Annotated in this window: 53 protein-coding genes, 1 rRNA gene and 2 riboswitches (1 of these 56 only partly in view); of the genes, 15 read left to right on the top strand and 39 right to left on the bottom strand. The window is 72.9% G+C overall.

Annotation, left to right across the window (positions count from 1 at the left end; all coding sequences use genetic code 11):
- Window positions 1–116 carry the 3' end of an NtaA/DmoA family FMN-dependent monooxygenase gene (locus V7E46_RS09035; RefSeq protein ID WP_333767927.1) on the top strand. Its footprint begins 1,240 nt before the window's first position, so 116 of the gene's 1,356 nt are visible here — the last part of the coding sequence; its start codon lies beyond the left edge, outside the window; it ends in the stop codon at window positions 114–116.
- Window positions 117–165: 49 nt separating this feature from the next.
- Here the strand turns inward: V7E46_RS09035 and V7E46_RS09030 are convergent, their stop codons facing one another.
- From V7E46_RS09030 to V7E46_RS08990, 9 genes are all read right to left on the bottom strand, one after another.
- Entirely contained in the window at window positions 166–1,200 is a 1,035-nt protein-coding gene (locus tag V7E46_RS09030) for an aldo/keto reductase (RefSeq protein WP_329181448.1), read from the bottom strand.
- Window positions 1,197–5,144, bottom strand: a complete 3,948-nt coding sequence (locus V7E46_RS09025) for an ABC transporter ATP-binding protein (RefSeq protein ID WP_333767926.1) — start codon at window positions 5,142–5,144, stop codon at window positions 1,197–1,199. Before V7E46_RS09025 ends, V7E46_RS09030 begins: the two co-directional genes overlap by 4 nt.
- A complete protein-coding gene (locus V7E46_RS09020; RefSeq protein ID WP_333767925.1) occupies window positions 5,141–6,526 on the bottom strand; it encodes an LLM class flavin-dependent oxidoreductase in 1,386 nt (461 codons plus the stop codon). Before V7E46_RS09020 ends, V7E46_RS09025 begins: the two co-directional genes overlap by 4 nt.
- Window positions 6,510–7,358: an ABC transporter ATP-binding protein gene (locus V7E46_RS09015; RefSeq protein WP_333767924.1), complete on the bottom strand. Its 849-nt coding sequence runs from the start codon at window positions 7,356–7,358 to the stop codon at window positions 6,510–6,512. The genes V7E46_RS09020 and V7E46_RS09015 overlap by 17 nt, the downstream gene beginning before the upstream one ends.
- Entirely contained in the window at window positions 7,334–8,242 is a 909-nt protein-coding gene (locus tag V7E46_RS09010) for an ABC transporter permease (protein ID WP_333767923.1), read from the bottom strand. Before V7E46_RS09010 ends, V7E46_RS09015 begins: the two co-directional genes overlap by 25 nt.
- Entirely contained in the window at window positions 8,239–9,306 is a 1,068-nt protein-coding gene (locus V7E46_RS09005; protein ID WP_333767922.1) for an ABC transporter substrate-binding protein, read from the bottom strand. The genes V7E46_RS09010 and V7E46_RS09005 overlap by 4 nt, the downstream gene beginning before the upstream one ends.
- Before the next feature lie 79 nt (window positions 9,307–9,385).
- Window positions 9,386–9,889, bottom strand: coding sequence for a flavin reductase family protein (locus tag V7E46_RS09000; protein ID WP_333767921.1), 504 nt, complete (start codon window positions 9,887–9,889; stop codon window positions 9,386–9,388).
- Window positions 9,890–10,333: 444 nt separating this feature from the next.
- Window positions 10,334–11,617, bottom strand: coding sequence for an ROK family protein (locus tag V7E46_RS08995; RefSeq protein ID WP_333767920.1), 1,284 nt, complete (start codon window positions 11,615–11,617; stop codon window positions 10,334–10,336).
- A gap of 338 nt (window positions 11,618–11,955) precedes the next feature.
- Entirely contained in the window at window positions 11,956–12,633 is a 678-nt protein-coding gene (locus tag V7E46_RS08990; RefSeq protein ID WP_333767919.1) for a TetR/AcrR family transcriptional regulator, read from the bottom strand.
- Window positions 12,634–12,749: 116 nt separating this feature from the next.
- On the opposite strand from V7E46_RS08990, the gene V7E46_RS08985 reads away from it, so the two are divergent.
- A complete protein-coding gene (locus V7E46_RS08985; RefSeq protein WP_333767918.1) occupies window positions 12,750–13,457 on the top strand; it encodes an SDR family oxidoreductase in 708 nt (235 codons plus the stop codon).
- A gap of 71 nt (window positions 13,458–13,528) precedes the next feature.
- On the opposite strand, the gene V7E46_RS08980 is transcribed toward V7E46_RS08985, so the two are convergent.
- Window positions 13,529–14,965: a dihydrolipoyl dehydrogenase family protein gene (locus V7E46_RS08980; protein ID WP_333767917.1), complete on the bottom strand. Its 1,437-nt coding sequence runs from the start codon at window positions 14,963–14,965 to the stop codon at window positions 13,529–13,531.
- A gap of 305 nt (window positions 14,966–15,270) precedes the next feature.
- Here V7E46_RS08980 and V7E46_RS08975 point away from each other — a divergent pair, with 305 nt between their 5' ends.
- Window positions 15,271–15,867 (top strand): histidine phosphatase family protein, encoded by a 597-nt coding sequence (locus tag V7E46_RS08975; protein WP_333767916.1) that lies wholly within the window; start codon window positions 15,271–15,273, stop codon window positions 15,865–15,867.
- A 156-nt stretch (window positions 15,868–16,023) separates the two neighbouring features.
- Entirely contained in the window at window positions 16,024–17,547 is a 1,524-nt protein-coding gene (gene lnt / locus V7E46_RS08970; protein ID WP_333767915.1) for an apolipoprotein N-acyltransferase, read from the top strand.
- Here the strand turns inward: lnt and V7E46_RS08965 are convergent.
- Window positions 17,519–18,418: a Gfo/Idh/MocA family protein gene (locus V7E46_RS08965; protein ID WP_333767937.1), complete on the bottom strand. Its 900-nt coding sequence runs from the start codon at window positions 18,416–18,418 to the stop codon at window positions 17,519–17,521. The two genes, lnt and V7E46_RS08965, sit on opposite strands and share 29 nt — an antisense overlap.
- 244 nt (window positions 18,419–18,662) lie before the next feature.
- Between V7E46_RS08965 and V7E46_RS08960 the strand changes: the two genes are divergently transcribed.
- Window positions 18,663–19,049 (top strand): hypothetical protein, encoded by a 387-nt coding sequence (locus tag V7E46_RS08960; protein ID WP_329181425.1) that lies wholly within the window; start codon window positions 18,663–18,665, stop codon window positions 19,047–19,049.
- Here V7E46_RS08960 and V7E46_RS08955 read toward each other — a convergent pair.
- The 6 genes from V7E46_RS08955 to V7E46_RS08930 form a co-directional block, all read right to left on the bottom strand.
- On the bottom strand, window positions 19,037–19,543 hold the full coding sequence (locus V7E46_RS08955; RefSeq protein ID WP_333767914.1) for a hypothetical protein: 507 nt from the start codon (window positions 19,541–19,543) through the stop codon (window positions 19,037–19,039). The two genes, V7E46_RS08960 and V7E46_RS08955, sit on opposite strands and share 13 nt — an antisense overlap.
- A gap of 9 nt (window positions 19,544–19,552) precedes the next feature.
- Window positions 19,553–20,233, bottom strand: a complete 681-nt coding sequence (gene ung / locus V7E46_RS08950) for a uracil-DNA glycosylase (RefSeq protein ID WP_333767936.1) — start codon at window positions 20,231–20,233, stop codon at window positions 19,553–19,555.
- A 121-nt stretch (window positions 20,234–20,354) separates the two neighbouring features.
- Entirely contained in the window at window positions 20,355–21,131 is a 777-nt protein-coding gene (locus V7E46_RS08945; protein ID WP_333767913.1) for an SDR family oxidoreductase, read from the bottom strand.
- Window positions 21,132–21,151: 20 nt separating this feature from the next.
- Complete coding sequence (gene fabG, locus V7E46_RS08940) at window positions 21,152–21,913, bottom strand: 3-oxoacyl-ACP reductase FabG (RefSeq protein ID WP_333767912.1); 762 nt, start codon at window positions 21,911–21,913, stop codon at window positions 21,152–21,154.
- 186 nt (window positions 21,914–22,099) lie between these two features.
- Complete coding sequence (locus V7E46_RS08935; RefSeq protein WP_329181418.1) at window positions 22,100–22,483, bottom strand: DUF3037 domain-containing protein; 384 nt, start codon at window positions 22,481–22,483, stop codon at window positions 22,100–22,102.
- On the bottom strand, window positions 22,483–23,301 hold the full coding sequence (locus tag V7E46_RS08930) for a HipA family kinase (protein ID WP_329181416.1): 819 nt from the start codon (window positions 23,299–23,301) through the stop codon (window positions 22,483–22,485). Before V7E46_RS08930 ends, V7E46_RS08935 begins: the two co-directional genes overlap by 1 nt.
- A gap of 191 nt (window positions 23,302–23,492) precedes the next feature.
- Here V7E46_RS08930 and V7E46_RS08925 point away from each other — a divergent pair, with 191 nt between their 5' ends.
- Window positions 23,493–24,005 (top strand): Rieske (2Fe-2S) protein, encoded by a 513-nt coding sequence (locus V7E46_RS08925; protein WP_333767911.1) that lies wholly within the window; start codon window positions 23,493–23,495, stop codon window positions 24,003–24,005.
- An 89-nt stretch (window positions 24,006–24,094) separates the two neighbouring features.
- On the opposite strand, the gene V7E46_RS08920 is transcribed toward V7E46_RS08925, so the two are convergent.
- Window positions 24,095–24,997: a LysR family transcriptional regulator gene (locus V7E46_RS08920; protein ID WP_329181413.1), complete on the bottom strand. Its 903-nt coding sequence runs from the start codon at window positions 24,995–24,997 to the stop codon at window positions 24,095–24,097.
- Window positions 24,998–25,069: 72 nt separating this feature from the next.
- Between V7E46_RS08920 and V7E46_RS08915 the strand changes: the two genes are divergently transcribed.
- Entirely contained in the window at window positions 25,070–26,059 is a 990-nt protein-coding gene (locus V7E46_RS08915) for a DMT family transporter (protein WP_329181411.1), read from the top strand.
- Here V7E46_RS08915 and V7E46_RS08910 read toward each other — a convergent pair.
- On the bottom strand, window positions 26,050–27,381 hold the full coding sequence (locus V7E46_RS08910) for an aminotransferase class I/II-fold pyridoxal phosphate-dependent enzyme (protein WP_329181409.1): 1,332 nt from the start codon (window positions 27,379–27,381) through the stop codon (window positions 26,050–26,052). The two genes, V7E46_RS08915 and V7E46_RS08910, sit on opposite strands and share 10 nt — an antisense overlap.
- A 34-nt stretch (window positions 27,382–27,415) precedes the next feature.
- Between V7E46_RS08910 and V7E46_RS08905 the strand changes: the two genes are divergently transcribed.
- Window positions 27,416–28,084, top strand: a complete 669-nt coding sequence (locus V7E46_RS08905) for a pyridoxamine 5'-phosphate oxidase family protein (RefSeq protein ID WP_333767910.1) — start codon at window positions 27,416–27,418, stop codon at window positions 28,082–28,084.
- On the opposite strand, the gene V7E46_RS08900 is transcribed toward V7E46_RS08905, so the two are convergent.
- On the bottom strand, window positions 27,999–29,039 hold the full coding sequence (locus V7E46_RS08900; protein WP_333767909.1) for a DMT family transporter: 1,041 nt from the start codon (window positions 29,037–29,039) through the stop codon (window positions 27,999–28,001). The genes V7E46_RS08905 and V7E46_RS08900 overlap by 86 nt on opposite strands.
- Window positions 29,040–29,495: 456 nt before the next feature.
- Here V7E46_RS08900 and V7E46_RS08895 point away from each other — a divergent pair, with 456 nt between their 5' ends.
- Window positions 29,496–29,789, top strand: coding sequence for a hypothetical protein (locus tag V7E46_RS08895; protein WP_333767908.1), 294 nt, complete (start codon window positions 29,496–29,498; stop codon window positions 29,787–29,789).
- A gap of 37 nt (window positions 29,790–29,826) precedes the next feature.
- Here V7E46_RS08895 and V7E46_RS08890 read toward each other — a convergent pair whose 3' ends face one another.
- The 4 genes from V7E46_RS08890 to V7E46_RS08875 form a co-directional block, all read right to left on the bottom strand.
- Window positions 29,827–30,798, bottom strand: a complete 972-nt coding sequence (locus V7E46_RS08890) for an EamA family transporter (RefSeq protein WP_333767907.1) — start codon at window positions 30,796–30,798, stop codon at window positions 29,827–29,829.
- Window positions 30,799–30,810: 12 nt separating this feature from the next.
- A complete protein-coding gene (locus V7E46_RS08885; protein ID WP_443054091.1) occupies window positions 30,811–31,380 on the bottom strand; it encodes a Clp protease N-terminal domain-containing protein in 570 nt (189 codons plus the stop codon).
- 100 nt (window positions 31,381–31,480) lie between these two features.
- On the bottom strand, window positions 31,481–32,203 hold the full coding sequence (locus V7E46_RS08880) for a pyridoxine/pyridoxamine 5'-phosphate oxidase (protein ID WP_333767906.1): 723 nt from the start codon (window positions 32,201–32,203) through the stop codon (window positions 31,481–31,483).
- A gap of 226 nt (window positions 32,204–32,429) precedes the next feature.
- Window positions 32,430–34,688 carry a glycoside hydrolase family 3 N-terminal domain-containing protein gene (locus tag V7E46_RS08875; RefSeq protein WP_333767905.1) on the bottom strand — a complete coding sequence of 753 codons (2,259 nt, stop codon included), beginning with the start codon at window positions 34,686–34,688 and terminating at the stop codon, window positions 32,430–32,432.
- 225 nt (window positions 34,689–34,913) lie between these two features.
- Between V7E46_RS08875 and V7E46_RS08870 the strand changes: the two genes are divergently transcribed.
- Entirely contained in the window at window positions 34,914–35,939 is a 1,026-nt protein-coding gene (locus V7E46_RS08870; RefSeq protein ID WP_333767904.1) for a LacI family DNA-binding transcriptional regulator, read from the top strand.
- A gap of 55 nt (window positions 35,940–35,994) precedes the next feature.
- Here the strand turns inward: V7E46_RS08870 and V7E46_RS08865 are convergent, their stop codons facing one another.
- Complete coding sequence (locus V7E46_RS08865; protein ID WP_333767903.1) at window positions 35,995–36,600, bottom strand: PadR family transcriptional regulator; 606 nt, start codon at window positions 36,598–36,600, stop codon at window positions 35,995–35,997.
- Between the two features lie 123 nt (window positions 36,601–36,723).
- On the opposite strand from V7E46_RS08865, the gene V7E46_RS08860 reads away from it, so the two are divergent.
- Together V7E46_RS08860 and V7E46_RS08855 are read left to right on the top strand one after the other, a co-directional pair.
- The gene (locus tag V7E46_RS08860) at window positions 36,724–37,173 is read left to right on the top strand and encodes a helix-turn-helix transcriptional regulator (protein ID WP_333767902.1); all 450 of its coding nucleotides are present in this window, start codon (window positions 36,724–36,726) and stop codon (window positions 37,171–37,173) included.
- 5 nt (window positions 37,174–37,178) lie between these two features.
- Window positions 37,179–37,592, top strand: a complete 414-nt coding sequence (locus V7E46_RS08855) for a VOC family protein (RefSeq protein ID WP_333767901.1) — start codon at window positions 37,179–37,181, stop codon at window positions 37,590–37,592.
- Window positions 37,593–37,909: 317 nt separating this feature from the next.
- Here V7E46_RS08855 and V7E46_RS08850 read toward each other — a convergent pair whose 3' ends face one another.
- Together V7E46_RS08850 and V7E46_RS08845 are read right to left on the bottom strand one after the other, a co-directional pair.
- Window positions 37,910–38,695, bottom strand: a complete 786-nt coding sequence (locus V7E46_RS08850; protein ID WP_333767900.1) for a CPBP family intramembrane glutamic endopeptidase — start codon at window positions 38,693–38,695, stop codon at window positions 37,910–37,912.
- A 90-nt stretch (window positions 38,696–38,785) separates the two neighbouring features.
- A complete protein-coding gene (locus V7E46_RS08845; protein ID WP_333767899.1) occupies window positions 38,786–40,270 on the bottom strand; it encodes a glutamate--cysteine ligase in 1,485 nt (494 codons plus the stop codon).
- A gap of 472 nt (window positions 40,271–40,742) precedes the next feature.
- Between V7E46_RS08845 and V7E46_RS08840 the strand changes: the two genes are divergently transcribed.
- Both V7E46_RS08840 and V7E46_RS08835 read left to right on the top strand, forming a co-directional pair.
- The gene (locus tag V7E46_RS08840) at window positions 40,743–41,330 is read left to right on the top strand and encodes a hypothetical protein (RefSeq protein ID WP_329181387.1); all 588 of its coding nucleotides are present in this window, start codon (window positions 40,743–40,745) and stop codon (window positions 41,328–41,330) included.
- Window positions 41,331–41,704: 374 nt separating this feature from the next.
- Complete coding sequence (locus tag V7E46_RS08835; protein ID WP_205047043.1) at window positions 41,705–41,911, top strand: DUF5999 family protein; 207 nt, start codon at window positions 41,705–41,707, stop codon at window positions 41,909–41,911.
- Between the two features lie 111 nt (window positions 41,912–42,022).
- Here V7E46_RS08835 and gcvP read toward each other — a convergent pair whose 3' ends face one another.
- Window positions 42,023–44,923, bottom strand: coding sequence for an aminomethyl-transferring glycine dehydrogenase (gene gcvP / locus V7E46_RS08830; protein ID WP_333767898.1), 2,901 nt, complete (start codon window positions 44,921–44,923; stop codon window positions 42,023–42,025).
- 62 nt (window positions 44,924–44,985) lie between these two features.
- Window positions 44,986–45,103, bottom strand: a riboswitch (glycine riboswitch).
- Between the two features lies 1 nt (window position 45,104).
- Window positions 45,105–45,214: riboswitch (glycine riboswitch) on the bottom strand.
- 121 nt (window positions 45,215–45,335) lie between these two features.
- Here gcvP and V7E46_RS08825 point away from each other — a divergent pair.
- The gene (locus V7E46_RS08825) at window positions 45,336–45,731 is read left to right on the top strand and encodes a PRC-barrel domain-containing protein (RefSeq protein WP_329181384.1); all 396 of its coding nucleotides are present in this window, start codon (window positions 45,336–45,338) and stop codon (window positions 45,729–45,731) included.
- A gap of 19 nt (window positions 45,732–45,750) precedes the next feature.
- Here V7E46_RS08825 and V7E46_RS08820 read toward each other — a convergent pair whose 3' ends face one another.
- From V7E46_RS08820 to rrf, 11 genes are all read right to left on the bottom strand, one after another.
- A complete protein-coding gene (locus V7E46_RS08820) occupies window positions 45,751–47,115 on the bottom strand; it encodes a DNA polymerase IV (RefSeq protein WP_333767897.1) in 1,365 nt (454 codons plus the stop codon).
- Between the two features lie 116 nt (window positions 47,116–47,231).
- On the bottom strand, window positions 47,232–47,840 hold the full coding sequence (locus tag V7E46_RS08815) for a MerR family transcriptional regulator (RefSeq protein WP_329181381.1): 609 nt from the start codon (window positions 47,838–47,840) through the stop codon (window positions 47,232–47,234).
- 229 nt (window positions 47,841–48,069) lie between these two features.
- Window positions 48,070–48,543 (bottom strand): bifunctional nuclease family protein, encoded by a 474-nt coding sequence (locus V7E46_RS08810; protein WP_031518684.1) that lies wholly within the window; start codon window positions 48,541–48,543, stop codon window positions 48,070–48,072.
- 91 nt (window positions 48,544–48,634) lie between these two features.
- Window positions 48,635–49,378, bottom strand: a complete 744-nt coding sequence (gene ftsR, locus V7E46_RS08805; protein ID WP_333767896.1) for a transcriptional regulator FtsR — start codon at window positions 49,376–49,378, stop codon at window positions 48,635–48,637.
- A gap of 49 nt (window positions 49,379–49,427) precedes the next feature.
- Window positions 49,428–50,252, bottom strand: a complete 825-nt coding sequence (locus tag V7E46_RS33850) for an FHA domain-containing protein (protein WP_443054093.1) — start codon at window positions 50,250–50,252, stop codon at window positions 49,428–49,430.
- A 64-nt stretch (window positions 50,253–50,316) separates the two neighbouring features.
- The gene (locus tag V7E46_RS08795; RefSeq protein WP_333767894.1) at window positions 50,317–51,201 is read right to left on the bottom strand and encodes a DUF881 domain-containing protein; all 885 of its coding nucleotides are present in this window, start codon (window positions 51,199–51,201) and stop codon (window positions 50,317–50,319) included.
- Window positions 51,202–51,208: 7 nt separating this feature from the next.
- A complete protein-coding gene (locus V7E46_RS08790; protein WP_033175851.1) occupies window positions 51,209–51,541 on the bottom strand; it encodes a small basic family protein in 333 nt (110 codons plus the stop codon).
- Complete coding sequence (locus tag V7E46_RS08785) at window positions 51,541–52,482, bottom strand: DUF881 domain-containing protein (RefSeq protein WP_333767893.1); 942 nt, start codon at window positions 52,480–52,482, stop codon at window positions 51,541–51,543. Before V7E46_RS08785 ends, V7E46_RS08790 begins: the two co-directional genes overlap by 1 nt.
- Before the next feature lie 74 nt (window positions 52,483–52,556).
- Window positions 52,557–55,052, bottom strand: coding sequence for a mannose-1-phosphate guanyltransferase (locus V7E46_RS08780; RefSeq protein ID WP_333767892.1), 2,496 nt, complete (start codon window positions 55,050–55,052; stop codon window positions 52,557–52,559).
- A gap of 23 nt (window positions 55,053–55,075) precedes the next feature.
- A complete protein-coding gene (locus V7E46_RS08775) occupies window positions 55,076–55,684 on the bottom strand; it encodes a CDP-alcohol phosphatidyltransferase family protein (RefSeq protein WP_333767891.1) in 609 nt (202 codons plus the stop codon).
- A gap of 110 nt (window positions 55,685–55,794) precedes the next feature.
- Window positions 55,795–55,887: ribosomal RNA gene (gene rrf, locus V7E46_RS08770) — 5S ribosomal RNA — on the bottom strand; the annotation flags it as partial.

Raw genomic sequence — 55,887 nt, 5'->3', positions numbered from 1 at the left:
AATTCGCGGACACCGTCGTCCCGCTGCTCCAGGAGCGCGGTGTCTTCCGGCAGGACTACGAGGGCACCACGCTGCGCGACCACCTGGGCCTGCGCACTCCGCAGGCCGGCGCTTAGGCGCGGCGGAGCCCGCCCCGGGACGAGGCTTCCGGGGCGGGCTTCCGCGTCAGGCCGAGCGGCGCCGCAGGGCGGAGTCGCCGAGGGCGGGCGGGACGTACCCGGCGTCACGCGCCGACAGGTTCACGCCCGGCGGCACGATCTCGTCGATACGGTCCAGGATCTCCCGGTCCAGCGTGATCTTGTCCGCGCCGAGCTGGCCCTCCAGCTGCTCGAAGGTGCGCGGGCCGATGATCGCCGAGGTGATGCCGGGGTGTTCGAGCACGAAGGCCAGCGCGAGCTGGACCAGGGTGAGCCCGGCCTCCTCGGCCAGCGCGGCCAGCGCGTCGGCCGCCTCCAGCTTCGCGGCGTTCTCCGCCGAGTCGATGTCGAAGCGCGCCGCCTGGCGGTCCGTCCGGCTGGAGACCGGCTGCTCGGCGCCCTTGCGGTAGCGCCCGGAGAGCCAGCCGCCGGCCAGCGGGCTCCAGGACAGCACCGCCAGGCCGTAGCGCTGGGCGACCGGCAGCACCTCGCGTTCGATGCCGCGGGCCAGCAGCGAATACGGCGGCTGCTCGGCGACCACCCGCTCGCGGCCCCGGCGTTCGGCGGTCCACTGGCCCTCCACGATCGCCGACGGCTCGAAGGTGGAGGTGCCGATGTAGCGGATCTTGCCCTGGTGGACGAGGTCGGACAGCGCGCCGAGCGTCTCGTCGAAGTCGGTGCCGGGCTCGGGCCGGTGCACCTGGTAGAGGTCGATCCAGTCGGTGCCGAGCCTGCGCAGGCTGTTCTCGACCTCGCGGACGATCCAGCGGCGCGAATTGCCCTGCTCGTTGGGGTCGCTGCCGAGGCTGCCGTGGAATTTCGTGGCCAGCACGACATTGTCCCGCCGGCCGCCGGCCAGCGCCTTGCCGACGATGGTCTCCGACTCGCCGGCCGAGTAGACGTCGGCGGTGTCGACGAAGTTGATGCCCGAGTCGAGGGCGTGGTGGATGATCCGGATCGCGTCGGCGTGGTCCGGGTTGCCCCGGGGGCCGAACATCATGGCGCCCAGGCACAGCGGGCTGACCTTGACGCCGGTGCGTCCGAAGGGGCGGTACTGCGTCATCGTGCTCTCCCGTTGACGAGATGGTCGGTGGTGGGATCGGTGTGCGGGTCCGCGGCCGGGGCGAGCTGGTCGACGGTGGCGGCGGCGCCGGTCTGCCGGAAGGCGTCCCAGAGCCTGCGGTAGGGGCCGTCCGCGGCCAGCAGGGCGGTGTGGGTGCCGGTCTCGACGACGGTGCCGCGGTCGATGACCACGATCCGGTCGGCGCGGGCGGCGGTCGTCAGCCGGTGCGCCACGACCAGCGTCGTCCGCCGCCGGGTCAGCGCCTCGGTGGCGGCGGCGACCCGGCCCTCTGCGGCGAGGTCCAGCGAGGCGGTGGCCTCGTCGAGCAGCAGGATGTCGGGGTCCACCAGTTCCGCGCGGGCCAGCGCGAGCAGCTGGCGCTGGCCCGCCGACAGGTTCCTGCCGCGTTCGCCGACCGGCTGGAGGTAGCCCAGCGGCAGCGCGGCGACCATGTCGTGCGCGCCGACCGCCCGCGCCGCGGCCTCCACCTCGGCGTCGCCCGCGGCGGGGCGGCCGTAGGCGATGGCGTCGCGTACGGTGCCGCTGAAGAGATGGGCCTCCTGCGGCACCACGCCGAGCCGGGCGCGGAAGCCAGCGAGGTCGAGGGCACGCAGGTCGTGCCCGTCCACGAGCACCGCGCCCGACGTGGGGTCGTAGAAGCGGGCGATGAGCTTCATCACCGTGGACTTTCCCGCGCCGGTGGCGCCGACCAGGGCGACGGTCTCGCCGGGGGCGATCCGCAGCGACACGGCGTGCAGGACTTCCTGGCCGCCGCCGCCCGCGTAGCCGAAGGACACCCGGTCGAGGACGATCTCCCCGCGCAGCGCGGCGACCGGCAGCGGGGAGTCGGCGGCCGGGGTGCCGGCGGGGGTGCGCATCAGCGTACGCAGCCGGCCGAGGCCGACCACGGCCTGCTGGTAGCCGTCGAAGACCTGGGAGAGCTGCTGGATCGGCGAGAAGAACAGGTCGACGTAGAGCAGGAAGGCGATCAGGGTGCCCGCGGTCAGCGCTCCCGAGCGGACCTGGCCGGCGCCGACGGCGAGGACCGCGGCGGTTGACAGTACGCCCAGCAGCTCCACGAAGGGGAAGAAGAGCGCGATATTGCGCTGGGCCCGCAGCCGGGAGCCCCGGAAGGCCCAGGCGAGCGCGGCGAAGTCGCGGGCGTTGCGGTCCTCGCGGCGGAAGGCCTGGGTGACGCGGATGGCGGTGACGTTCTCCTGGAGGCAGGCGTTGACGGCGCTGACGCGTTCCCTGGCCTCGTGGTAGGCAGGCACCGAATGGCGGCGGAAGAGCGCGGTGCCGCCGATCAGCAGCGGCAGCGCGCACAGCAGCACCACGGCGAGCCCCGCGTCGATGACCAGCAGGGTGACCAGGACGCCGAGCACGGTCAGCAGGCTGACGACCGCGGTGATCAGGCCGGTCTGGAGGAAGTTGGACAGCGCGTCGACGTCCGTGGTCATCCGGGTCATGATCCGGCCGCCGGGCTCGCGCTCGTAGTAGTCCAGGCCGAGCCGCTGGAGCTGGGCGTAGGTCTTGACCCGCAGGGTGTAGAGCAGGCGTTCGCCGGTACGCCCGGTGGTCCGCTGCTGGGCGACGCCGATCAGCCAGTCGGCGCAGACCACGGCGGCGGCGGCGCCCGCGGCGGCCAGCAGGGCGGCGCCGGAGTGGCGGGCGACACCGGAGTCGACGCCGTGCCTGACCAGGATCGGCACCGCGATCTGCGCGACGGCGTCCGCGGCCACCAGCAGCAGCCCGAGCAGCAGCGGCAGCCGGAAGGGGCCGATCAGCGCCCGCAGTCCGAAGTGCGGGTCGGCGGCCCTGGTCCGCTCGGCCGGGACGTCCGGGTCGGCGTCGGGCAGCGGCATCCTGGCCAGCCCCGCGAGGAGTTCGGCGGTGGGCGGGGCGGAGCCGAGCACCCCGCTGCCGGGCCCGCCGCGCCCGCGGCCCGCGGTGGCCGCGGTGAGTGCCATGGCCTGGGCGGCCCTGAGGTCGGTGCCGTCGGTCCGCGGCCGCTCGGGGGCGCCGGTGCGCCGCCACAGGCGGGCGGTGACGGCCGGCGGCGCGGTGTCGTCCTCGGCGGCGGGTACGTATTCGGCCGGACGGTCCGCGGGCGGGGCGCCGGCGGCCCCGGTGCCCGCGGGCGCGGTGCCGGGCTCGGCCACGTCGGCGGCGGACAGCAGGCTGCGGAAGAGCGCGGACCTGGAGCGCAGTTCGTCCATGGTGCCGGTGTCCACGACCCGGCCGCCGTCCAGGACCGCGATGCGGTCGGCCAGTTCGAGGGTGGACCTGCGGTGCGCGACGATCAGGGTGGTGGGCCGCGCGGTGGCGGCCCGCAGCGCGGTGTGGATCTCGGACTCGACCCGGGCGTCGATCGCGGAGGTGGCGTCGTCCAGTACCAGCACCGCGGGGTCGCCGAGCAGCGCGCGGGCCAGCGCGATGCGCTGGCGCTGGCCGCCGGACAGGGTCAGGCCCTGCTCGCCGACGACGGTGTCGTAGCCCTGGGGCAGGCGCTCGGCGAATCCGTCGGCGCGGGCGATGGCGGCGGCCCGCCTGATCCGCTCCTCGGAGGCGTCCGGGTCGCCGTAGGCGATGTTGGCCCGCACACTGTCGGACAGCAGCAGGCTCTCCTCGAAGACGTAGCCGATCGCGGAGCGCAGCGAGTCCAGCCGCAGGTCGCGCACATCGGTGCCGCCGACCCTGACCGAGCCGGACGAGACGTCGTAGAAGCGCGGAAGCAGGGCGGCCGCGGTGGACTTGCCGGAGCCGGCCGGGCCGATCAGGGCGACGGTCTCGCCTGGCGCGATGTCCAGGGTGAATCCGCGCAGCAGCGGCTCGCGGCCCTTGCCGTAGCCGAAGGTGACGTCGTGCCAGCTGAGCGCGGGCGGACCGGCGGGCAGGGCGGTGGCGCCGGGCGCGTCGGTGACGGCTGGGGCCTCGTCGATGACTTCGAGGACGCGCTCGGTGCCCGCCCTGGCCTGCTGCCAGACGGTGAGCAGGGTGGCGACCTGGCGGACCGGGGTGACGAAGGAGCCGAGGTAGGTGGTGAAGGCCAGGAAGGTGCCGAGCGAGATCCGGCCGTGCAGCGCCAGCCAGCCGCCCAGCGCCAGCACCGCGACCTGGCCGAGCGCGGGGACGGCCTGGAGCGCGGGGGTGTAGCGGCCGGTGTAGCGCACCACCCGCAGCCGGGAGGAGAACAGGCGCCGTGCGCGGCCTTCGAGGCCGGCCAGCTCGCGCTGCTCCTGCCCGAAGCCCTTGACGACCCGGACCCCGGTGACGGCCGCCTCGACGGTGGAGGCGACCTCGGCCGCCTCCTGCTGGGCGTGCCAGTTCGCCGGGAAGAGGTCCTTGCGGCTGCGCAGCGCGATCAGCCACAGCAGCGGCCCGACCACCAGCGCGACCAGCGTCAGCAGCGGGGACAGCAGCGCCATGAGGACCAGCGAGACCACGAACATCAGGGCGTTGCCCGTCATGTTCGGCAGGAACTGCAGCAGGGTCTGGATCAAGGTGATGTCGGAGATCGACCGGCTGACGATCTGGCCGGTGCGCAGGTCGTCCTGCTGGGCGCCGCCGAGCCGCAGCAGCGCCCCGAAGGCGTCGTTGCGCAGGTCGTACTGCACGCCGAGCGACAACCGCCCGGCCCGGTAGCGGCGGGTGCAGCCGGCCGCGAAGCGGACGGCGCCGATCCCGGCGAGCAGCGCGATCCACCAGCCGAGCGGGCCGCCCGCGCCGGCCGCGACGGTGTCCACGACGTGGCGCAGCACCAGGGGCAGCACCGCGGTGGCGACCGCGGCGACCAGCGCGCCGGCGAAGGCGGCGAGCAGGTCGCCGCGGTGCCGCAGGCAGTAGCCGCCGAGCCGGCGGACCCAGCCGGCCGGTGGCGGTCCCGCCGGGCCGGCCGCCGGGGTGGCGGCCGCCCCGGGGGCCGTGCTTCTACAGTCCGTCACGAAACCTCCGTGAGTGCGATGCCGAAGTGCCCGGCGCTGGTGTCGGCGGTGTCGAAGAGGCGGTTGGCGGGGCGCGGCAGGCCGTAGTGCTCGCGCAGGGTGCTGCCGGTGTACTCGGTGCGGAACAGGCCGCGTTCCTGGAGGATCGGCACCACCCGGTCCACGAACAGCTCGAGTCCCGAGGGCAGCACCGCGGGCATGATGTTGAAGCCGTCGGCGGCGCCCGCGTCGTACCAGTGCTCGATGGTGTCGGCGACCTGTTCGGCGGTGCCGGCGAAGGTGCGGTGGCCGCGTCCGCCGCCGAGCCGGCCGATCAGCTGCCGTACGGTCAGCCGCTCGCGTCTGGCCAGCTCCACGATGAGGGTGAAGCGGCTCTTGGCGCCCTCGATCTCGTCCTCGGTGGGGATGTCGTCGGGGAGCTCCTTGTCGAGTTCCAGCTGCTCCGGGGCGACACGCAGGGTCCTGGACAGCTGCCGCACGGCGTACTCGGGGCGGATCAGCCGGTCCAGCTCGTCGTCCAGCGCCCGCGCCTTATCCTCGGTGTCGCCGATGACGGGCACGATGCCGGGCAGGATCTTGATGCCCTCGGGGTCGCGGCCGAAGCCGAGGGCGCGCTGCTTGACGTCCTTGTAGAAGGCGATGGCCTCCTCAAGGGTCTGCTGGGCGGTGAAGACCGCTTCGGCGTAGCGGGCCGCGAAGTCCTTGCCGTCCTCGCTGGAGCCGGCCTGCACCAGGAGCGGGTAGCCCTGCGGGGAACGCTGTACGTTCAGCGGTCCGTCCACCCGGAAATACGTACCCCGGTGCTCGAACTTCCGCACCCTGTCGGCCAGCGCGTGGATGCCGGACTCCTTGTCGGCGACGACGGCGTCGTCGGCCCAGCTGTCCCACAGCTTGGTGGCGACGTCCACGAACTCGGCGGCCCGCAGGTAGCGGTCGCGGTGCAGCGGGGTGTCGTCCAGGCCGAAGTTGCGGGCCGCATCGGCGCCCGCGGTGGTGACGATGTTCCAGCCGGCCCGGCCGTCCGAGACATGGTCGACCGAGGCGAACCGGCGGGCCAGGTTGTACGGCTCGTTGTAGCTGGTGGAGGCGGTGGCGATCAGGCCGATGTGCTCGGTGACGCCGGCCAGCGCGGTGAGCAGCACGGTCGGTTCGAGCTTGTTGGCGGGGCGGCGGCCCGGGTCGCCCATCAGGACGGGGCTGTCGGCGAGGAAGAGCGAGTCGAGCTTGCCGCGTTCCGCGATCCGCGCGAGGTTCTGGTAGTGCGCGATGTCGGTGCCGCCGGCCGCGGGGCTCTCCGGCAGCCGCCAGGCCGCCTCGTGGTGCCCGACCGACATCAGGAAGGCGTTCAGGTGCAGCGGTTTGCGGTCAGGCTTGCGGGTCATGGGAGTTCGTCTCCTTGTGCGGGTGCCCGGTGGGCGCGTCAGCGGGGTGCGGGGCGGGGCGTACGGGGTCGGCGGTGGCCTCCGGCTGGTGCACGCCGAGCGCGGCGAGCAGGAGGTCGCGGTATTCCTGGAAGCGCGGGTCGCGGCGGCTGCGCGGGGTCGGCAGGTCGATGGTCAGGTCGACCGCGATCCGGCCCTCCTCCAGCACCAGGACGCGGTCGGCGAGTTCGACGGCCTCGTCCACGTCGTGGGTGACCAGCAGCACCGCGGGGCGGTGCCGTTCGTACAGCTCCCGCAGCAGGTCGTGCATCCTGATCCGGGTGAGCGCGTCCAGTGCCCCGAACGGCTCGTCGGCCAGCAGCAGTTCGGGGTCGCGGACCAGGGCGCGGGCCAGGGCGGCACGCTGCTGCTCGCCGCCGGACAGCTCGTGCGGCCAGGAGCGCTCCCGGCCTTCGAGCCCGACCTCGGCCAGCGCCTTCGTGCCGCGCTCCTTGGCGTCCCTGCCGCGCACGCCGAGCACCACGTTGTCCAGCACCCGCAGCCAGGGCAGCAGCCGGGAGTCCTGGAAGGACAGCGACACCCGTTCGGGCACGCTCAGTTCGCCGGACCCGGCGACACCGTGGTCGAGCCGGGCGACCGCGCGCAGCAGGGTGGACTTTCCGGAGCCGCTGCGGCCCAGGAGCGCGGTGAACTCCCCCTGCCCCAGGGCCAGGTCGAGTTCCTTGAGTACGTCCCGGTCGCCGAAGGAGCGCACCAGCCGGGTGGTGCGGACCGCGGCGGCCGCCGGGCCGGCCGGCCGCTCGGCGGTCAGTCCGCCAGCGTGCGTCGCCATGACAGCACCCTCCGTTCTGCGGCACGCACGATCGCGTCCGACACGAAGCCGAAGATTCCGTAGACGACCAGGCCGACGATGATCACGTCGGACTGGGCGTACAGCTGGGCCTGGAACATCATGTAGCCGAGGCCCTTGGTGGCGTTGATCTGCTCGACCACCACCAGGCCGAGCCAGGACGCGGTGACCGCCAGGCGCAGTCCGACGAAGAAGCCGGGCAGCGCGCCGGGGATCACCACCTTGCGGATGAACTGCACGCGGGTGAGGTCCAGGCTCTCGCCCAGTTCGACGTATCTGCGGTCGATGCCGGTGAGCGAGGCGTAGGTGTTGATGTAGACGACGACCGCGACACCGAGGGCGATCACGGTGATCTTCATCTGCTCGCCGATGCCGAGCCACAGGATCATCAGCGGCAGCAGGGCGAGCGACGGGATCGCGCGCTTGACCTGGAGGGTGCCGTCGAGCAGGTACTCGCCGACCCGGCTGAGCCCGGCGGCCACCGCTAGCAGCACACCGGCGAGCACCCCGAACAGCAGGCCGAATCCGGCGCGTTGCAGCGAGACCGCCACATTGCTCTGGAGCCGGCCGCTCCTGATCAGGTCGGCCGCGGTCGAGGCGACGGTGCCCGGTCCCGACAGGATGCGCGGGTCGAGATAGCCGGAGGCGGAGGCGGCCCACCAGATGAGCACCACCAGCGCCGGGCCGGTCAGCCGGGCGAAGGGGATCGCCCGGCCGGGGCCGAGCCGCCGCCGGGTGCCGGTCGCGGAGGTCGCGGTGCGCCGGGTGCCGGTCACGGCGCGCCGGGCCGGTGCGGGCGCCGCGGCCTGGGTACGGTCCTTGGCTGCGGGCTCCGCCGCACGCGCCTGGGGCAGCAGGTCGGTCATGACGCCACCTGGTATTTCGCCGGTACGGCCTGCGCCGCCAGCCCCTCGAAGCGGCGGTCGAACAGCGCCTCGGCCCTGACCTTCGTCACGAAGCCGCCCTCGGCCATCAGGTCGGCCGTCTCCTGCTCCCAGGCGACGGCCCTGTCCCAGCTGCGCGGGAACTGCGGCTGGGAGAGCGCGGAGACGATGCGCTTGCCGTCCGCGGCGGTCACCCCCTGGTCCTTGACGTAGTAGCTCCGGATCCACTGGTCGGTGTTCTCCCACGCCCACACCACGCCCTTGGCCCACAGCGGGATGAAGTTGCGGATGGCGGCGACCTTCGCGTCGTCGTTGAGGACCTCGGTGGGCGCCCACAGGACGCCCAGCCTGTCCACCACGTCGGTGGCGACCGCCCGGGCGCCGTCCTTTCCGTACTGGCTGAGGTACTTGGTCAGCGACGGTTCGCCCAGCGGCGCCACGTCGACCTGCTTGGACTGCAGCGCGGTCAGGAACTGCGTGCTGGGCAGCGCGATCAGCTTGACGTCGGAATTCCTCAGGCCCGCCTCCTTGATGGCGCGCAGCACCACCACGCCCTGGGCCTGGCCCTGCGAGAAGGCGATCTTCTTGCCGCGGAAGTCCTTCGCCGAGGCGATGGCGTCCCCGGATCCCGGCGCGGTCGCGAAGCTGTAGATCGGGTGGTCGCGGCTCTGCACGGCGACGATCCGGGCGCCGACCTTGATGGCCTCGGCCTGGATCGGCGGAATTCCGGCGTTGCTCGCGAGATCGACGGAATGGGCGCGGAATCCCTGGATGACATCGGGTCCCGCACTCAGATTGGGCCAGCTGGAGACCGAGAACTGCAATTGCTTGTCCAGGCCCGATTCGGCCAGCTGCAACTGTGAGGTGTGAATGGCTATCGCGAGCTTCGTCCCGGACGGCGGCGCGCCCGAGGGGAGTGCGCGGTTCGGCACGCTGTCGATCGACGCGCTCGAATTCCGGGAGCACGCGGCGAGGTATGCGGCGCCGCCTGCGAGGGCGAGAAATGACCGGCGTGGGACGAGTCGGGCGGCGGGGCTTGTGGTCATGGTGAATTCCTGGGGAAAGGCCGGAATCGTCATCCGGTCGCTGGTCCGGGCGGGGTGGGGGTACCGGGTGCTGGGCTGGTCACAGTGAGTGGTAGCCGCCGTCGTGGAAGAGCAGCGGGCTGCGGGCGCCGCCGGCCCAGGAGTCCTGGACCCGGCCGATCACGACGCGGTGGTCGCCGGCCGGCACGATCTGCTCGATGCGCAGGTGCAGCCAGCCGGTCACCCCGTCGAGCACAGGCTCGCCCTGCGGCAGCCGGCGCCACCGGGTCGGCTCGGCGAAACGGTCGATACCGCTGGTGGCGAAGGTCCTGGCGAGCTGTTCCTGGTCGGCGCCGAGGAAGTTGACGACGGCGCTGCCGGCCTGCTCGACATGCGGCCAGGACGACGCGGTGACTCCGATGCCGAACGACACCAGCGGGGGTTCGAGGGAGAGCGAGGTGAGCGAGGTCGCGGTGAAGCCGGCCGGGCCGCGGCCTGCGCCCACGGTGACGACGACCACGCCTGCCGGGTGGTTGCGGAAGATCTTCTTGAACCGCTCAGGGGCGATGCCCGGGGCGGGAAGCGACGGCACGGTGGTGGTCAACGTCTCCCCCAATTGGCTTGGGTGCGGGCGGGATGGGCGCAGCGGAAAGCACCGCGTCGGCGGCCCGCACGGCATTGTGCGGCGCACTATGGGCGCGGCTGATCACGACATGGGACGAGAGGAGGGGAAACAAGGGAAAAGCAGGGGGGCGGGGAATGCCGTACGGGGGCCGCGGTGATTACGCGGTGCGGCTGACGCCCCGACAGAAACGGTGCGGGCGACACGCGGCGGGGGCGCTGTGGCGCCGACAACACGCACGCCGGGCGGTGTCGCGGGCCGGCGTGGCGGGCGCGCGGAAGGAACGCGCCGGGCTCGGCGCCTGCTCCGGATTCCGCTGCTTACCGTTCATGATTCCATTCTCGCGGCCGCGTTCCACCCGGGTCAACAATGCAACTTCCTGAATTAAGTCGGATATCGCGCCCGCCGGGCCGGCCTGCGACCCGTTCAGCCCACGGCGGGCAGCACCGGCCACGGTCCGAGCGGGTCGGCGTAGAGCGCGCCGAGCGCGACCGCGCCGCCCGCGACCTGGAGGACCGAGCCGGTGAAGCTGCTCGGCACCACCACGCGCCGCGGGTCGCCGCAGACCCACGAGCGGTCGGCGACCTCGGCGCGCAGCACGTCCAGACACTCCGTCAGCCGCCCGGCGCCCGGCTCGACGACGACCACGACCTCCGGGTCGAACATGTCAAGCAGCAGCGCGACCGCCCGGCCCACATGCATCGCCCGCCGCCGGAAGAGGTCCACCGCGCGCGGTTCGCCGGCCAGCGCCAGGTCCAGCAGCGCGCGGAAGTCGGCGACCACGAGCCCGCGGGCGGCGGCCTGCCGGACGAGCGCGGGTTCCGACACCTCGGACTGAAGGCAGCCGGGCGTGCCGCATGTACAGGTCTCCGCCGGGCCGGCGTCCGTGTCCGTGCCGGGTCCGACCGGCAGGTGCGCCACACTGCCCGCCGCCGAGCGCGGGCCGCGGTGCACCCCGTCGGTGGTGGCGAAGGCGGCGTCCACGACCGCTCCGACGAACAGCAGCACCGCGCTCTCCCGGGTGGCCACCGCGCCGAACAGCTGCTCGGCGCGGGCCAGCGCCCTGGAGTGGCTGTCGACGTGCACCGGCAGCCCGGTGGCGGCGGCCAGGAACTCACGGGCCGCCACATCGCGCCAGCCCAGCCGCGGATGGTCGACGATCACCCCGGCGTCGGGGTCCACCCACTGCCCGGTGGCGAGGCCCAGCGCCAGCACCGTGCGGCCGCCGGCGTGCGCGGCGACCAGCCGGGGCAGCCGGGCGGCCAGTCCGCCGAGCACCCGCTGCGGGTCGGTGCCGTGGTGCGGCCTGCGGTCGCTGGCGACGATCCGGCCGCGCAGGTCCATCAGCGCCAGGGTGGAGTGGGCGACCGCGATGTGCGCGCCGGCCACGAGATAGCGGCCGGTGTCGATGTCCAGCGGGATGTGCGGTCGGCCCAGGCCCCGCGGTCCCGCGGTCTCCTCGCTCTGGCTGATCAGGCCGCGGGCCAGGAACTGCGTGCAGTGCCCGCTCACCGCGGCCGGCGACAGGCCGGTCAGCCGGGCGACGGTGCTGCGGGCCACCGGGCCGTGGTCGAGGATCGCGCTGAGCACGGCGCCTGCCGCCGAGGGGCGGCGGAGCGGGACCGCGGAGTGCGGAACGTCGGCGCGGCGCAGCGGAGTCGGGGGAAGCGGGGCGGTGTCACGGCGGTCGGACGGCGGCAGGACTACCACGGTGGCCTTCCAGGTCGACGGCGGCGGGGCGTACCCGTGGGGGCCGCGCCGGCGTCGAACCGGCGGGGCGGGCACCCCGTTGGCGCTCCTCGCGGAGCTGTGCTGTCAGACCTGGTGACACGCGGCGGAGCACACACGCTTGAGGTCGACATGACCCCGCGTCGTCAGGTGTGTGGTGCGCTGCATGCCGCGCAACGTAACCGGCGCGGCCGAAGCCGGTCAAACGGTTGACCGCATGGTGGACGCGACGGCCACGTTGTGGGCGCCCAACGCGGGCGTCCGGGGCGGGTTTCCGCCCGTTCCCGCTCTTTGCGCCGCCCCGCCGCGACCGATGCGGCTCAGTCCGTGACACCCGCAGCGTCGATCAGCGCGGCGGCCGTGGTGACCGCGAGGCCGTCCAGCGAGTCGGCGCCGATGCCGGCCCGGGCGCTCGCGCCGTCGAAGACCAGCGTCAGCTGGCGGGCGAGCAGGGCCGGGTCAGCGGCGCCGCCGCGCGCGGCCTCGGCCCGGAAGAAGTCGGTGAGCACCTGCTTGCCGCGGGCGGCGACCACGCTCGCGGGGTGCGCGGGGTCCTTGAGCTCCACCTGGGTAGCCAGGAACGGGCAGCCGAGGTAGCCGGGCGAGAGCGCGGCCCGCTCCAGCCGCTCGAAGACGTGCAGCAGCCGGGCGCGAGGCGGCCCGGGGGCGCCGGGCGGCGGCAGCACGAGCGCCTGATAACCGGGCGCCGCGCGTTCCAGCGCGGCGGCGAGCATGTCGTCCTTGCCGGCGAAGAGCTGGTACATCGAGCGTTTCGACACACCCGCGGCCTTGCACAGGGCGTCGATGCCGGTGCCGACGCCGTCCCGGTAGAACAGCTCGGCCGCGGCGTCCAGCAGCCGGTCCCGCGACGACGCCTTCCCCGCGCGCCTCCCCTCCCGGGACGCCGCCGCGTCGGGCGACGGCTCAGCAAGAGGCTTCGGCTCCGCAAGGGGCGACGGCTCCGCGACAGGTGACGGCTGCTCCGCTGTGGTGGCCATAAGCCCGAGACTACCGCGCCCGCTCGACATCGGAAACAGATCGGTTTACGGTGAGTGGAAACCGATCGGTTTCCATCGGTCGGCACTACGACCCGCTCCCCTACCGGAGGACCCTCATGCAGATCAACGGCTCGGTCGCACTCGTCAGCGGAGCCAACCGCGGCCTCGGCGAGCAGTTCGTGAAGGCGCTGCTCGACGCCGGCGCGGCCAAGGTCTACGCCGCCGCCCGCAATCCCGCGTCGGTGCGCGTACCCGGAGCGGTGCCGATCACCCTCGACATCACGGACCCCGGCTCGGTACGCGCCGCGGCCGAGCAGGCGGGCGACGTCACCTTGCTGGTCAACAACGCGGGCAGCTCCACAGGAGCGGCCATCCTGGACGGCGACCTGAGCGCGTACCGGACCGAGTTCGAGACCCACGTGCTGGGCACCCTGGCGGTCAGCCGGGCCTTCGCCCCCGCCCTGGCGAAGAACGGCGGCGGCGCGATCCTCAATGTGCTGTCGGTACTGTCCTGGATCAGCCAGCCGGGCAGCGCCGCCTACTCCGCGGCGAAGTCGGCCGAGTGGTCGATGACCAACGCGCTGCGGCTGGCACTGGCGGACCGGGGCACCCAGGTCACCGCGCTGCACGTCGGCTACATGGACACCGACATGACGGTCGGCGTCACCGCCCCGAAGCTGGATCCCGCGGCGGTGGCGCGCACCGCGCTGGACGGCGTCGGGGCCGGGCTGCACGAAGTGCTCGCCGACGACCTGAGCAAGCAGGTCAAGGCGGGCCTGGCGGCCGACCTGGCGGCGCTCTACCCGCAGCTCGCGGGCCGCTGACCCCAGGCGGCCCAACCCGAGGGGACGGCCCGGGACCTCCCGGGCGCCCGGTCGAGCGGCCGGCGGCCGGGTCAGCCCCGGTAGGCCTCCAGCAGGCGCAGCCAGACCTCGCTGATCGTGGGGTAGGCGGGGACCGCGTGCCACAGCCGGTCCACCGGCACCTCGCCCGCGACCGCCACCGTCGCCGAGTGCAGGAGTTCGCCGACGCCCGGGCCGACGAAGGTGACGCCCAGCAGGTGGCCGCGGTCCAGGTCGACGACCATCCTGGCCCGGCCCCGGTAGCCGTCGCCGTACAGGCTCGCGCCGGCGACCTGGGCGAGGTCGTAGTCCACCACCGTGGTCCGCCGCCCGGCCTGCTCCGCCTCGGCGGCCGACAGGCCGACCGCGGCGACCTCGGGGTCGGTGAAGACCACCTGCGGCACCGCAGCGTGGTCGGCGGTCGCCACATACGGGCTCCACGGCGTCTCGTCCACCGGCTCGCCCTTCGCGCGGGCGCCGATCACCGCGCCGGCGATCCTGGCCTGGTATTTGCCCTGGTGGGTGAGCAGCGCCCGGTGGTTGACGTCACCGGCCGCGTAGAGCCAGCCGCCGTCGACGCCGGTGACCTGGCAGGTGTCGTCCACCGGCAGCCAGCTGCCCGGCTTGAGGCCGACGGTCTCCAGGCCGATGTCGCCGGTGTGCGGGGCGCGCCCGATGGCGAAGAGCACCTCGTCCGCGCTGACCCGGGCGCCGCCCTCCACGCCGAGCCTGACCTCGCCGTGGGCGCCGTCCCGCTCCACGAAGGCGACGTTCGTCCCGAAGCGCACGTCGACCCCGGCCTCCCGCAGCCCGTCGGCGACCATCTCGCCCGCGAAGGGCTCCACCTTCGGCAGCAGCGAGTCGCCGCGCACCAGCAGCGTGACCTGGGAACCGAGCGCCTGCCACGCGGTGGCCATCTCGACCGCGACGACTCCGCCGCCCACCACGGCGAGCCGCCGCGGCGCCTTCTTGGCACTGGTCGCGTCCCGGCTGGTCCACGGATTGATGTCGGCGATGCCCGGCATGGGCGGGAGCGCCGCGGTCGTGCCGGTGCAGACCGCCACCGCGTGCCGCGCGGCCAGCCGTACGGTGCCGCCGTCCGCGGTGGCCACGGCCACCTGCCGCGGGCCGTCGAGCCGGCCGTGGCCGCGTACGAGATCCACGTCGACCGACGTCAGCCAGGCCTGCTGCCCGTCGTCCTTCCAGTGCGAGGTGAAGTCGTCGCGCCTGGCCAGCACCGCGGCGGTGTCCAGCGGCCCCTGCACGGCGCGGCTGAGCCCCGGCAGCCGCTTGGCGTCGGCGCGGGCGAGGGCCGGGCGGAGCAGCGCCTTGCTCGGCATGCACGCCCAGTAGGAGCACTCGCCGCCGACCAGTTCGCTCTCCACGATCACCGCGCTCAGCCCGGCGGCCCGTGCGCGTTCGGCCAGGTTCTCACCGACCGGGCCTGCACCGATGACGATCACGTCGTAGGTGCGGGGGGCGTCGTTCATGGCGGCTCCTGTTGCTGTCGTCGGACGACGGGGGACGGGCCGGACGGGCGCGGGCGCACCTGCGCCCGCGGCACGTCCCTACGATCACACCGACGCCACGCTGATGCCGCAACCGGGACACGCGCGGTCATCGTCACGACGAAGGGTGACGGGAGTCTTTCCCGGCGCCCGTGTGTCATGCCTGCCGCCGCAAGGGTGACCGGCGGCCTGCGGCCGGGCGGCGGGCGCCGGCTGACCGGCCGTCGGGTACGGCTGGGACGTATGATCACACCGGGACGCCGAGGGGCGTCGCAGGAGGTGCGGCGATGGGCGAGCTGGTGCTGATCCGGCACGGTGAGACCGAGTGGAGCCTGTCAGGGCAGCACACCAGTTACACCGATCTGCCGCTCACCGAGGACGGCGAGGCGCAGGCCCGCGGCCTGGCGCCGCTGCTCGCGGCCCGGCACGTCTCCGCGGTCCTGGTCAGTCCGATGCGGCGCGCCCGCGACACGGCGAAGCTGGCCGGCCTGGACCGGGTCAGGATCGATCCCGGGCTGCACGAATGGGACTACGGCGGCTACGAGGGTGTGACCACCCGGGACATCCTGCGCGGGCGGCCCGGCTGGGACCTGTGGACCGACGGTGTGGTCCCCGGGCCCGAGGGCCATCCCGGTGAGACCCCCGAGCAGATCGGGGAGCGCGCCGACCGGGTGCTCGCCCGGGTCGAGGCGGCCTTCGCCAACGGCGACGGCGGCGATGTGGTGCTGGTCGCGCACTCCCACTTCCTGCGGGTGCTGACCGCCCGCAGGCTGGGCCTGCCGCCCGCCGACGGCGCCCTCTTCCAGCTGGCCACCGGTACGGTCAGCCGGCTCGGCTCCGAGCACGGCCGCCATGTGCTGACCGCGTGGAACCGGCTGCCCTGAGCCGTACGCACAGCACCTGCCGCGCCGACACGCCGCGGGCCGCGCATGCCGCCCGCCGCACGGGACAAGCAGGACCAAGGACACTGGTCGCTCCGCAGCCCCGCGCCGACGGGGATGCGCGCGGGCAGGTGAGCGGGGACCGGTGAGGGAGCGCGTATGACGGTGACGGCCCAGGAACAGCAGTCGCGGCTCGCGTCGCCCTGGACCCGCGGCGCCGCCGCGGCCGCTGCCGGGGCGCTGCCCGCGCTGGCCTTCCCCGCACCGTCGCTGTGGTGGCTGGCCTACGTGGCGCTGGTGCCGTGGATGCTGCTGGCGCGCTCCGCCGGAAGCCCGCGGCGGGCCGCGCTGGACGGCTGGCTGGGCGGCGGGGGCTTCATGCTGGCCGTGCACCACTGGCTGATCCCGAGCCTGAGCGTCTTCATCGTGGTGCTCGCGCTGCTGCTGGGCGCGCTGTGGGCGCCCTGGGGCTGGCTGGTGCGCCGGCTGCTCGGGGCGGGCGCGGTGGGGCCGGCCCGGGTCGGACCCGCGCTGGTGCTGCTGCCGTGCGGGTGGCTGATGGTGGAGCTGGTGCGGTCCTGGCAGTATCTCGGCGGCCCGTGGGGGCTGCTGGGGGCCAGCCAGTGGCAGGTGGCGCCGGCGCTGCGGCTGGTGTCGGTCGGCGGGGTGTGGCTGGTCAGCCTGCTGGTGGTGCTGGTCAACACCGCCGTGGTCGCGCTGATCGCCGTCCCCGGGGTACGCAGGCCAGCGGCCGGGGCGCTGCTCGCGGCGGCGGTGCTGACCGCCACGGCCTGGCTGTGGACCCCGCGCCCGCAGGCGGCGGGCAGCACCAGGATCGCGGTCGTGCAGCCCGGGGTGGTCGCCACCCCGGCCGCGCGGCTGGACCGTGAGATGCGGCTGACCGGGCAACTGGCCGGCAGCCACCCGGACCTGGTCGTGTGGGGCGAGAGCAGCATCGGCGTCGACCTGGCCGCGCGGCCCGATGTGGCGGGCCGGCTGGTGGCACTGTCCCGGCAGGTCGGGGCGGATCTGCTGGTCAATGTGGACGCCCCGCGGGCCGACGGCACAGGCATCTCCAAGACGGCGGTGCTGATCGGCCCCGGCGGGGTGACCGGGCAGTCGTACGACAAGATGCGGCTGGTGCCGTTCGGCGAGTACATCCCGCTGCGGTCGGTGCTGGGCTGGGCGACCTCGGTGGGCAAGGCCGCGGGCGAGGACCGGCAGCGCGGCACCCGGCAGGTGGTGATGGACACCGGCCGGCTGCGGTTCGGGCCGCTGGTGTGCTTCGAGACGGCCTTCCCCGACATGAGCCGCCATCTGGCGGGCGACGGCGCCCAGTTGCTGGTCGCCCAGTCGTCCACGTCGTCCTTCCAGCACAGCTGGGCGCCCGCGCAGCACGCGTCGCTCGCCGCGCTGCGGGCGGCGGAGGACTGGCGGCCGATGGTGCACGCCACACTGACCGGCATCAGCGCGGTCTACGACGCCGACGGCCGCCGGGTCGGCCGCAGGATCGGCACCGGCAGCAGCACCACCGCGGTCTACGAGGTCCCGCTCGCCTCCGGCCGCAGCCTCTACGTACGGTTCGGCGACTGGGTGCCGCATGTGGCGCTGCTGCTGGTGCTGGCCGCGGCGGCGTACGAGCTGACGCGGTTGGTCAGGCGGCCTGTTCCCGTACCTCGGTGACGATCCGTTCGCACAGCTCGTGGGTGGCCAGCGCGTCGCGCCCGCCGAGAGGGGTGCCGGAGCGGACCGCGTCGAGGAAGGCCAGGGTGATCTGCTCGATGCCGCGCTGCCGGGCGACCGGCACCCAGTCGCCGCGGCGGCGCACGGTCGGCTGGCCCTTGTGGTCGACGACCTCGGCGAGATTGAACACCTGGCGCCGGGTGTCGGACCCGCTGACGTCGAGGCTCTCCTCGGTGGAGCCGCTCATCCGGTTCATCGAGCCGATCGCGGTGAAGCCGTCGCCCGACAGGTGCAGCACCACGTGGTGCAGCAGGCCGTCCCTGACCTTCGCCGAGACCCGGACCTGCTCGACCGGCCCCGGGGCGAGGAAGCGCAGTGTGTCCACCACGTGGATGAAGTCGTCGAAGACCACCTCACGTGCCTCGTCCGCCAGGCCGATCCGGTTCTTCTGCAGGAGGATCAGATCCCGCGGGTGGTCCAGGCACTGGACATAGCCGGGGGCGTAGCGGCGGTTGAAGCCGGCCATCAGCGGGACGCCGCGCTCCTCGGCGAGGGCGACCAGGCGGCGGGCGCCCTCGGCGTCGCGGGCGAGCGGCTTGTCGACGTAGACCGGGACGCCCGCCTCGATGACCCGGGCGGCGATCTCGACATGGTGCTCGGTGGGCGCGTGCACGAAGGCGGCGTCCAGTCCCCGGGCGAGCAGGGCGTCGAGGCCGGTGTGCCGGTGCGGCAGCCGGTGGGCGTCGCCGACCAGGTCCAGGGTCGCGGGGGTGCGGGTCTGCAGATGGATCTCCAGGCCCGGCTGGGCGGTCAGTACCGGCAGATACGCCTTCTGCGCGATGTCACCGAGGCCGATGACGCCGATCTTCAGTGGGGCGCTGCCCGATGCCATGCCGTGCTCCTCGTGCCGGTGCCGCACTTCCCCTGGTGGGAGCGGTGCCACCGCAGCATACGGGCCGGATTGCGGCCCGGCCGGGGCCGGGGTGTGCCGCGGCGCGGGCCTCGCGCTCCGGTGCGGCGCGCACTCGTACGGGTGAGCCGCGGGTCGTGCGCGACCGATCTTTCACTCCTGCGGGGACTGTCGGGCGCCGGGCGGCGCGGGCACTGTTGGGGAAGTGCGCCTCCTGCCCTCTGTGGTGATCCTGGCGGCGGCCTGTGCCGCTGCCGGATGCACCACGGTCTCCGCTCCCCCGCCCGCCACCGCCCCCGCGGCGCAGCTCCGGGAGCCCGATGTCGTACGGCTGACCCCGCCGCCGGGCAGTCCGCTGCTGGCGACCGTACGGCCCGACTCCGCGGCGGCTGCTGCCGGAGTCGCGGTACCGGGCGGGCACGCGGATGCGCCGCGGCCCGGCCCTGTGCCGCACCGGGCGGCCGAGCCGCGGCCACCCCGGGTGGCCAGGAAGCCCGCGGCCGGCGGGGTCTGCGCCCTGGGGCGCGCCTACGGCGGCTGGACGGCGGACAGCGCCGCGGCCGCCATCTGCGCGCGGGCCTACGGCAACTGACCGGAACCGGTCAGCCGCAGCTCCAGCCGGCCCACCGCGGCCCGCACCCCGTCGCCGTACGCGTCCTCGGCCAGCGCGCCGCAGGCCTTGCGGGCCAGGCCGAGGTGGCTGCGCGCCAGCCGCTCCTCGCCGACCCTGACGTAGGACGCGGCCAGGTTGAGGTGCAGCGACGGGTAGAAGCCGCGCACCTGGCCGGCCTGTCCTCCGCCGCCGGCCCGCTCCGCGTCCACCGCCTCGGCGGCCCGCAGCGCCCGCAGGTCCCAGGCCAGTTCGTCCTCGGGGTCGTCCTGGGTGTCGGCCAGGTAGTGGGCGACGGTGCAGCGGTGCAGGGGGTCGCCCTGCTCGCCCAGCTCCGCCCACAGCGCCGTGAAGCGGTGCCGCGCCTCCTCCCGGTCCCCGGCGTGCAGCAGCATCACCACTTGGCCGATCCTGCTCGTCATGGCGTCGTCCGCGGGCGCCGGGCCGCCCGTCGGCACCTCCTGATGTCCTCGCATCCGATGACGCTAACCGGCACGCACCCCGAGATCGGGGATGCGCCAGTCGATGGGCTCGTGGCCCTGCGCCCGCACCGCCGCGTCGATCTGGGTGAAGGGCCGGCTGCCGAAGAAGAGCTTCGCGGACAGCGGGGAGGGGTGCGCGCCCTGGATCACGGTGTGCCGGGAGGTGTCGATCAGCGGCAGCTTCTTCTTGGCGTAATTCCCCCACAGCACGAAGACCGCGGGGTCGGTGCGGCCGGCCACCGCCCGGATCACCGCGTCGGTGAACTTCTCCCAGCCCTTGCCCTTGTGCGAGTTGGCCTCCGCCTCGCGGACCGTCAGCACCGCGTTGAGCAGCAGCACTCCCTGCTCCGCCCAGGGCAGCAGGTAGCCGTTGTCCGGCACAGGGTGGCCCAGCTCCTCGTGCATCTCCTTGAAGATGTTCCGCAGCGAGGGCGGGGTCCTCACTCCCGGCCGGACGGAGAAGCACAGCCCGTGGCCCTGGCCGTCACCGTGGTAGGGGTCCTGACCGAGGATCAGCACCTTGACCCGGTCGAAGGGCGTCGCCTCCAGCGCCGCGAACACCTCGTCGCGCGGCGGGAAGATGCGGTGCTCCTTGCGTTCGGTCTCCACGAACTCGGTGAGCTGCTGGAAGTAGGGCTTGTCCAACTCCTCGCCGAGAACGCTCTGCCAGGAGTCGGGCAGCATGCTGGGCACGTCAGGAACCTCCGGTACGCGATCCGTTACTGCGTCAGAACGTACCGGCAGGCACTGACAATGCACTCGCCGAGGCCCTCGCCCGGCCCCGGCCTCCCGGGCGCGCCCGCGGTCAGGCGCCGCCCGCGTGCAGGAACAGCCCGCCGTCGATCACCAGGTTCTGGCCGGTGATCCAGCCGGCCTGGTCGCCGAGCAGGAAGGCGGCCGCGCCGCCGATGTCGTCGGGTATGCCGAGCCGCCCCAGCGGGTAGCCCGCCGCGGCCTCCTCCTCGCGGCCCTCGTAGAGCGCGGCGGCGAACTTCGTCTTGACCACCGCGGGCGCGATGGAGTTGACCCGCACACCGGGCGCCATCTCGGCGGCGAGCTGCACGGTCAGGTTGACCATCGCGGCCTTGCTGATGCCGTAGGCGCCGATGAAGGGCGAGGGGGCGAGGCCGGCGATCGAGGCGATGTTGAGGATCGCGCCGCCGTTGTCCTTCTGCCAGGCCTTCCAGGTCTGCTGGGCGAAGCCGAGCGCCGAGATCACGTTGGTCTCGTAGACCTTGCGGGCCACACCGAGGTCGAGGTCGGCCAGCAGGCCGTAGACGGGGTTGGTGCCCGCGTTGTTGGCGAGGTAGTCCACCCGGCCGAAGGCCTCCATGGTGCGTGCGACGGCGACGGCCTGGTGCGCCTCGTCGTGGGCCTTGCCCGCGACGCCGATCGCCCGGTCCGCGCCGAGCCGCTCGACGGCCTCCTTGAGGGCGTCCTCGTTGCGTCCGGTGATGCACACCCGGTCGCCGCGGGCGACCAGCGCCTGCGCGATGCCGTAGCCGATGCCGCGGCTGGCGCCGGTGACCAGGGCGACCCGGCCGGTGTCCTGGGCGGGGGTGGTGGTGGGGAGCTGGGTCATGGTCTCGGGCCTCCGGCCGGTCAGTTGAGCGGGCCGCCGGCGACGTACAGCACCTGGCCCGAGATGAATCCCGCGTCGTCGCCGGTGAAGAAGGCGATGGCGCCCGCGACGTCCTCCGGAACGCCGACCCGCTGGACCGGGATCTGGCTCGCGGCGGCGTTCTTGAAGTCCTCGAAGCCCATGCCGACCCGGGCGGCGGTGGCGGCGGTCATGTCGGTGGCGATGAAGCCGGGGGCGACGGCGTTGGCGGTGACGCCGAATTTGCCCAGCTCGATGGCCAGGGTCTTGGTGAAGCCCTGGAGGCCCGCCTTGGCGGCGGAGTAGTTGGCCTGGCCGCGGTTGCCGAGCGCGGAGGACGAGGAGAGGTTGACCACCCGGCCGAAGTGCGCGTCGACCATGTGGCGCTGCGCGGCACGGGTCATCAGGAAGGCGCCGCGCAGGTGGACGTTCATGACGGTGTCCCAGTCGCCCGCGCCCATCTTGAACAGCAGGTTGTCGCGGAGCACACCGGCGTTGTTCACCAGCACGGTGGGCGCGCCGAGTTCGGCGGCGACCCTGGCGACGGCGGCCTCGACCTGGTCCTCGTCCGACACGTCTGCGCCCACCGCGAGGGCCCGGCCGCCGGCCGCGGTGATGGTGTCGACGGTGTCCTTGCAGGCGCTCTCGTCGAGGTCGAGTACGGCGACGGCCCGGCCCTCCGCGGCCAGCCGTAGCGCGGTGGCGGCGCCGATTCCGCGGGCGGCGCCGGTGACGATCGCGACGCGCTGCTCCGTGCTGGACATCTGTTCTCCTCAACCCTGTGGTGCGGCCGGCCAGCGCCTCGACGCATGAGCGACCGCTTAGTAGGTCCCGTAGCCGAAACCGTAGGAGGACAGTGACCCAGTGTCAACGCCACCACGGGCGATGTGGCTCAGCGCACCGGACCGGGGCGGTACGGGCGCACCGCCGCCGCACACCGCCGGGCCGGCTCAGTGGACCAGCAGCGCCAGCAGCCGGTCGGCCTCGGCCCGCGGGTCGGCGGTCAGCCCGGTGTGGATCGGCCCCGGCTGCACGATGGTGCTGCGGGGCGCCGTCAGCCAGCGGAAGCGGCGCCCCGGGTCGTCGCCGCCCGCCTGCCCCGCGTCGTCGCCGCCCGCGCAGATCTCCTGGTAGCCGCGCAGCGCCGCCCGCACCCCGGCCACGTCCACCCCGGGGTCCAGGCAGCGCAGCCGGGTCTCGTCCAGGTGCACCCGGGCGCCGACGAAGCTCCTGGCCCGGCAGTAGACCAGCACCCCGGCGTTGATCATCTCGCCGCGCTCGATCCGCGGCACCACGCGCACCAGCGCGTACTCGAACACCTCGCGCCGGCTCATCAGGCGTTCTTCCCCTCGACCCAGGTACGCAGCCACTCCGGCGGCGGCTGCCGGTCACGCTGCACGGGCGCGAGCGTGATGCGTTCGTGGATGTCCGCCGCCCGCGCGGCCAGCAGTTCGCCGTACGCCCGGCGTACGTCGTCCGGCGACCCGAAGCCGGGCTCGTCGGTCAGCCACTCGTCGGGGACCAGCGCGGTGACCTCGGCGAGCAGGTCCGCGGTCACCAGCGGCGCCAGTTCGGCTGCGGCGGCGGCAGGCTGCGGCGAGAAGCGCGACAGGGCGTGGTCGGAGGCGTCGTAGGCCTTCGCGGCGGCGGCCTGCGCGCTCTTCCAGTTGTGGTGCCAGATCAGCGAGGCGCCGTGGTCGATGAGCCATACATTGCGGTGCCACACCAGGAGGTTGGGATTGCGCCAGGACCGGTCGACATTGCCGATCAGCGCGTCGAACCAGACGATGCGGCCCGCCTCCGCGGGCTCGACGCCGAAGACCAGCGGGTCGAAGCCGAGCGAGCCGGGCAGGAAGTCCATGCCGAGGTTGAGCCCGCCGCTGGCCTTCAGCAGGTCCTGGATCTCCTCGTCCGGCTCGCCGAGGCCGATCACCGGGTCGAAGTCGAAGCGCACCAGCTCCGGCACCCGCAGCCCCAGCCTGCGGGCCAGCTCTCCGGCGATCACCTCGGCGATCAGCGCCTTGCGGCCCTGGGCGGCGCCGGTGAATTTCACCACGTACGTGCCGAGGTCGTCGGCCTCGACCACTCCGGGCACCGAGCCGCCCTCGCGCAGCGGCGTCACGTAGCGGATACCCGTCACATCTCTCAGCATCGCGCCAGGTTATCGGGGTCGCGGCGGCGCCAGGACGGCCGGCGGCCGACGGGCTGCTGCGGCACCCGGCGAATTTTCCCGCGCGCCGTTGAACGGATCGCGGTGATCGCCCGTATCAACGGACACGCGTGGCGACACGCTGCCGGACGGTCGTACTCCGCCCGGCCCCACCAGCGGACAGGACGCAGTTCATGGCCGAAACACCCGGATCCTCCATGCCCCCGACCCGCCGCACGGTCTTCGCCGCCGCGGGCGGCGCCGGTCTCGCGGCGGTGCTGACCGCGTGCGGGTCCGACTCAGACCCGGGGGCGAAGGCCGACGCCCCCTCGTCCGGGGCCGCCGCGTCGGACGCCCCGTCCCGGACGCCATCCGACACCGCCGCGCCGTCCGCCTCGTCCGCGTCCGGGGGCGCCGGGGTCGCCGCGCTGGGGAAGACCGCGGACATCCCGGTCGGCGGCGGGAAGGTCTTCGCCGGCCAGAAGGTGGTCGTCACCCAGCCGACGGCCGGCGACTTCAAGGGCTTCTCCGCCGTCTGCACCCACCAGGGGTGCACTGTCTCCGACGTCTCCGACGGCATGATCAACTGCCCCTGCCACGGCAGCAAATTCCACGTCGCCGACGGCTCCGTGGCCCATGGCCCGGCCACCAGCGCGCTGCCCGCCAAGTCGGTCGCCGTCTCCGGCGACACCGTGTCGCTCGCCTGAGCCGCACGCGTCCGCGGGGGCGCGGCCGGCTGCGGGGCGGGGCTGTCCGCGGGGGCGCGACCGCCTGCGGGGGCGCGGCTGAGTCCCCGTCAGGAAGAGCGGCGCGCCGCCGTGCCGAGTGCGTCCACCGCCGCCCGGATCGCCGGGCGGCGGTCGGCGTCCTCGCGCCAGACGGCGTAGACGTGCCGCCGCATGGTGTGGCGTACCGGCACCACCCGTACGCCCTCCGGCATCGGGTCGCGGCCGAGCCGCGGGATGACCGCGACGCCGAGGCCCGCGGCGACCAGCGCGAGCACGGTGGCGTGCTCCTCCGCGTGGTGCGCGACCCGCGGCTCGACCCCCTTGCCCCGGAGGGTGAACAGCAGCCACTCGTGGCAGAAGCCGCCGTCCGGCCAGGCGATCCACGCGTCCTCGGCCAGCTCGTCGAGGTCGATCTGCGCCCGCCCCTCCAGCCGGTGGCCGGCCGGCAGGGCCACGTCGACGATGTCGTCGCACAGCGGAGCCTTGGCCAGCCCGCCGGGCAGGGACAGCGGCTTGTTGTACCAGTCGAGGACGACCGCCAGGTCGATGTCGCCGCGGTTGAGCCGCACCAGCGAGTCGTGCGGCTCCAGCTCGTGCACCGTCGTGCGCAGGTGCGGGTGCTCGCGCCGCAGCTCGGTGAGCGCGGCGGGGAACAGCCCGCGGACCGCGGTGGGAAAGGCGCCGGCGAGCAGGTCGCCGACCGCGGCTCCCCGGTGCGCCTCCAGGTCGGCGTGCGCCAGCTCGACCAGGGACAGGATCCGCTCGGCGTGGCCGGACAGCAGGCGTCCCGCGTCGGTGAGCCGCACCCCGCGCCCGCTCCTGGCCAGCAGCGCCTGCCCGGTCTCCCGCTCCAGCTTGGCCATCTGCTGCGAGACCGCGGAGGTGGTCACGCTGAGCACGTCCGCCGCGGCGCTCACCGAGCCGTAGGTGTCGATGGCGTGCAGGACGCGAAGCCGTTCCAGACTCAACATGTAAGAAAGACTACGCCGACTGTGTACGAAATCTCGCTTGTTCTACGAGGTCCCAGCCGTCATCGTGGATCCATGACCGCACCTGCCGAGAGCCCTTCCGCCGCAATCGCTCCCCCGCCCGCACCGGCCGCCGCGCCCGGCGCCGCGACGCCCGCGCGCCGGTCCGCGCTGGACTGGCGGATCCGCTTTGCCGCGCTCGGCCTGGTCTGGGGGTTCAGCTTCCTGTTCATGAAGGTGGGCAATGAGGCCTTCGCCCCGCTCCAGGTGACGCTCGGCCGGATGGTGTTCGGCACGGCGGTGCTCGCCGCGGCGGTCGCGGTCAAGCGCGAGCGGCTGCCGCGCGGTCCGCGGACCTGGCTGCATCTGGCGGTCGCCGCCTTCCTGCTCAATTCGCTGCCGTTCACCCTCTTCGCCACCGCCGAGCAGACCATCCCGTCGATGCTGGCCGGGATATGCAACGCGGCCACCCCGCTGTTCTCGATGCTGGTCTCGCTCGTGGCACTGTCCGAGGACCGGCCGTCCAGGGAGCGCTTCGCCGGTGTCGGACTGGGCTTCATCGGGGTGCTGACCGTGCTCGGCGCCTGGCAGGGCTTCTCCGGGCAGGACCCCAAGGGCACGCTGATGGCGCTGACCGCGGCCTTCAGTTACGCGGTGGGCTGGGCGTACGTCCGGCGCACCCTGTCCGGCACCGGGAGTTCGCATCTGGCCGTGTCCGCCAGCCAGTTGCTGCTCGGCACCGTGCAGCTGCTGCTCGTCACGCCGTTCTTCACCTCGATGCCGGACTCCTGGCCGGCCAAGTCGGTGCTGTCGGTGCTGGCGCTGGGCGCGCTGGGCACCGGTGTGGCCTTCCTGATCCAGTACGGGCTGGTCGCCGAGAAGGGGCCGACGATCGGCGCGATGGTGACGTATCTGATACCCATCGTCGCGACGACCGCGGGCGTGACTCTGCTCGGCGAGACCCTGCACTGGAATGAACCGGTCGGCGCGGTGGTGATCCTGGTCGGCGCCGCTCTGACCCAGCGGCGGCCCAAGCCGCGGCCGGCTGCCGGGGCTCAGCCGTAGCGGCCGGCGCCCGGGCCGTGCAGCACCTCGGCGACCGCGTCGGCCAGCGGCGCGATGTCGTCCGGGCCGAGCGGTGAGACGGTCAGCCGCACACCGGGCGCCGAGGCCACCCGGAAGCGGGCGCCCGGCGCGACCGCCCAGCCGTGCTGGAGCAGCCCGGCGACCGCGCCGGTCTCGTCGCTGACCGGCACCCAGACGTTCATGCCGCTGCGGCCGTGGGCCGGCACACCCCGGGCAGCCAGCGCCCGTACCAGCGCCTCGCGCCGCTCGCCGTACGACCTGGCGACCGCCGCCGGGTCGACCGCGCCGGTCTGCCAGAGGTGGACCAGGGTGCGCTGGAGCAGATGGCTCACCCAGCCCGCGCCGAGCCGGTGCCTGCCGCGTACGCGGTCCACGGTTGTGGCGTCGCCGGTGTAGAGCGCCAGCCGCAGGTCGGGGCCGTAGGCCTTCGCGACCGAACGCACCAGCGCCCAGTGGTCGGTGACGCCCGACAGGCAGTGCAGCGGCAGGTCGACCAGACCGCTCACATGGTCGTCGTCGATGACCAGCAGGTCGCGGTGGTCGGCCAGCAGGGCGCGCAGTTCGCCCGCGCGGTCCGCCGACAGGGCCGCGCCGGTCGGATTCTGCCCGCGGTCGGTCACCACCAGGGCGCGCGCCCCGGCCCGCAGCGCGCGGTCCACCTCCGCGGTCACCGGACCGTCGTCGTCCACCGCGACCGGCACCGCCCGCAGCCCCAGCGCCGACACCAGGTCGAGCACACTCCCCCAGCCCGGGTCCTCGACGGCCACCGTGTCGCCCGGCCGCAGATGCGCCGTCAGCACCCGGTCCATGGCGTCGAGTGAGCCCGAGGTGAGGCCGACAGGACCCGCGGGCACGCCGTCCGCGTCCAGCGCGGCACGGGCCAGCCGGCCCAGCTCCTCGTCCACCGGCGGCCCGCCGTAGAGCGCGGGCGTCCGCGCGTGCCCGGCGGCGGCAGCGGCGAGCGCTTCGGCCAGCGGCGGCAGCAGCGCGGGGTCGGGGTTGCCCGCGGAGATGTCCCGTGCGCCGGGCGGCACGGCGATCCGGATCTGGTCGCGCGGCGCGGTCGCCGGCCGGGCCCTGACCCGGCTGCCGCGGCGGCCCGCGGTCTCGATGACCCCTCGGTCGCGCAGCAACCGGTAGGCAGCCGCCACGGTGTTCGGGTTGACCGCCAGGTCCGCAGCCAGCTCCCGCAGCGGCGGCAGCGCCGCACCCGGCCGGAGCGTGCCGCTGCCCACGGCGCTCTCGATGTCCGCGGCGATACCCGATGCGCCCCGACCGGTAATTCGATACTCTCCTAGCACAAACGGGATTATGCACTAGTTCAAAGGATCGCGCATGGCCACCGCACCCCCCGCCGGCTATTCCGCCACCGACCGCAGCACCCCCACCCGCTCCAGGGAGCGCGCCGCCTACGACCGCAAGACCGTGCACGCCATCCTCGACGAGGGCTACGTCTGCCACCTCGGCTTCATCCGGGACGGCGCGCCCGTGGTCCTGCCGACGCTCTACGCCCGCAGCGGCGAGCGGCTGTACGTGCACGGGTCCACCGGGTCCCGCCCGCTGCGGGGAGCGGCGGACGACGGCCTGGCGGTATGCCTGACCGTGACGCACGTGGACGGCCTGGTACTGGCCAAGTCCGCCTTCCACCACTCGATCAACTACCGCTCCGTGGTGGTCCACGGCACCGCTCACCAGGTCATGGACCCCGAGGAGCGGGCCGCCGCCCTCGACGCGATCGTCGACCACGCGATCCCGGGCCGCTCCGCCGACTCACGGCGGCCGAACGCGAAGGAACTCGCGTCGACCGCCGTGATACGCCTCGACCTGCACGAGGTGTCGGCGAAGCTCCGCGCCGGCGGCCCCAGCGAGGAGTCGGAGGACCTCTCGCTCCCCTACTGGTCCGGCGTGGTCCCCGTCATCACCTCCTACGGCGCTCCGGAACGCGCCGAGCTTCCGGGCCAGGACGAGCCGCTGCCCGACTATCTGCCGCCAAGGCGGCACTGACCGCCGCCCGCCGGGGCGGGCGGCGCATGCCGCGGACCTCGTCGGCGACCAGCACGCCGACCGCGCCCAGCAGGCAGGCGGTGCCCAGCACGGTGGCCGCGGTGAGGTGTTCGCCGAGCAGGGTGACGGCCAGGACGGAGGCCGACACCGGTTCGATCAGCGCGACCACCGACACCGTCGAGGAGCGCAGCACCGCAGCGCCCGCGAAGTACAGGCCGTAGGCCAGGGCGGTGGGCACCGACACGAGGTAGCCGAGCAGCAGCAGGGTGCGGCCGAGCCGGGCCGCGTGCGGCAGCAGCCCCTCGGCCCAGGCCGCCGGGAGCAGCAGCGCCGCGCAGATCCCGAAGGCCCACATCGAGGTGTCGAACGGGTCCCCGGCCACGCCCTGCCGCCCCCACCAGCGGGTCAGCAAGGTGATCGCGGCATAGCCCGCCGCGGACAGCACGGCGAGTCCGACGCCGGCCGGGCGGACGGCGTCACCCGCGCCGCCGCCCAGCACCAGGACCGCCAGCCCGCCGAGCGCGCCGGCCACGGCCAGGGCGCCACCGCGGCCGAGCCGTTCGCCCATCGTCAGCCGGGCCGCCAGCGCGATCAGCACCGGGCCAGAGCCGAGCGTCACGACGGTGGCGACCGCGAGCCCGGTGGAGCGGACCGCGCAGAAGTAGGCGGCCTGGAAGACGGTGAGGCCGGCGCCGGTGGCCAGCGCCCTGCGTACTGCCGCCCCGCGCGGCGCCGTCACGCCTCGCGCCACCCCCTGCGCCGGGCGGCGGCGCAGCAGCCGGACCGCGAGCAGCAGTGCGAAGCCGCCTGCGGCTCGCCAGAAGGTGAGGGCCAGCGGGCCGAGGCCGCTGCCGCCGTAAAGGGCCGCCGCCACGGCGCCCGCTGTGCCCCAGCCTGTTGCTGCGACGACGACATAGATCAGGCCCCGGGTGGCCGGGGCATGCCTGAATGACACGGAATTCTCCCGTGGAGGAAGGGGGTCGGTCAGCTCATCCGTGTGCGGGCAGCACCGACCGTCCCGGGTCGTACGACCCGGGCCGTGTCCTACGTCATCTCGGAGGCCGCTGCCCGCGTCAGGCTGCGGGAGGGGGGAGCACGGTGGAATGCATCCCCCCACGATATGGCTCCCGCCGGGGAGAGGGCGCCCACGCGCCTGCCCCACCGGCCCTGCACCCCCGGGGCGGATGCCCTGTCCTGCGGCCTTCACCGCGCCGGCGCACTGTGGCTCGCGCCCCTGGGAGAGTGCCACGTGCGATGGCCCGTCGCCCTGACCGCCATCGCGGCTGGGCCGCAGTTCCCCGCGCACCTCAGGGGCTGCCGCGTGCCGTGGCCTTCACCGTGCCGGTGCGTCTCGGTTGCCCGCGCCGTACCCCGCGCCGCCGGCGGATGCCACGTGCCGTGACCTGCCGCCTTGACCGCCGCCCCGGCCCGGGCGCGCAGCTTCCCGCGCCGCCCGGCCGCACCCTGCACTTTCACGCCACGGACACCCCCGCAGGACGCCGGCGCCGAATGGGTGGTGGACCCCACCGGGGACGTACCGGCCTGGCGCCGCGCGCACGAGAAGGCCGCGGTGGCGGTCCGCGGGCCGCTCACCGACCTGCTGCTGATCGTCTGCAAGCGGCGCGCCCCGTGCACCGCCGGTGTCGAGGTGCTCGGCGACACGGGGCTGCTGGTCTTCTGGCTGGAGCGGGTGTCCTTCGGCTGACCGAGGGCCGACGACACAAAGGCCGAGGACCGCGCGGTCAGGACGCGCTGGGCTCGGGCTCCAGCAGAGCGTCGGGCTGCGCCTCCGGCGCGCCGGGGCGGCCGGCAGCGGCGGCGGTCTGGGCGACGAGCGCGCCGGCCAGCACCAGCGCGCCGCCGGTGACCTGGGCGGGGCCGAGGTGTTCCGCGAGCAGGACCCAGGCCAGCACCGTGGCGACGACCGCTTCGAGGCCGGCGACGACACCGGCCACCTGCGGGCTGAGGGTGCGGACCGCGAGCACCCCGGTGAGGTAGGCGACGACGGTGGAGACCAGCACGATCCAGCCGATCAGCAGCACCGCGGGCACATCGCGGTCGCCGAGCGCGGCCCGGTGGCCGAGCACGGACCACTGCATGGTCCAGGGGTGGGCGACGGCGGTGAGGGCGACGGCGCCGATGACGAGGCCGTGGGCGATGACGGTGATCGGCTCGGGTGCCTCGGCCTCGCCGGCGCCGTGGTCGGCGAGGACGAAATACGCGACCTGGCAGCACGCGGCCCCGAAGGCGTAGAGCAGCCCGAGCGCGTCGAAGGCGAGCCCCGACCAGACCTCGACGACGCAGGTCATACCGGCCATGGCCAGGACGACGCCGAATGCGGCGGCCCGGGTGACCGGGCGGCGCTGGACGAAGCGGATCCAGCCCAGCAGCAGGGCGGGGCCGAGGAATTCGACCAGGATGGCGATGCCGACCGGGATGCGGGCGATGGCCACGAAGTAGAGCGCCTGGCAGCCCACGATGGCGAAGATGCCGAATCCGGCGACGAGGCCGGGGCGTTGCCTGAGCAGGGCGCGGGAGCGCAGTGCCACCGGCAGCAGGATGAGGGCGGCGCCCGCCACCCGCATCCACACCACCTGGAGCGGGTCGAGGCCGAGGTCGATGAGCGGTTTGGCGGCCACGCCCGAGCCGCCGAAGGCGCACGCCGACAGCAGCGCGAGCCCAAGTCCGCTGGTCCTGTGCGCTGATGCGTGCATCAGGTCATCATGTCAGTCGCCGACAGTACCGTCACCCCGGATATCCCTGACACCACGCGGGCCGGGTACGGGTCCCGGAGCCTCGTTCAGGTCGTCCGGGTCGAGGCCGGCCGCGCGCAGGACGTCGGCCGCCCGGCAGCCGGGGTCGGCGGCCAGCGCGTGCAGCAGGTCGATGCCGTCGGCCTGCGCCCCGCCGCGCTGCCGGGCCAGGTCCACCGCGGTGTGGAAGGCCGCCGCGGCAGCCGGGCTCCAGCCGGGCATGGCCGCCGGCAGGACGGGCAGCGCCCCGGAGTCCTCCACCGAGCCGCGCCAGCGCAGCCCGTACCCGATGCTGCGCTGCACCAGGTAGCCGAGCACCCGGGCGGCCCGGCCGGCCTGGGTGTCGCAGGCGGCGCGGGCGTCGGGGTCGTTCTCCAGCAGTGAGTGCAGCAGATGGGCGGTGTCGGCCTGCGCGTCCCCGTCCCTGACCGCGCGCCGCCGCGCGCTGGCGGCCACGACGCGCACCTCAGTGGTGAGGTGGGCGTCGTCCGCCGGGTGGGCCGCGGCGGGCGGCGACCCTTGGTCGCTGTACACACCATCCATCCCACCAGGCCGCGGGGGTGTGCCGCATCGGCTCAGCGGGGCATTCCGGCCTCCGCCCGCGGAGGGGGTCGCCCGCCGGGGCCTCCTCCGCGGGGATGAGTCATGGCCACAGCAAAGTGCGGGTCCAGCCGTCGCCGTCGCGGGTGTAGCGCAGCCGCAGGTGCCAGCGTGCCGGGTCGGCCTGGAAGAATTCCGCCTCCCGCGCGCGCAGCCGGTAGACGGTGTGGGTCGCGGGCACCCGGCTCGGTTCCGCGGCCACCAGCGCCTCGGCCGCGCGGTGCTCGCGCTCGTACTCCCCGGGTCCGTCCAGCGGCGCGGAGGTGCGGCCGGTGAAGCCGGCGATGCGGGCGGCGGGCGAGCGGCCGAGGTAGTCCCGCCGGGTGGCCTCCTCGCCGAGGACGTCCACCGGCCCCGCCATCCGGATCTGCCGGCCGTGCGCGGGCCAGTACCAGGTCAGGGCCGCGACGGGACGGGCGGCGAGGTCCTGGCCCTTGCCGCTGCCGGAGTCGCCGGCGAAGACGAAGCCGCAGTCGGCGGAGTCGAGGCCGCGCAGCAGCAGCACCCGGGCGCTGGGGGTGCCGTCGGCGGCGGCCGTGCTCAGCGTCACGATCTGCGGTTCGGGTACGCCGTCGGCCAGCGCCCGGTCCAGCCAGTCGGCGAACAGCGGCCCGGGGGCGGCGGGCGCGGTGTCCGGGTCGAAGTGCGGCAGCGGCCCGGCGAGCACCGGTGCAGCCCTGATCCGGTCCAGCAGCGCGCGGTCCGCCGCGGCGCTGCCGGCGCTCCCGCCGTCGACGGCGTCGCCGTCCTGGTCCCTGCCCTGCATGTGTCCTCCTGCTGCCGTACGGTTCCGCGCGGCCGGCTGTGGCGCCGGCCGCCGTACCCCAGCCTTCCCGGTACGGCGGCGGAGCGCACGCGGCACGGGGGGGGGGGGGGGGGGGGGGGGGGGGGGGGGGGGGGGGGGGGGGGGGGGGGGGGGGGGGGGGGGGGGGCGGCGCCCCCCCCCCCCCCCGCCGTGGCAGTGCGCGGCCGGTGGACGGCCGGCGGCGCGGTCAGTGCAGGGTGACGGTGGTGGTCTGGGTGCCGACCGTGAAGACGTAGGCGCCGGGGGCCACCTGCTGCTTGCCCGAACTGTCGATGTCGCCCGGGGTGACGGCCAGTCGGCTCGGCGGCACCTTGAGGGCCACCGTCGTGCTCCGGCCGGCCGCCAGGTGCACCTTGGTGAAGGCGACCAGCCTGGTGGGCGGTGCGAGCACATCGCTCGACGGCTGCGAGACGTAGACCGGCACGACCAGGTCGCCGGCCCGGTTCCCGGTGTTGGCGACGCCGACCTTGAGGCTGATGGTGTCGCGGGTGCGGGCGGTCGCCGACCCGGCCTTGACCGAGTTGAAGGCGTAGCTGGTGTAGGACAGTCCGGCGCCGAAGCGGTAGGCCGCGTCGTAGGAGGACTCGGGGCCGCTGTTGGTGCCGGGGAGCTGCTGGTAGTACAGCGGCTCATTGCCGACGTCCTTGGGCCAGGACGCGCTCAGCCGGCCGCTCGGGTTGACCTTGCCGAAGAGCACGTCGGCGACCGCGTGGCCGCCCTCGCTGCCCGGCAGCCAGGACATCAGCAGGCCCTGGGTGCCGTCGGCGGCGCCGAGCACCAGCGGGCGTCCGGCGATCACCACGGTGACCACCGGCTTGCCGGCCGCCTTGAGCGAGCTGACCAGCGCCTGCTGGTCGGCGGACAGCTCCGGCCGCGGGGCGTCGGCCGAGCCCTCGGCCGCCGCCTTCTCGCCGACCACGACGACGGTCAGGTCGGCGTCCTGCGCCTGCGCCACCGCGTCGTCCGCGGAGGTCGCGCGGACCACGGACGTACCGGAGGGCGCGGCCTCCCTGATGCCCTGCAGCACGGTGGTGCCGGGGAGTTCCACACCGTCGGGGACGCCCTGCCAGCCGACGGTCCAGCCGCCCGCCTGGTCGTTGATGTCGTCGGCGTAGGAGCCGGCGACGACGATCTTCTTCGCGGACGAGGAGATCGGCAGCACATTGCCGTCGTTGCGCAGCAGCACCTGCGACTCGTCCGCGGCCTTCCTCGCGAGCGTGGTGTCGGCGCCGATCACCCGGGAGTCGGCCTTCGAGGCGTCCACGTAGGGGTGCTCGAACAGGCCCAGCTTGAACTTCATGGTCAGGATCCGGCTCACCGACTGGTCGATCCGCTTGACCGAGACCAGGCCGCGCTGGACGGCGGTCTTGAGCCCGTCGCTCCAGCCCTGCGCGTCGTACGGCTCCATGGCCATGTCCAGGCCCGCGTTGACGGCCTTGGCGATGGCCTCGGGATAGTCGGCGGCGATGTGGTAGCTGGTCTGCAGCGCGCGGACGTCCTGCCAGTCGCTGACCTCGACGCCCTGGAAGCCCCACTGGCCGCGCAGCACGTCGGTCAGCAGGTAGTGCGACGACGTCGCCGGAATGCCGTTGATCGCACCGGAGTTGACCATCACCGACATGGCGCCGGCGTCCACGGCCTGCTTGTACGACGGGAGCAGCGTGTCCTGGAGGTAGCGGATCGAGACGTCACCGGGCACCCGGTCGTGGCCGTTGCCGGGTTCGCCGTAGCCGCCGAAGTGCTTGACGGTGGCGGCGACGTTCTTGGCGCCGCCCGCGCCCTGGATGCCGGTCACCGCGGCGGACGCCAGGGTGCCGGACAGCAGCGGGTCCTCACCGAAGGTCTCGTAGTAGCGGCCCCACCGCTGGTCGCGCGCGATGTCGGTGACCGGGGCGAAATTCCAGTCGATGCCGGTGGCGGCGACCGCCTTGGCGGTGGACGCGCCGGCGTCCTTGACCAGCTCCGGGTCCCAGCTGGAGCCCAGGCCGATCTCCTGCGGGAAGATCGTGGCGCCCAGCACGTTGTTGTGGCCGTGCACGGCGTCGACGCCGTAGATGATCGGGATGTGCAGGCGGGTCTTCTCGACCGCGTACTTCTGCACGGTGTTGACCATCGTCGCCCAGTTCGAGGGCGTGTTCACGGTGGGACCGGCGCCGCCGCCGGACAGGATCGAGCCCGCGGCATTGTCGACCAGCACCGACTTCATGCAGGATTCGGTGAAGGCACCGCCGCTCCACTGGCAGTCGCCCTGCATGTTGACGACCGAGATCTGATCCATCTGCCCGATTTTCTCCTCCAGCGTCATCCGCTTGAGGAGATCCTTGACCCGGACATCGATCGGGGCCTTGGCATTGGTGTAGCTGGGATTGTCGCCGGCCTCCGCCGGTACGGAGGCCACCGCGGCCACACAGGCGGCTGCGGTGGCGAGTGTCAGGAGGCTTCTCATACGTAGTCGTCGAGCGTTCGTTGGCATCGCAGGCGTCCCGTTCCTGTTGGGGGTCCCCGGCGGACCGGGGCCGATAGCCGTAAACGTTTCCGATCGGCGGGAAGTCTGTCCTTGCCCCGACTGATCGTCAAGACTGTGCGCAGGAAGGTTTTTCCCGCGCCCTTGCGCCGCCCCCGTATCGTCGTCATCGCGTCCTCATGTCCACTCGCGCAGAACGGGTATGCCGTGAACATCCGTGAACTCGCCCGCCGCAGCGGTGTGTCGACCGCCACCGTCTCCCGGGCGCTGAACGACCGGGCCGAGGTGAGCGAGGCGACCCGCGCCAAGATCCGGCGGCTGGCGAGCGAGTTGGGCTACGCGCCCAACGAGCCCGCCCGCACCCTGGTGCGGCGCCGCTCGGACACCATCGGGCTGGTGTGGGACAGCGGGCAGGAGGCGATGGGCCAGCACAACCCGTTCCTGCTCGGACTGCTGAGCGCCGTGCGCACCGCGCTGTCCGAGGCGGACTACCACCTGATGCTGCTGACCACGCCCGGCGCGCAGGACCAGGACAACGCCCATCTCCAGGCGGTCCAGCGGCACAACCTGGAGGGGGTGATCGTGCTGACCACCCCGCCGGACGACCGCTGCCTGCGGGTGCTGGCCGATTCCACGGTGCCCTGCGCGGGGATCGACACCGCCTTCACCGGGCCGCGTACGGTCCGGGTCAGCTCGGACAACGCGGCGGGCGCGGAGGCCGCCGTGCAGCACCTGTACGAGCTGGGCCACCGCAGGATCGCCACCGTGACCGGGCCGCTGCACCTGCCGCCGGCCGCCGAGCGCCTGGCGGGCTACCTGCGGGCCTGCGCCCGGCTCGGGCTGAGCGTGCCGCCGGAGTACGTGACCGAAGGGGACTTCTTCCTGGCCAGCGGGGAGAACGCGGGCAAGCGGCTGCTCGCGCTGCCCCACCGGCCCACCGCGATCTTCGCCGCGGGCGACCAGATGGCGATCGGCGCGGTGCACGCGGCGGCCGACGCCGGGCTGACGGTGCCGGGCGACCTGGCGGTGGTCGGCTTCGACGACATCGACGCCGCGGCGCTGGTACGGCCGGCGCTGAGCACGGTCGCGCAGGACCAGCGCGGCCTGGGGGAAGCAGCGGTGGAGGCGCTGCGCGGCCTGATCGACGCGACGGTGGCGGACACCGCCGAGGCGCAGCCGCGGATCATCCCCACCCGGCTGCTGATACGCGGATCGAGCCGGTCCGGGGTGTGAACCCCGGACCGGCCCGGTCCTGCCCGGCCCTCGGGCCGCCAGGGCGCCCTGCGGGTCAGCCCCGCTGGACGTCCTCGTCGGCGAGGATCAGGTAGAGCTTCTTGCGGGCCTCGTTCACCACGGTCAGCGCCTTCTCGCGCTGGTCGGGGGTGCCGGTGGCCCACACCTGGCGGAAGGCCTCGATGAGGCCGCCGCCCGCCTTCCTTATCTCGTTCATGGCGTCCCAGTCGACGCCGCGCCCCGCGTCCTCCCACGGAGCGTCAGGGCCGGCCTCGGCTTCCGCCCGGCCGGCGTCGGCGAGCGTGAACAGCTTCTTGCCGCCCTCGCTCGCGCTGCTGATCAGGCCCTCGTCCTCCAGCAGCTGCAGCGTCGGGTAGACCGAGCCGGGGCTCGGCTTCCACGCGCCGCCGCTGCGCTCGGCGATCTCCTGGATCATCTCGTAGCCGTGCATCGGCCGGTCCTTGAGCAGCGCCAGGATGGACGCCCGCACATCACCCCGCCGTGCCCGGCCGCGCGGTCCGCCGCGCCCCCGGCCGCCGGGGCCGAACGGCCCGCCGCCGAAGGGCGGTCCGAAGGGTCCGAAGGCGGCCCTGCGCCCTTCGTGCTCGCCCCAGCCGTGCCGGCCGGGACCGTTGTCGTGTCCATGTGAGTGCCCGTACATATCATTTCTCCTATCGTGAGCGTTCGCGATGCCTCAACGATATATCGGAACTGTTCGGAAGGCAAACCCCCAGGCCACGCGAGGGATCCCGGCGCTGTCGGACCGCTCGGGCATACTGAGCACATGGACAGGGCGGATCTGGTGAGGCTGCGGCGCTCCCGCGACCGGATGGACCGCGACTACGCGCGCCCGCTCGACGTGGCGGCGCTGGCCCGCGAGGCGCTCATGTCGCCCGGCCACTTCTCCCGCAGCTTCCGCTCGGCGTTCGGCGAGACCCCGTACGCCTATCTGATGACCCGCAGGATCGAGCGCGCGAAGGCCCTGCTGCGGCGCGGCGACATGACGGTCACCGATGTGTGCATGGCGGTCGGCAGCACCTCGCTCGGGTCGTTCAGCTCCCGCTTCACCGAGCTGGTCGGCGAGACCCCGAGCGCGTACCGGGCGCGCAGCCACTCCGAGCTGTCCGCGCTGCCGGCCTGCGTCGCGAGAATGGTCACCCGGCCGGTGAGGAATCCGGCCGGGAATCCGGTCAGGAACAAAGAAGTCCGGGCGGCCGGTCCTGTCGTAGCGTGACCTGCATGGACATCCGACTTTCGCACACCTTCCTGGCGGTCGACGACCACGACAAGGCCGTCGAGTTCTACCGCGACATCCTCGGCCTCGAGGTCCGCAACGACGTCGGCTACGAAAAGATGCGCTGGGTCACCGTCGGCGCTCCGTCCCAGCCCGAGGTCGACATCGTGCTCGAACCGCCGGCCGCGAACCCGAACATGTCACCGGCCGACCGCGACGCGGTGGCCGACCTGATGGCCAAGGGCGTGTACGCGCGCGTGGTGTTCTGGACCGACGACTGCGACGCGACCTTCGAGCGCATCCAGGCGGCCGGCGCGGACGTCGTCCAGGAGCCGACCGACCAGCCGTACGGCGTACGCGACTGCTCCTTCCGCGACCCGGCGGGCAACGAGGTGCGCTTCAACCAGGCCAGGCACTGACCTCGGGGCGGCGCCACCGCGCACGTGCTGCGGGACGACGGGCGCCGCGCACGACGTGATCGCCTTCCGCACCCGCGCCGGGGTGCTGACCGCGGACTCCGGCGGCGACGGCTCGACCACCCTGGACCTTCCCGCCGCCCCGCTGACTCCCGTGGCCCTGGCCGAGGCGCCGGGCGCGGCGGCGCTGACCGTACGCGGCGGCCTGGTCGGCACCCGCCTGCACGGCGGCCGGGTGCCGCGGACCGGCTCCGCGGTCACGGTGATCGACGGCGAACTGCACGCCGTGCCGGAGCGGCGGGGCGGGCCGGAGCGGCCGGTCAGCCGGTGGGCAGCCAGCCGACCTTCCCCGCCAGCAGGGCGTAGCCGACGAAGGCGACCGTGTCGATCAGGGAGTGCGCGGCGACCAGCGGGCCGACCCGGCCCCAGCGGCGGTAGAGCAGCACGAAGACCACGCCCATCGCCATGTTGCCGACGAAGCCGCCGACGCCCTGGTAGAGGTGGTAGGAGCCACGCAGCACGGCGCTGGCGGCGAGCGCGGCCATCGGGGTCCAGCCGAGCCGGTCGAGGCGGCGCAGCAGGTAGCCGACCACGATCACCTCTTCGAGCACCGCGTTCTGCACCGCGGAGGCGATCAGCACCGGGATCTTCCACCAGACGTTCGGCAGCGACTCGGGCACCACCGTCAGGTTGAAGCCGGCCTGCCGCGCGCCCAGGTAGAAGGCCAGGCCGGTGCCGCCGATCACCGCGGCGACGGCGGCGCCCCAGGCCAGGTCGCGGCGCGGGCGGCTCAGGTCGAAGCCGATCGCCCGCATCCCGGCCCGCTCGCGGCCGAGCAGATAGGCGACCAGGGCGACCGGGGCCAGCGCGCTGGCGATGGAGAAGACCTGCCAGGCCAGGTCGAGCCAGGGCCGGTTGGGCGCGTAGGAGCCGACCAGCGTCGCCGACTGGTTCTTGAGCGCGCCCGGCTTGGTGACCGAGCCGATGAAGCTGATCAGCGCGGACACCCCGCTGGCGCCGAGCGAGAGCGCCAGGACGATCAGCGTCTCGTTGCGGAGCGTCCGGTCCGGCAGCCCCGCATCCACCTGGTACGGCTCTGTGTGCATGCGGGGTCCTCCAACGGCGCGGGTGTCTCCGGACAAGATACGAAGATCGCGCCGTCACGTACGGAGCCACCCCCCGTGGTGGCCCGGGTTTCAGACCGCCGGCCAGAGGTGCACCGGTTCGCCGCCCTGCATGTGCTCGCGGTACCGCTGGGTCATCGCGGCCAGGGCGGCCCGCCGGTCGGGGGTGCGCTCCAGCAGCCGGTGGAAGGCGGCGGACTGCCATTCGGCGCCGTTGGTGCGCAGCCGGCAGCGTTCCTCGATGATGCCGAGGTAGAGGTCGCGGTCGGCGGGTTCGATGCCCCAGGAGTCGAGCCCGGCCGCGGCGAGCGGCAGCAGTTCGTCCCTGATCAGGTCGGCGGCGGGGATCTCGGCCAGGCCGCGCCCGCGCGGCCAGCGCATGACGGCCCCGATCCCGTCCCGGCAGCCCGCCTCGAAGTTGGCGGCGGCGGCACCGAAGGGCAGCCGCTGCCAGACCGGGCGGGGCGCGTCGGCCAGCGCTCTGACCAGGCCGTAGTAGAAGGCCGCGTTGGCCAGGACGTCGGCGACGGTGGGGCCGGCCGGCAGCACCCGGTTCTCCACCCGCAGGTGCGGCACACCGTCGACGACCGCGTAGACCGGGCGGTTCCAGCGGTAGATCGTGCCGTTGTGCAGGGTCAGCTCGCGCAGCCGCGGCACTCCCCCGTCGTCCAGCACCCGCAGCGGGTCCTCGTCGTCGCAGATCGGCAGCAGCGGGGGGAAGTAGCGGACGTTCTCGGCGAACAGGTCGAGCGGCGAGTCGATCCAGCGCTCGCCGAACCAGGTCAGCGGGCGTACGCCCTGGACGCGCAGCTCCTGCGGGCGGGTGTCGGTGGCCTGCTGGAAGAGCACAGGACGGGTCTCCCGCCACAGCTCGCGGCCGAAGAGGAACGGCGAGTTGGCGCCGACGGCGACCTGCGGCCCCGACAGCGCCTGGGCGGCGTTCCAGACGGCGGCGAAGCGGCCGGGGGTGACCTGGAGGTGCATCTGGATGGAGGTGCAGGCCGCCTCGGGGGCGATCGACGCCGAGGCGTAGACCAGGTGTTCCACGCCCTTGATGTCCAGGGTGATGTCCTCGCCCCGCATCGCGAGGATGGTGTCGTTGAGCAGCATGTAGCGATCGGCCCGCGAGAGGTTGGCGGAGACCAGGTCCTGCGCCTGCAGGGTCGGCAGAATTCCGACCATCACGATGTGCGCGCCCACCTCGCCCGCCATGCGGTCGGCATACGACAGGCCGGTCCGCAGTTCCTCGGCGAGCCGGTCGAGTACGGGTCCTGAAAGCCGGTGCGGCGCTATGTTCACTTCAATGTTGAACTGAGCGAGCTCGGTCTGGAAATCGTGACTCGCGATGCGCGCGAGCACTTCTTCGTTCATCATCCGCGGCAGTCCCGCGGAATCCGCGAGATTCAATTCGATCTCAAGGCCCATGAGATTGCGCGGCCGGTCGAATCGCTTCTCCGCCAGCAGCCGTTCGAGGCCCAGCAGGCACTGCCGGAGCTTGTGCCGGTACCGCCCGCGGTCGGCGGGGTCGAACCCGCTGGCGGCGACCTTCTCACCCATCCACGCCTCCTTGCGTCCACAGGCACCCGATGGCCGCCCATCGGAGACGATGCCCACCCAAATGATCGATAACGCCACATGGTACCGGTCCCGCACGCTAGGCTTGCTGTAGCAGCCATCCGCGCACCTTCCAGTGGCACATTCTGTTGTCATAGGCCCCGGAGATATGCGGATGAAATGACCGACGGGATCCGGCCGTCCGTGACGGGCAGAAATATCCAGCGCCGTCCCCATACGCTGCGATAATGCCATCTGCGCATCCTCCGAAGAAGGCGAATTATCACCTTGCGCGTAATACTGGCAGCGACTAGATGAAACATGGAGCGAACACACGTCGTATAAACTCCGCGCACAAGGCAAAGCATCCGCCGTCGCCGGACGTGCCTGAGCAGGTCTCCGCAGAGCACCTGACCGACCGTGCCGTCCGCGTCCGCCCTCCCCGAACCACGTGTCTCCAGTGAGAGGCGACATCATGCCGCTGCTTGTTCCCCCAGCACCCGCCCCCGCCCTGCTGAGCGTCCTCGCCGCACTCAGTTCGCCCACCGCGGTCCTGGAAGCCAGGACGCCGGCGCTGCGTAACGCAGAAGGGCCGCTGGCCGCCGAACACCCGCTGCCTGTCCATGTGTTCGAGCCGGCGACCGTCCCCGGAGCGCTGCCGCAGGCGCGGCTGACCGGCTGGCGGTTCCATATCAGGGCGGGCGCGAGAGTCGCCGCCGCGGGCGAGACCGTGGTGACACCCGGCGGATGGGTGTTCTCGCGGTTCTCCGAGGGGCCGTTCCTGGCATCCATCGAGCGCGCGCTGCACCAGGCGGACACCTTGCCGACCACGTACCAGCCGCACCTGCTGTCGGTACCGGGGCTCTACATGCTGGCGCTGTGGCTGCACTGCGACGCGCGGGCGGACGCCGCCACCGCCCAGCCCGACCCCGACGACCTGCTGGTGCCGCTGGCGCCCGCGCCGCCCGGTATCGCCCCGCACCGGGTGCACCGGCTGACCGAGCTGGCACCGGCGATCAGCGTACGTCTGGCGCCGCCGCCGCTGATGGGCTCGCCCGCCTGAAGCGCCGCACCCGAAGGCGGGGGGGGGGGGGGGGGGGGGGGGGGGGGGGGGGGGGGGGGGGGGGGGGGGNCCCCCCCCCCCCGCCCCCCCCCCCCCGCCGGGGGGGGCCCGCGCCCCCGCCCCGCCCCCCCCACACCGCCTTCGTGCGTGAACACGCCGCCCGCCGTGAGCGTACGGTGACGGCAGCCGGCGGAGCGGGTGACGCGTCTTCTCCCGCACAGTCCGGCGGAGCACGGCCTCGGCGAAATCCCTGCGGATTGACGCCAGGAGGGCAACACTGGGACCGGCCGCACGCACAATCGGGGGACGAGATGCAGGAAGCAGACAGCGCGACCCACCGCACCACTCACCTCACGCAGCGAAAGACTCGATCCATGTGCCAGCACAAGCCGCAGTGCCCGACCGCAGAAGGCCCCGACCGTGAGGCCGCATTTACCGTGGCCCACCATCCGGAGCAGGGCTGGAGTCTGCTGTGCAACGGGGTGCTGCTCTTCGAGGACACCGGGGAGCTGCTGCCGGACGGCCAGATCATCGCGCCGCACCGCCCGCTGGGCACCGAGCACATCACCACCGCGGCCTGACGCCCGCACTGTCGCGCCGCAACACATGATGCCGGTTCCCCGTCGTCCAAGGGAACCGGCTTCGCCATGCGCGCTGCCGGCGGCGCCGGGATCCCGGCGCCGCCGTGTGCCTCAGCTGTCGTAGGCGTCCAGCGGCGGGCAGGAGCAGACCAGGTTGCGGTCGCCGTAGGCGCCGTCGATCCGCCGCACCGGCGGCCAGTACTTGTCGGCCGCGGACACCCCGGCCGGGAAGACCGCCTCCTGGCGGCTGTACGGGTGGTCCCACTCGCCGCCCAGCGCCGCCGCGGTGTGCGGGGCGTTGCGCAGCGGGTTGTCCTCGGCGGGCCATTCGCCGGAGCCGACCCGGTCGACCTCGGCGCGGATGGCGATCATCGCGTCGCAGAAGCGGTCCAGCTCGGCCAGGTCCTCGCTCTCGGTGGGCTCGATCATCAAGGTGCCCGCGACCGGGAAGGACATGGTCGGCGCGTGGAAGCCGTAGTCGATCAGCCGCTTGGCGATGTCGTCGACGGTGACGCCGGTCTCCTTGGTCAGCGGGCGCAGGTCGATGATGCACTCGTGGGCGACCAGGCCGCCGGGGCCGGTGTAGAGGACGGGGAAGTGCGGCTCCAGGTGCCTGGCGACGTAGTTGGCGCTCAGCACCGCCTGCTGGGTGGCCTGCCTGAGCCCGTCGGCGCCCATCAGCCGGACATAGGTCCAGGAGATCGGCAGGATGCCCGCCGAGCCCCAGGGCGCCGCCGAGACCGGGCCGACACCGGTGGCCGGGCCGGCGGCCGGCTGGAGCGGGTGGTTGGGCAGGTACGGCGCCAGGTGCGCGCGCACCGCGACCGGGCCGACGCCGGGGCCGCCGCCGCCGTGCGGGATGCAGAAGGTCTTGTGCAGGTTCAGGTGCGACACGTCGGCGCCGAAGCGGCCGGGCCGGGCGAGGCCGACCAGCGCGTTCAGGTTGGCGCCGTCCACGTAGACCTGGCCGCCCGCGTCGTGCACGGCGGCGCAGATGTCGGTGATGTTGTCCTCGAAGACGCCGTGCGTGGAGGGGTAGGTGACCATCAGCACGGCCAGCTGCTCCCGGTACTGCTCGATCCTGGCGTGCAGGTCGGCGACGTCCACGTCACCGTCCTGGCCGGTCTTCACCACGACGACCTTCATCCCGGCCATCACCGCGCTGGCGGCGTTGGTGCCGTGGGCGGAGGACGGGATCAGGCACACCGTACGGGCGGTGTCGCCGTTCGCCCGGTGGTAGGCGCGCACCGCGAGCAGTCCCGCCAGCTCGCCCTGCGACCCGGCGTTCGGCTGGAGGCTGACCTTGTCGTAGCCGGTGACCTCGGCGAGCTGGTCCTCCAGACCGCGGATCAGGGTGAGGTAGCCCTCGGCCTGCTCGGCGGGCGCGAAGGGGTGCAGCGCGCCGAATTCGGGCCAGGTGACCGGCTCCATCTCGGTGGTCGCGTTGAGCTTCATCGTGCACGAGCCGAGCGGGATCATGCCGCGGTCCAGCGCGTAGTCGCGGTCGGCGAGCCGGCGCAGATAGCGCAGCATCCCGGTCTCGCTGCGGTGCAGGTGGAAGACCGGGTGGGTCAGATACGGCTCGGTACGCGCCAGGCCGGCGGGCAGCGCGTCCGGCGCGGCGCCGTCGAGCGCGTCGAGGTCGGTGCCGCCGTCCGCGCCGAAGGCGGCCAGGACGGCGGCCAGCTGGGCGCGGGTGGTGGTCTCGTCGCACGCGATGCCGACCAGGTCGGCGTCGGTCTGCCGCAGGTTGACCCCGGCGGCGCGGGCCGCGGCGACCACCTCGGCGGCCCGGCCCGGCACCCGGGCGGTGAGCGTGTCGAAGTAGCCGTCGTGCACGATCTCCACACCGGCCGCCCGCAGCCCCGCGTCCAGTACGGCCGCGTAGCGGTGGGCGCGGCGGGCGATCTGCGCCAGGCCCTCGGGGCCGTGGTAGACCGCGTACATCCCGGCCATCACGGCGAGCAGCACCTGGGCGGTGCAGATGTTGCTGGTGGCCTTCTCCCGGCGGATGTGCTGCTCGCGGGTCTGCAGCGCCAGCCGGTAGGCGGTGTCGCCGTCGGCGTCGACCGAGACGCCGACCAGGCGGCCGGGCAGGTTGCGGGCGTAGGCCTCGCGCACCGCCATGTATCCCGCGTGCGGTCCGCCGAAGCCCATGGGGACGCCGAAGCGCTGGGTGGTGCCGACCGCGATGTCCGCGCCGAGCGCGCCGGGCGAGGTGAGCAGGGTCAGCGCCAGCAGGTCGGCGGCCACCGTGACGACCGCGCCCAGGGCGTGCGCCTGCTCGATGACCGGCCGCAGGTCGCGGACGGCGCCGGAGGCACCCGGATACTGCAGCAGCACGCCGAAGACTCCGCGCTCGGCGATCTCGGCGGGGATGCCGTCGCCCAGGTCGGCCACCACGACCTCCACGCCGGCCGGCTCGGCGCGGGTCCCGATCACGGCGGTGGTCTGCGGGAAGGTGTCGGCATCGACCAGGAAGACGCCGCCCCTGACCTTGCCGACCCGCCGGGACAGCGCCATCGCCTCGGCCGCCGCGGTGCTCTCGTCCAGCAGCGAGGCACCGGAGGTGGGCAGTCCCGTGAGGTCGGCGACGACGGTCTGGAAATTGATCAGCGCTTCCAGCCGGCCCTGCGAGATCTCCGGCTGGTAGGGCGTGTACGCCGTGTACCAGGCGGGATTCTCCATGACGTTGCGCAGGATCACCGGCGGGGTGAAGGTGCCGTAGTAGCCCAGGCCGATCATCGGTGCCAGCACCTGGTTGCGGTCGGCGAGCGCCCGCAGTTCGGCCAGCACCTCGGCCTCGGTGCGGGCGGCGGGCAGTGCGAGGGCGGCGGCGCTCCTGATGCTGTCCGGTACGGCCGCCTCGGTCAGCTCGTCCAGCGAGCCGTAGCCCACCTGGGCGAGCATCTTTGCCCGGGCTGCGGCGTCCGGGCCGATGTGGCGGCGGGCGAAGGGCAGACCGGCTTCGAGTTCGGCGAGCGTGGTACGGGGTGCGATCGGATCGTTCATCTGCGGAGGCCTCCTGGTCTGCGACGACCTTCGGGGGTGCCCGGCTCGGCACCCGTACGGCCTCCCCCTCTGTCATCAGTACCTGAGAGCTTCGCCGTCCCCGCGGGGACGGCTTTCACCTTCGGTGAAGACCTGTCCCGCGAACGGCGCTCCCGGGGCGGGTCCTGCTTTCCAGAGTGACCTCGCCCCTGCGGTACGGATGCCTGAGAGATTCCGGGGAGGATTTGCTCCTTCGGCGCCTCCGAACCGCCGCTGCGGCACGCTTTCGGAGGACTCTCCCGCATGGGGTCTACGGCTGCATCCAGCCTACCAGCGCGTTCTGGACAGCGGCGGACCCGACATTCGGGTCGACATCACCCGCGATGTGGCTTTTGGTGGTAACCAACAGCTGTCGCCGTTGGTTGGAGGGACCGTGCAGACCGATATCGATCCGCGAAGCCTCATCGGCCGCCGCGCCTTCGACCGTGACGGTACGAGGATCGGCACCGTGGACGAGGTGTACCTCGACGACGCGACCGGTACACCGGAGTGGGCGGCCGTGCGGACCGGCCTTTTCACCCGCGACGCGTTCGTACCGCTGGAGCCGAGCGAACTGGTGGACGACGGCCTCCGGGTGCCGTACAAGAAGTCCCTGATCAGGGATGCTCCGGACTTCGGCGTCGGTCGGCATCTGTCACCCGAGCAGGAGTTGCAGCTCTACCACCACTACGGCATGGACGTGCCGACCGTCGCGGACCAGGACAAGGGGCCGCCGCCCGACTTCGGCGAACTCGCCGGCGGGGACCGGCGCCCGAAGGACAGCAGCTAGGGCCGGGCCCCGGCGGCGGCTACAGCCCCGCCGGGGCCTGGCGGCCGCTGAGCGGGAGCGGCTCGGTCCTGGACAGGGCGGGATCGTCCACGGCGAAGGTGCGCACCCGGCCCGGCACGGTGTCGGCGGGCACCTCGAAGCGGACCGTGACCCGGCCGACCCCGCTGCCCTGCACCCACCCGGCGCCGTACTCGGTGTGCTCGACGTCCTGGCCCGGCACCCAGCGGCTGGCCCGTTCCGGCTCCGGCGGCGGGGTGACGGGCAGCTCGGGCGGGGCGTCCTCGCCGGGATCGGCGCCGGAGTCCGAGTCGCGCAGATTCTGGGCCGCCTGGGCGAAAAGGTCCTCCTGGGTGAAGTCGGCGAGCCCGGACACACCGACGCCGAGCAGCCGCACCCCGCCGGTGGTGTCGACGGCCTCGGCGAGCCTGCGGGCGGTCTCCTTGACGACGGCGGGGTCGTCGGTGGGCGCCCGCAGCGTCTCGGAGCGGGTCAGGGTCGAGAAGTCGTACCGGCGGATCTTCACCACCACCGTCCGCCCGGAGCGGCCGGCGCCGCGCAGCCGCTGGGCGCAGCGGTCGGCGAGCCGGTCGATCTCGTACCGCACCCGGGCGCGGTCGTTGAGGTCGGTGTCGAAGGTGTCCTCGACGGAGATGGACTTCACATCGCGGTCGGCGACCACCGGCCGGTTGTCGAGCCCGGCTGCCATCGCGTGCAGCGAACTGCCGTGCGCCCTGCCCAGCAGCCTGACCAGCTCGGGTTCGCCCGCCTGTGCGATCTCGGCGACGGTGAGGATGCCGGCCCGCCGCAGATGCTCCGCGGTGGCCGGTCCCACGCCCCACAGGGTGCGTACCGGCAGCGGGTCGAGCAGCGCGCGCTCGGTGCCCGGCTCGACCACCACCAGGCCGTCCGGCTTGGCCTGCTCGGAGGCGATCTTGGCGAGCAGCTTGGAGCCGGCCAGGCCGACCGAGGCGGTCAGCCCGGTCGCGGCCAGGATGTCGGCCCGCAGCCGCTCGGCGACCGCCCGCGGGTCGCCCGCCAGGTCGCCCGCCTCCAGGTCGACGAAGGCCTCGTCCAGGCTGAGCGGCTCTATCAGCGGCGACACCCCGGCGAGCAGCGCCATCACGATGTCGCTGATCCGCCGGTAGATGCCGAAGCGCGGCACCAGATACGCGGCATTCGGGCACAGCCGCCGGGCGTGCGCCATGGCCATCGCGGAATGGACGCCGTGCACGCGCGCCTCGTAGGACGCGGTCGCCACCACGCCGCGGGGCCCGAGCCCGCCGACCACCACCGGCTTGCCCCGCAGGCTCGGCTTGGAGGCCTGCTCGACCGCGGCGAAGAACGCGTCCATGTCCAGATGGAGGATCGTCGGCGCACTTCTCACACCCTCGATCGTGCCGCACCGCACCGACAATCGCCGTACATGCGTACGGCACGGCGCCGCGGCGGACGCGTGCTGCGGTACGTAAACGTGTACGGCCAGCCGGTCCGGGGGCGGCTCTAGACCGCCCGGTTGCGCCGCCTGGCCAGCTCGTCGGCCGCATTGTGGCCGATCAGGGTCTCGCCGGTGTCCACGCGCTCCCCGTGCAGCTCGGACAGCGAACTCTCCACGTCCCGCCACACCACGCCCACCGCGATACCGAAGACCCCCTGGCCGCCCTGGAGCAGGTCGACGACCTCGGCGGGCGAGGTGCACTCGTAGACCGTGGCGCCGTCGCTCATCAGGGTCATCCTGGCGAGTTCCGCCGGGCCCACCGAACGCAGGTGGCGTACCGCCGTCCGGATGTTCTGCAGCGACACGCCGGTGTCCAGCAGCCGTTTGACGATCTTGAGCACGACCACGTCGCGGAAGCTGTACAGCCGCTGGGCGCCCGAGCCGTACGCCGGGCGGACGCTGGGCTCGACCAGTCCCGTACGCGCCCAGTAGTCGAGCTGCCGGTAGGTGATGCCGGTGGCCGCGCAGGCCGTCGGGCCGCGGTAGCCGATCTGCTCCGGCTCGGGGTCGCCGGCGGGCGCCGTCCCCGCCGTCCCCGGCTCGGCGGCGCGGGCCAGCGCCCCCCGGGTCGGATACGGGCCGCCGGTCGCCGAACCGTCGCCGGTGCTTCTCACGCCGCCCTCCGTCCTTCGCGTCCCGAACACCGCGCACGTGCCACGGGACTTGCCACTTCGACGGTAGGCAGTCACCAGGGGTGCGTCAACGATCGCCACACTCGGCACGCCGAGTGAAATTCACCCCACGAGTGGTTTGATGTGACCGGCTCCGGGAAAACCACCCCGAATGGCCTCACGGAGGCAACCTTGCCCTGTCGGCCGGGCCGGTCAGGGCCCGGCGACCGGATCACTGGTTGCTGGTACCGAAGTCCTCAGGCGAGATCTGGTCGAGGAATTCGCGGAATTTCTCCACTTCGTCCTCCTGCTCGTCCGGGATCGCGATCCCCGCGTCGTCGAGCACCCCGTCGCTGCCGTAGATCGGTGTCCCGGTGCGCAGCGCGAGCGCTATCGCGTCCGACGGGCGGGCGCTGACCTCGACGCCGCTGGCGAAGACCAGCTCCGCGTAGAACACACCCTCCCGCAGGTCGGTGATGCGGACCTCGGTGAGCGTCTGCCCCACGGCCTCCAGGACATCCTTGAACAGGTCGTGCGTCAGTGGTCGCGCAGGCGTCATCCCCTGCTGCGCGAAGGCGATGGCGGTGGCCTCGCCCGGCCCGATCCAGATGGGCAGGTACCGGTCGCCTCCCACTTCACGCAGGAGCACGATCGGTTGATTGGAGGGCATTTCCACCCGGACACCCACAACATCGAGCTCGTTCACACGTCAACCCTAGGACGTGCCCGCCGGGTTTGGGTAGTCGGGCAGCCCTCGCGCCGCCCGCGGATGCTGTTCGAACAGCGCGATTCCCCGGTCAGCGCAGGCGCAGGCGCAGTGCGGACCGCAGCATGGCGGCATGCAGCCGAACGGACAGCTCGGCCAGCTCCTCCGCGGTGACCTCGGCGTGTCGGCGGGTCTGCGGGTTGCGGTGCCTGCGCAGCGGCGCCACCAGCTGCTCCACGAGGCCGGCCTCCCGGTCGGCCGCGGCCTTCACCGCCCGCAGATGCCGCGGTTCCAGACCGTAGCGGCCCAGATCGGCGATCAGCCGCCCGATCACGACCGCCTCGGCGTCGTAGCCGCCGTCACCGCCCGCCCCGACCAGGCCGTAGGACTCCCACTGGTCCAGTTCCACCGCATCGGCCCCGGTGGCGGCCAGCAGCTCCTCCCGGCCGACCCGCAGCTCCTCAGGGGCGCGCAGGGCGTCCTCAGGGCCGCCCTGCGGCTGGTCCTGGCCGCCGCCGACGCGGGCCGGCAACGTGGGCTGCTCGCCGCGGTCCAGGCTCTCCAGATGCTCCTTGATGACCCGCAGCGGCAGGTAGTGGTCCCGCTGCACCCGCAGCACGTACGCGAGGCGCAGCACGTCGACCTCGGCGAATTTGCGGTAGCCGGACGGGGTGCGCTGCGGTTCGACCAGGCCCTCCGCCTCCAGGAAGCGGATCTTGGAGATGGTGACCTCGGGAAATTCGTCCCGCAGCTGCCCGAGCACCGCGCCGATGCTCAGCAGTGCGCCGTCCGGGGTGGCGGTGCCGTCTCCGGCACCGCCCGACGTTCGCGGCATGCACACCTCTTCTGGACGGTGAGGATCCCCCCGGACGGCGTCTGGGGAGTCAGACGCCGCGCTGGCTCGCGTAGAACACCAGCCGGTACTTGCCGATCTGCACCTCGTCACCACTGGACAGGGTCACCGCGTCGATCCGCTCCCGGTTGACGTAGGTGCCGTTCAGGCTGCCCACGTCGGAGACGGTGAAGAAGCCGTCCTGGCCCTGGCGGAATTCCACGTGCCGCCGGGAGACGGTGACGTCGTCCAGGAAGATGTCGCTCTGCGGGTGCCGTCCCGCCGTGGTCAGCTCGCCGTCCAGCAGGAAGCGGCTGCCCGAGTTCGGACCGCGGCGCACCACCAGCAGCGCGGAGCCGGGCGGCAACGCGTCGACGGCGGACTGCGCCTCGGGCGACAGCGACGGCATGATGGTCTGGCCGGTGGCCTCGGCCTCGTACGCCTCGATGCCCGAGATCGAGATCGTGGACGTCGTCTCCGAGGCGCGCTCGAACGGGGCGCCGCCGGGACGCAGCGGTGCGCCGCAGTTGGAGCAGAAGCGGCTGGCCGCCGCATTCGTGTGACCGCACCTGCCGCAGACCGGCAAACCGAACCCTCCACCCGTGGTCGAGGTTGATGGTTCCCCGGAACCTATGCGAGCGGACGACGCAGGGTCAACAGGCGCCACGCCGGGCGCACCCGAATAGCCGCCCCGGCCCTGCCCGTCGTTCCTGAACAGCGGGCGGTCGCCGGACTGCTCGTCCTCCGGCGTGCTCCGCGGCGCACGGTGCCGTGCGGTCGCCGGGTCACCCGACTGCCGCGCGCTCTTGCCGAACAACTTCCCAAACAACTTCACGGGCGATTCCCCTTGAAAGACGCAGACCCGCCCGTAAGGCAGGACGAACCCTCACTACACACAGTTTCCACCACACAGCAGTCCACCGACGCCCCGACCCCCCGCCTCACCGGGATGACGACCGAGCGTAGTCAGGCTGGTTGGACGGCCGCAAGGCGTCCACGACGATCTTCTGCGACCTCACCACATCAGCCGTGGCCTGCTCCTTCTCCAGCGTCTGCACGACCCCGCCAGGGATGTTCAGCGCCGGCTCAAGATCCTGCGGATTTCCGATCACCTTGAAGACGTACGGCTGGGACACCCGGTGGCCGTCGATCAGCACCCCGTCCGTACCGTCGGTGAAGTACGTGTCCGCGACCACCCGCACCGCGTTGATCTGGATCGCCTCGGCGCCGGCCGCCCGCAGCTCCTGCAAGGTGTCGAGCAGCGAGTCCGCCGCGACAGCGCCGTGCGGGTCGGTGACCGTCAGCGTGATGCCCGGCCCCTCGGCGGCGACGGTGCCCGCAAGGATACCCAGCTGCTGCTCCTTCTGCCGGGTCTGTTTGAGCGCCTCTGCGGCCTGGTCGGAGCTGGACTGCAACTCGGTGCGCTGCGTCTCCAGCCCGCGTTTCTCGTCCTCCAGGCGCTGGGTGCGGTTGTCCACCTCGGTGAGGATGCGCACCAGGTCCTCCTGGCGGGCGCCGCGCAGGGTGCCGCCGTTGTCACTGGTGGTGTTCACCTGGATGGCCAGACCCAGGCCCAGCACGAAGAGCAGCACGGCGACCGTCAGCTGGGCACGTGAGGCCCGCGGCGGCCACAGCCCGGCCAGCAGCCGCTGCCGGCCGCTCGGCTGCCGTAGGGCGGGCTCCGGCGCTGTCGGGCCGGGCGGCTCCGCCGGGATCCGGCCGGGCGAGGTCGGGCCGGCCGGAGTCTCCGCCGGCTCGGGGCCGGGCCCGGAGGCGGACCCAGTGCCCGGCCGGTGATCGCGTTCGTCGTCGCGCTCGTCGCTCATCGCGCGGTCACGCCCGGAAGACGTGGCGGCGGATGGCCGCGGCGTTGGAGAAGATCCTGATCCCGAGCACGACCACCACACCGGTCGACAGCTGCGCGCCCACCCCGAGCTTGTCGCCGAGGAAGACGATCAGCGCGGCCACGACCACGTTGGACAGGAAGGAGACCACGAAGACCTTGTCGTCGAAGATCCCGTCGAGCATCGCGCGCAGGCCGCCGAAGACGGCGTCGAGCGCGGCGACCACGGCGATCGGGAGGTACGGCTCGACCCCGGTCGGCACCACGGGGCGCACCACGAGACCGACCACGACTCCCACGACGAGGCCCAGTACGGCGATCACTACGATCCCTTCCCTTTTGCGGCGTTGTCCGCCGGCCCGCTGCTGCCCCCGGCCGGCCGGGCGTACCGCACGATCAGGCTGGGCGCGGCCGGCAGGCGGACGTCCTTCTCCACGGTGACGCTCGCCCGGATCCCGTAGTTCTGCTCCAGCACGTGCAGATACTGACCGTCCGCACTGTCCTGGAAGGCCGTGCTCAGCTTTTCCCCGTCACCGATCGCCAGCACCGTGTACGGCGGCACCAGCGGTCTGTTGTCGACCAGTATGGCGTCTCCGGCGGCCCGGATCGCCGACAGTGCCGTCAGGCGCTGCCCGTTGACCGTGATCGCCTCCGCGCCGGACGCCCACAGGCCGTTCACCACGCGCTGCATGTCGCGGTCGCGGACCCGCCCGGTATCGGAGAACCCGCTGCTCTCCCGCGGGCCGCCGGTGCCGCCCTGGGAAGCCTCCTTGGCGTCGTCCACGACCAGCTTCACCCCCGGACCGTGCGCGGGCGTCCCGCCCGCCAGCAGTTCGAGCAGCCGGCTGTCGTCGCCGCCGTGGTCCTGCAGCGCCGCACGCTGTTCCGCGGACACTGTGTCGCGCAGGCTGTCGACGTTGTTCTGCAGGCTGTCCGCGCTCCTGGTCTCCGACTGGACGCGGTCAATCAGCTTCTGCCGCTCCTTGGCCTCGGTCGGGGCCGCCCGATGTGCCTGGGCGGCCCCGACCGTGAGCACGATCGCGGCCAGCACCAGGCCCCCGGCCAGCCCGAGCCGGCCGCTGAGCGACGTCGGCAGACGGGACGTGCCGACCTGGCCGCGGCGGGCCGCAGCCTCGGCGTATCCGTCGTCGAGGCTGTGCTCCATGACATTGGTGAGCAGGAACATCGAGGCGTCGGGCCGCCGAGGAGCAGCCCCGCGCGCGGGGCTGCTCCGATCGGATCGCGGCTGCGGCATGCCGCACATCGTCGCACGTCGTGACCACCACACTCGAACGGCCCCCTCGCGGCACGCCGTTCGGCTGCGGATTCACCGCGGGGTCACTCCCCGGCGCCCTCCACGACCTGCGACCACTCGTCGAGCAGCGCCTGAGCCGAGGCGTCGTCCGGGCCTTCCGCCCACAGGTGGGTGACCGCTTCCGCCGGGTCCGGCAGCACCATGATCCAGCGCCCGTCGGACTCCACGACCCGTACGCCGTCAGTGGTGTCCACCGACCGCTCTCCGGCCTCCTCGACCACCCGGCGCATGACCGAGCCCTTGACCGCCCACGGGGTCGGCACGTCCCGCTTGAGGACGTGCGCCTGCGGGATACGGGCGTCGATCTGGCTGAGGGTGAGCTGGGTGCGCGCCACCAGGCCGATCAGCCGCACAAAGGCCGCGGAACCGTCGAAGACGCTGCTGAACTCCGGCACGATGAAACCGCCGCTGGCGTCACCGCCGAAGATCGTGCCCTCCTCCCGGCCGACCCGGGTCAGGTCGTCGGGCGACGTCATCGTCCAGGTGACCTGGGTGCCGTGGTAGGCGGCCACCTGCTCGGCGATCCTGGTCGTGGTGACCGGCAGCGCCACCCGCCCGCTGCGCCGCTCCGCGGCCACCAGGTCGAGCAGCACCAGCAGCGCCCGGTGGTCCTCCACGATCCGCCCGCGCTCGTCCACCAGGGACAGCCGTTCGCCGACCGGGTCGAACCGCACGCCGAAGGCGGCCCGCGCCGACGACACGATCTCGCCGAGCCGTACGAGCCCGGCCCTGCGCGCCTCCTCGGTCTCGGTGGGACGCGCCTCGTCCAGACCCGGGTTGACCATCAGCGAATCGACCCCGAGCCGGCCGAGCAGCGAGGGCAGGACGAGCCCCGCACTGCCATTGGCGGCGTCCACCACGACCTTCAGGCCCGACTCGGCGATACCCGAGATGTCCACCGCACGCAGCAGCGCGCCGGTGTACGAGTCGAAGACCGTCGACGGGAACCGCAGGTCGCCGATCTCGCCGGGGAAGGCCCTGCGGTACTCCTGCCGGGCGAAGACCCGGTCCAGCTTGCGCTGGCCGGCCGCCGACAGGTCGGCGCCCCGCTCGTCGAAGAACATGATGTCGAGCGAGTCGGGCCGCCCCGGCGAGGTGCGGATCATGATGCCGCCCGCGCTGCCGCGGGCGGTCTGCTGCCGGGCCACCGGCATCGGTACGTTCTCCAGGTCCCGGACCTCGATCGCGCTGGTCTGGAGGGCCGAGATCACCGCTCGCTTGAGTGCGCGCGCACCACGGGAGTGGTCACGTGCGGTGGTGACGGTGGCGCCCTTCTTGAGCGTCGTCGCGTACGCCCCCGCCAGTCGTACGGCCAGCTCGGGAGTGATCTCGACGTTCAGGATGCCGGACACCCCGCGGGCGCCGAACAGGTTCGCCTGGCCGCGGGACTCCCAGATCACCGAGGTGTTGACGAAGGCGCCGGCCTCGATCGTCTTGAACGGATAGACCCGGACGTTGCCCGCGATGATCGACTCCTCGCCGATCAGGCACTCGTCGCCGATCACGGCACCGTCGTCGATCCGGGCGGCCCGCATCACATCGGTGTTCTTGCCGATCACACAGCCCCGCAGGTTCGTCTGCGGGCCGATGTAGACGTTGTCGTGCACCACGGCCTTGTGGAGGAACGCACCCGTCTTCACCACGACGTTGGACCCTATGACGCTGTGCTCGCGGATCTCCGCGCCGGCCTCGACCTTGGCGTAGTCACCGATGAACAGCGGCCCGCGCAGGATGGCGTCCGGGTGCACCTCGGCGCCCTCGGCCACCCACACGCCGGGAGAGATCTCGAAGCCGTCGACATCGACGTCGACCTTGCCCTCAAGAACGTCCGCCTGCGCCTTCACATAGCTCTCGTGAGTGCCGACATCCTCCCAGTAGCCCTCGGCGATGAAGCCGTAGATGGGCTTGCCTTCCTTCATCAGCTGCGGGAAGACGTCACCCGACCAGTCGACCGAGACATCGGCTTCGACGTAGTTGAAGACCTCCGGCTCCATGACGTAGATGCCGGTGTTCACCGTGTCGGAGAAGACCTGGCCCCATGTCGGCTTCTCCAGGAACCGCTCGACCCGGCCCTCGTCGTCCACAATCGTGATGCCGAACTCCAGAGGATTGGGCACACGGGTGAGGCAGACGGTGACGAGGCCGCCCTTCTGCTTGTGGAACTCGATCAGCTCGGTGAGGTCAAAATCCGTGAGCGCGTCACCCGAGATCACCAGGAACGAATCGTCCTTAAGGGCGTCCTCGGCGTTCTTGACACTGCCCGCGGTGCCGAGCGGCTTCTCCTCGTTCGCGTAGGTCAGCTCCATACCGAATTCTTCGCCGTCCCCGAAATAATTCTTCACCAGGGACGCGAGGAACTGGACTGTGACGACCGTCTCAGTGAGTCCGTGCCTCTTGAGCAGCGTCAAGACGTGCTGCATGATCGGCCGATTCACCACTGGGAGCAGAGGTTTGGGCATGCTTGAGGTCATTGGGCGAAGGCGGGTACCCTCGCCGCCGGCCATAACAACCGCTTTCATGTCGGAAACATCCTCCTCGTGACTCAGTCAGCCGTGGTGTCCGCCCTGACAAGTCGGCGGACCTGTACCACGTAGAGGATCCCTGCCCACCAGTACAGGGTTGTACCCCAAACAGTGAACGCCCAGCCGAAAACAGCTGCCAGTGTCGCAAGCCAACCGCTGCCGTCGCTGAGCAGCAGCAGCGGAAAGGCGTACATGAGGTTGAAGGTAGCCGCTTTCCCGATGAAGTTCACCTGGGGTGGGCCGTAGTGGTGTCTCCTGAGAATCAGCAGCATCACGGCCATCATCGCCTCACGGGCGAGCAGCAGGGTGGTGACCCACAGCGGCAGGATCCCCCGCCAGGTGAGGCCGACCAGGGTGGACAGCACGAACAGCCGGTCGGCGGCGGGGTCGAGGAGCCGGCCGAGGCTGCTGATCTGATTCCATCGCCGGGCGAGCTTGCCGTCCAGATAGTCGCTCACACCGCTGAACGCCAGCACCAGCAGTGCCCACCCGTCAGCCTTGGGGCCGCCGAACTCGGGCCACAGAATCAGCCACAGGAACACCGGCACGCCGACCAGGCGGGCCATACTGAGGATGTTCGGGATCGTGAAGATCCGATCCGTTTGCACCCGTGTCTCCTGGACCTCCACCGGGTCCCCTCCTGCTGTATCTACGTGCGAACATTGCGGGCCGACTCTACCCCAGGCACAAAAAAGGCCTGGCCTCGGATCAAGGATCCGAGGCCAGGCCTCTAATAATTGTTCGGCGGTGTCCTACTCTCCCACAGGGTCCCCCCTGCAGTACCATCGGCGCTGAAAGGCTTAGCTTCCGGGTTCGGAATGTAACCGGGCGT

It is taken from the genome of Streptomyces sp. IBSBF 2435 (assembly GCF_036815005.1).
GTDB lineage: Bacteria > Actinomycetota > Actinomycetes > Streptomycetales > Streptomycetaceae > Actinacidiphila.
This window is presented reverse-complemented; position numbering and strand designations above follow the sequence as displayed.

Coding starts and splice junctions, on each gene's coding strand:
- V7E46_RS08840 (WP_329181387.1), top strand. CDS start 40,743: ATGCCGCTGCTTGTTCCCCCAGCACCCGCCCCCGCCCTGCTGAGCGTC.
- V7E46_RS08780 (WP_333767892.1), bottom strand. CDS start 55,052: ATGAAAGCGGTTGTTATGGCCGGCGGCGAGGGTACCCGCCTTCGCCCA.
- V7E46_RS08835 (WP_205047043.1), top strand. CDS start 41,705: ATGTGCCAGCACAAGCCGCAGTGCCCGACCGCAGAAGGCCCCGACCGT.
- V7E46_RS08885 (WP_443054091.1), bottom strand. CDS start 31,380: ATGGATGGTGTGTACAGCGACCAAGGGTCGCCGCCCGCCGCGGCCCAC.
- lnt (WP_333767915.1), top strand. CDS start 16,024: ATGACGGTGACGGCCCAGGAACAGCAGTCGCGGCTCGCGTCGCCCTGG.
- V7E46_RS08850 (WP_333767900.1), bottom strand. CDS start 38,695: ATGCACACAGAGCCGTACCAGGTGGATGCGGGGCTGCCGGACCGGACG.
- V7E46_RS08845 (WP_333767899.1), bottom strand. CDS start 40,270: ATGGGTGAGAAGGTCGCCGCCAGCGGGTTCGACCCCGCCGACCGCGGG.
- V7E46_RS08890 (WP_333767907.1), bottom strand. CDS start 30,798: ATGCACGCATCAGCGCACAGGACCAGCGGACTTGGGCTCGCGCTGCTG.
- V7E46_RS08860 (WP_333767902.1), top strand. CDS start 36,724: ATGGACAGGGCGGATCTGGTGAGGCTGCGGCGCTCCCGCGACCGGATG.
- V7E46_RS08935 (WP_329181418.1), bottom strand. CDS start 22,483: ATGAGCCGGCGCGAGGTGTTCGAGTACGCGCTGGTGCGCGTGGTGCCG.
- V7E46_RS08785 (WP_333767893.1), bottom strand. CDS start 52,482: ATGTGCGGCATGCCGCAGCCGCGATCCGATCGGAGCAGCCCCGCGCGC.
- V7E46_RS08880 (WP_333767906.1), bottom strand. CDS start 32,203: ATGCAGGGCAGGGACCAGGACGGCGACGCCGTCGACGGCGGGAGCGCC.
- V7E46_RS09010 (WP_333767923.1), bottom strand. CDS start 8,242: ATGACCGACCTGCTGCCCCAGGCGCGTGCGGCGGAGCCCGCAGCCAAG.
- fabG (WP_333767912.1), bottom strand. CDS start 21,913: ATGTCCAGCACGGAGCAGCGCGTCGCGATCGTCACCGGCGCCGCCCGC.
- V7E46_RS08875 (WP_333767905.1), bottom strand. CDS start 34,688: ATGAGAAGCCTCCTGACACTCGCCACCGCAGCCGCCTGTGTGGCCGCG.
- V7E46_RS09015 (WP_333767924.1), bottom strand. CDS start 7,358: ATGGCGACGCACGCTGGCGGACTGACCGCCGAGCGGCCGGCCGGCCCG.
- gcvP (WP_333767898.1), bottom strand. CDS start 44,923: ATGAACGATCCGATCGCACCCCGTACCACGCTCGCCGAACTCGAAGCC.
- V7E46_RS08980 (WP_333767917.1), bottom strand. CDS start 14,965: ATGAACGACGCCCCCCGCACCTACGACGTGATCGTCATCGGTGCAGGC.
- V7E46_RS08975 (WP_333767916.1), top strand. CDS start 15,271: ATGGGCGAGCTGGTGCTGATCCGGCACGGTGAGACCGAGTGGAGCCTG.
- V7E46_RS08945 (WP_333767913.1), bottom strand. CDS start 21,131: ATGACCCAGCTCCCCACCACCACCCCCGCCCAGGACACCGGCCGGGTC.
- V7E46_RS08915 (WP_329181411.1), top strand. CDS start 25,070: ATGACCGCACCTGCCGAGAGCCCTTCCGCCGCAATCGCTCCCCCGCCC.
- V7E46_RS08865 (WP_333767903.1), bottom strand. CDS start 36,600: ATGTACGGGCACTCACATGGACACGACAACGGTCCCGGCCGGCACGGC.
- V7E46_RS08855 (WP_333767901.1), top strand. CDS start 37,179: ATGGACATCCGACTTTCGCACACCTTCCTGGCGGTCGACGACCACGAC.
- V7E46_RS09005 (WP_333767922.1), bottom strand. CDS start 9,306: ATGACCACAAGCCCCGCCGCCCGACTCGTCCCACGCCGGTCATTTCTC.
- V7E46_RS08905 (WP_333767910.1), top strand. CDS start 27,416: ATGGCCACCGCACCCCCCGCCGGCTATTCCGCCACCGACCGCAGCACC.
- V7E46_RS08795 (WP_333767894.1), bottom strand. CDS start 51,201: ATGAGCGACGAGCGCGACGACGAACGCGATCACCGGCCGGGCACTGGG.
- V7E46_RS08990 (WP_333767919.1), bottom strand. CDS start 12,633: ATGGCCACCACAGCGGAGCAGCCGTCACCTGTCGCGGAGCCGTCGCCC.
- V7E46_RS09030 (WP_329181448.1), bottom strand. CDS start 1,200: ATGACGCAGTACCGCCCCTTCGGACGCACCGGCGTCAAGGTCAGCCCG.
- V7E46_RS08985 (WP_333767918.1), top strand. CDS start 12,750: ATGCAGATCAACGGCTCGGTCGCACTCGTCAGCGGAGCCAACCGCGGC.
- V7E46_RS09020 (WP_333767925.1), bottom strand. CDS start 6,526: ATGACCCGCAAGCCTGACCGCAAACCGCTGCACCTGAACGCCTTCCTG.
- V7E46_RS08955 (WP_333767914.1), bottom strand. CDS start 19,543: ATGCGAGGACATCAGGAGGTGCCGACGGGCGGCCCGGCGCCCGCGGAC.
- V7E46_RS08920 (WP_329181413.1), bottom strand. CDS start 24,997: ATGTTGAGTCTGGAACGGCTTCGCGTCCTGCACGCCATCGACACCTAC.
- ung (WP_333767936.1), bottom strand. CDS start 20,233: ATGCTGCCCGACTCCTGGCAGAGCGTTCTCGGCGAGGAGTTGGACAAG.
- ftsR (WP_333767896.1), bottom strand. CDS start 49,378: ATGCCGCGAACGTCGGGCGGTGCCGGAGACGGCACCGCCACCCCGGAC.
- V7E46_RS08930 (WP_329181416.1), bottom strand. CDS start 23,301: ATGCTGAGAGATGTGACGGGTATCCGCTACGTGACGCCGCTGCGCGAG.
- V7E46_RS08925 (WP_333767911.1), top strand. CDS start 23,493: ATGGCCGAAACACCCGGATCCTCCATGCCCCCGACCCGCCGCACGGTC.